The sequence below is a fragment of the Nonomuraea sp. NPDC049624 genome, from assembly GCF_040675255.1.
GTDB lineage: Bacteria > Actinomycetota > Actinomycetes > Streptosporangiales > Streptosporangiaceae > Nonomuraea.
Window position 1 is genome coordinate 276,677 of the sequence record NZ_JBFAOR010000008.1, and the last position, 57,671, is coordinate 334,347.

General features: G+C 72.5%; 48 protein-coding genes (2 of these 48 running past the window's edge). 30 read left to right on the plus strand and 18 right to left on the minus strand.

All coding sequences use genetic code 11. The features are described 5' to 3' along the window. From smc to AB0J76_RS32370, 3 genes are all read left to right on the plus strand, one after another. Positions 1-3,501, plus strand: partial view of a chromosome segregation protein SMC gene (gene smc, locus AB0J76_RS32360; RefSeq protein ID WP_364391532.1) — the 3' portion only. It extends 201 nt beyond the left edge of the window; 3,501 of the gene's 3,702 nt are visible here — the last part of the coding sequence; its start codon lies off the left edge, out of view; it ends in the stop codon at positions 3,499-3,501. 67 nt (positions 3,502-3,568) lie between these two features. Then, positions 3,569-4,744 (plus strand): signal recognition particle-docking protein FtsY, encoded by a 1,176-nt coding sequence (gene ftsY, locus AB0J76_RS32365; protein ID WP_352324838.1) that lies wholly within the window; start codon positions 3,569-3,571, stop codon positions 4,742-4,744. Positions 4,745-4,997: 253 nt separating this feature from the next. Beyond that, the gene (locus AB0J76_RS32370) at positions 4,998-6,674 is read left to right on the plus strand and encodes a tetratricopeptide repeat protein (protein ID WP_352324839.1); all 1,677 of its coding nucleotides are present in this window, start codon (positions 4,998-5,000) and stop codon (positions 6,672-6,674) included. 136 nt (positions 6,675-6,810) lie between these two features. Here the strand turns inward: AB0J76_RS32370 and AB0J76_RS32375 are convergent, their stop codons facing one another. From AB0J76_RS32375 to AB0J76_RS32385, 3 genes are read right to left on the minus strand one after another with little or no spacing between them, the layout of a single operon-like run. Beyond that, positions 6,811-7,605 carry an ABC transporter ATP-binding protein gene (locus tag AB0J76_RS32375; RefSeq protein ID WP_352324840.1) on the minus strand — a complete coding sequence of 265 codons (795 nt, stop codon included), beginning with the start codon at positions 7,603-7,605 and terminating at the stop codon, positions 6,811-6,813. Next, positions 7,602-8,645, minus strand: a complete 1,044-nt coding sequence (locus AB0J76_RS32380) for an iron chelate uptake ABC transporter family permease subunit (RefSeq protein ID WP_352324841.1) — start codon at positions 8,643-8,645, stop codon at positions 7,602-7,604. The genes AB0J76_RS32375 and AB0J76_RS32380 overlap by 4 nt, the downstream gene beginning before the upstream one ends. Continuing rightward, on the minus strand, positions 8,642-9,670 hold the full coding sequence (locus tag AB0J76_RS32385; RefSeq protein WP_352324842.1) for an iron ABC transporter permease: 1,029 nt from the start codon (positions 9,668-9,670) through the stop codon (positions 8,642-8,644). Before AB0J76_RS32385 ends, AB0J76_RS32380 begins: the two co-directional genes overlap by 4 nt. A gap of 97 nt (positions 9,671-9,767) precedes the next feature. Between AB0J76_RS32385 and AB0J76_RS32390 the strand changes: the two genes are divergently transcribed. Continuing rightward, entirely contained in the window at positions 9,768-10,748 is a 981-nt protein-coding gene (locus AB0J76_RS32390) for an iron-siderophore ABC transporter substrate-binding protein (RefSeq protein WP_352324843.1), read from the plus strand. Positions 10,749-10,753: 5 nt separating this feature from the next. Here AB0J76_RS32390 and AB0J76_RS32395 read toward each other — a convergent pair whose 3' ends face one another. After that, positions 10,754-11,827: a PLP-dependent cysteine synthase family protein gene (locus AB0J76_RS32395; RefSeq protein WP_352324844.1), complete on the minus strand. Its 1,074-nt coding sequence runs from the start codon at positions 11,825-11,827 to the stop codon at positions 10,754-10,756. A gap of 249 nt (positions 11,828-12,076) precedes the next feature. Here AB0J76_RS32395 and AB0J76_RS32400 point away from each other — a divergent pair, with 249 nt between their 5' ends. Continuing rightward, positions 12,077-12,664, plus strand: coding sequence for a sigma-70 family RNA polymerase sigma factor (locus AB0J76_RS32400; RefSeq protein WP_352324845.1), 588 nt, complete (start codon positions 12,077-12,079; stop codon positions 12,662-12,664). Here the strand turns inward: AB0J76_RS32400 and AB0J76_RS32405 are convergent. Next, positions 12,661-13,596 (minus strand): sensor histidine kinase, encoded by a 936-nt coding sequence (locus AB0J76_RS32405; protein WP_352324846.1) that lies wholly within the window; start codon positions 13,594-13,596, stop codon positions 12,661-12,663. The two genes, AB0J76_RS32400 and AB0J76_RS32405, sit on opposite strands and share 4 nt — an antisense overlap. A 172-nt stretch (positions 13,597-13,768) precedes the next feature. On the opposite strand from AB0J76_RS32405, the gene AB0J76_RS32410 reads away from it, so the two are divergent. The 3 genes from AB0J76_RS32410 to AB0J76_RS32420 are packed head-to-tail and all read left to right on the plus strand — an operon-like array spanning position 13,769 to position 15,551. After that, positions 13,769-14,074 (plus strand): hypothetical protein, encoded by a 306-nt coding sequence (locus AB0J76_RS32410; RefSeq protein ID WP_352324847.1) that lies wholly within the window; start codon positions 13,769-13,771, stop codon positions 14,072-14,074. A 46-nt stretch (positions 14,075-14,120) separates the two neighbouring features. After that, positions 14,121-14,879, plus strand: coding sequence for a polysaccharide deacetylase family protein (locus AB0J76_RS32415; protein WP_352324848.1), 759 nt, complete (start codon positions 14,121-14,123; stop codon positions 14,877-14,879). Between the two features lie 21 nt (positions 14,880-14,900). Continuing rightward, on the plus strand, positions 14,901-15,551 hold the full coding sequence (locus tag AB0J76_RS32420; protein WP_352324849.1) for a DUF2461 domain-containing protein: 651 nt from the start codon (positions 14,901-14,903) through the stop codon (positions 15,549-15,551). Between the two features lie 3 nt (positions 15,552-15,554). Here the strand turns inward: AB0J76_RS32420 and AB0J76_RS32425 are convergent, their stop codons facing one another. Beyond that, positions 15,555-17,993, minus strand: a complete 2,439-nt coding sequence (locus AB0J76_RS32425; RefSeq protein ID WP_352324850.1) for a hypothetical protein — start codon at positions 17,991-17,993, stop codon at positions 15,555-15,557. 299 nt (positions 17,994-18,292) lie between these two features. Continuing rightward, on the minus strand, positions 18,293-20,143 hold the full coding sequence (gene typA / locus AB0J76_RS32430; protein ID WP_352324851.1) for a translational GTPase TypA: 1,851 nt from the start codon (positions 20,141-20,143) through the stop codon (positions 18,293-18,295). A gap of 278 nt (positions 20,144-20,421) precedes the next feature. On the opposite strand from typA, the gene AB0J76_RS32435 reads away from it, so the two are divergent. Genes AB0J76_RS32435 through AB0J76_RS32470 form a run of 8 tightly spaced genes read left to right on the plus strand, consistent with a single transcriptional unit; the run spans position 20,422 to position 29,815 of the window. Further along, positions 20,422-20,829, plus strand: coding sequence for a hypothetical protein (locus AB0J76_RS32435; protein WP_352324852.1), 408 nt, complete (start codon positions 20,422-20,424; stop codon positions 20,827-20,829). After that, the gene (locus tag AB0J76_RS32440) at positions 20,826-22,049 is read left to right on the plus strand and encodes a divalent metal cation transporter (protein ID WP_352324853.1); all 1,224 of its coding nucleotides are present in this window, start codon (positions 20,826-20,828) and stop codon (positions 22,047-22,049) included. The genes AB0J76_RS32435 and AB0J76_RS32440 overlap by 4 nt, the downstream gene beginning before the upstream one ends. Further along, entirely contained in the window at positions 22,046-22,837 is a 792-nt protein-coding gene (locus AB0J76_RS32445; RefSeq protein ID WP_352324854.1) for a hypothetical protein, read from the plus strand. Before AB0J76_RS32440 ends, AB0J76_RS32445 begins: the two co-directional genes overlap by 4 nt. 55 nt (positions 22,838-22,892) lie before the next feature. Further along, complete coding sequence (locus AB0J76_RS32450; RefSeq protein WP_352324855.1) at positions 22,893-23,639, plus strand: AMP-binding protein; 747 nt, start codon at positions 22,893-22,895, stop codon at positions 23,637-23,639. Between the two features lie 52 nt (positions 23,640-23,691). Next, positions 23,692-26,106, plus strand: coding sequence for a LuxR C-terminal-related transcriptional regulator (locus AB0J76_RS32455; protein WP_364391541.1), 2,415 nt, complete (start codon positions 23,692-23,694; stop codon positions 26,104-26,106). Between the two features lie 56 nt (positions 26,107-26,162). Continuing rightward, positions 26,163-26,591, plus strand: a complete 429-nt coding sequence (locus AB0J76_RS32460) for an AMP-binding protein (protein ID WP_352323973.1) — start codon at positions 26,163-26,165, stop codon at positions 26,589-26,591. Between the two features lie 37 nt (positions 26,592-26,628). Beyond that, a complete protein-coding gene (locus AB0J76_RS32465; protein ID WP_352323972.1) occupies positions 26,629-29,052 on the plus strand; it encodes a LuxR C-terminal-related transcriptional regulator in 2,424 nt (807 codons plus the stop codon). Between the two features lie 37 nt (positions 29,053-29,089). Then, positions 29,090-29,815: an alpha/beta fold hydrolase gene (locus AB0J76_RS32470; RefSeq protein ID WP_352323971.1), complete on the plus strand. Its 726-nt coding sequence runs from the start codon at positions 29,090-29,092 to the stop codon at positions 29,813-29,815. Positions 29,816-30,036: 221 nt separating this feature from the next. On the opposite strand, the gene AB0J76_RS32475 is transcribed toward AB0J76_RS32470, so the two are convergent. Beyond that, positions 30,037-31,470, minus strand: a complete 1,434-nt coding sequence (locus AB0J76_RS32475) for an aldehyde dehydrogenase (protein WP_352323970.1) — start codon at positions 31,468-31,470, stop codon at positions 30,037-30,039. Between the two features lie 127 nt (positions 31,471-31,597). Continuing rightward, positions 31,598-34,621: a M14 family zinc carboxypeptidase gene (locus AB0J76_RS32480; protein ID WP_352323969.1), complete on the minus strand. Its 3,024-nt coding sequence runs from the start codon at positions 34,619-34,621 to the stop codon at positions 31,598-31,600. Positions 34,622-34,824: 203 nt separating this feature from the next. Between AB0J76_RS32480 and AB0J76_RS32485 the strand changes: the two genes are divergently transcribed. Further along, positions 34,825-35,721, plus strand: a complete 897-nt coding sequence (locus AB0J76_RS32485) for a hypothetical protein (RefSeq protein WP_352323968.1) — start codon at positions 34,825-34,827, stop codon at positions 35,719-35,721. Here AB0J76_RS32485 and AB0J76_RS32490 read toward each other — a convergent pair. Continuing rightward, the gene (locus AB0J76_RS32490) at positions 35,703-37,016 is read right to left on the minus strand and encodes a GH1 family beta-glucosidase (RefSeq protein WP_352323967.1); all 1,314 of its coding nucleotides are present in this window, start codon (positions 37,014-37,016) and stop codon (positions 35,703-35,705) included. The genes AB0J76_RS32485 and AB0J76_RS32490 overlap by 19 nt on opposite strands. 88 nt (positions 37,017-37,104) lie before the next feature. Between AB0J76_RS32490 and AB0J76_RS32495 the strand changes: the two genes are divergently transcribed. After that, entirely contained in the window at positions 37,105-37,743 is a 639-nt protein-coding gene (locus AB0J76_RS32495; RefSeq protein WP_352323966.1) for a TetR family transcriptional regulator, read from the plus strand. Between the two features lie 5 nt (positions 37,744-37,748). Here AB0J76_RS32495 and AB0J76_RS32500 read toward each other — a convergent pair whose 3' ends face one another. After that, complete coding sequence (locus AB0J76_RS32500; RefSeq protein WP_352323965.1) at positions 37,749-38,672, minus strand: aldo/keto reductase; 924 nt, start codon at positions 38,670-38,672, stop codon at positions 37,749-37,751. Between the two features lie 80 nt (positions 38,673-38,752). On the opposite strand from AB0J76_RS32500, the gene AB0J76_RS32505 reads away from it, so the two are divergent. The 7 genes from AB0J76_RS32505 (at position 38,753) to AB0J76_RS32535 (ending at position 47,343) form a co-directional block, all read left to right on the plus strand. Then, complete coding sequence (locus tag AB0J76_RS32505; protein WP_352323964.1) at positions 38,753-39,112, plus strand: MerR family transcriptional regulator; 360 nt, start codon at positions 38,753-38,755, stop codon at positions 39,110-39,112. Positions 39,113-39,148: 36 nt separating this feature from the next. Continuing rightward, a complete protein-coding gene (locus tag AB0J76_RS32510) occupies positions 39,149-40,573 on the plus strand; it encodes a penicillin-binding transpeptidase domain-containing protein (RefSeq protein ID WP_352323963.1) in 1,425 nt (474 codons plus the stop codon). Positions 40,574-40,642: 69 nt separating this feature from the next. Continuing rightward, positions 40,643-42,997, plus strand: coding sequence for a LuxR C-terminal-related transcriptional regulator (locus tag AB0J76_RS32515; RefSeq protein ID WP_352323962.1), 2,355 nt, complete (start codon positions 40,643-40,645; stop codon positions 42,995-42,997). A 358-nt stretch (positions 42,998-43,355) separates the two neighbouring features. After that, positions 43,356-44,129: an AMP-binding protein gene (locus tag AB0J76_RS32520; protein ID WP_352323961.1), complete on the plus strand. Its 774-nt coding sequence runs from the start codon at positions 43,356-43,358 to the stop codon at positions 44,127-44,129. 125 nt (positions 44,130-44,254) lie between these two features. Beyond that, a complete protein-coding gene (locus tag AB0J76_RS32525; RefSeq protein ID WP_352323960.1) occupies positions 44,255-45,550 on the plus strand; it encodes an ABC transporter substrate-binding protein in 1,296 nt (431 codons plus the stop codon). A gap of 54 nt (positions 45,551-45,604) precedes the next feature. Beyond that, entirely contained in the window at positions 45,605-46,486 is an 882-nt protein-coding gene (locus AB0J76_RS32530; RefSeq protein WP_352323958.1) for a sugar ABC transporter permease, read from the plus strand. Continuing rightward, positions 46,483-47,343 carry a carbohydrate ABC transporter permease gene (locus AB0J76_RS32535; RefSeq protein WP_352323956.1) on the plus strand — a complete coding sequence of 287 codons (861 nt, stop codon included), beginning with the start codon at positions 46,483-46,485 and terminating at the stop codon, positions 47,341-47,343. The genes AB0J76_RS32530 and AB0J76_RS32535 overlap by 4 nt, the downstream gene beginning before the upstream one ends. A 14-nt stretch (positions 47,344-47,357) precedes the next feature. Here the strand turns inward: AB0J76_RS32535 and AB0J76_RS32540 are convergent, their stop codons facing one another. After that, the gene (locus AB0J76_RS32540) at positions 47,358-48,344 is read right to left on the minus strand and encodes a winged helix-turn-helix domain-containing protein (RefSeq protein WP_352323955.1); all 987 of its coding nucleotides are present in this window, start codon (positions 48,342-48,344) and stop codon (positions 47,358-47,360) included. A gap of 59 nt (positions 48,345-48,403) precedes the next feature. On the opposite strand from AB0J76_RS32540, the gene AB0J76_RS32545 reads away from it, so the two are divergent. Beyond that, complete coding sequence (locus AB0J76_RS32545) at positions 48,404-49,735, plus strand: MFS transporter (RefSeq protein ID WP_352323954.1); 1,332 nt, start codon at positions 48,404-48,406, stop codon at positions 49,733-49,735. Here AB0J76_RS32545 and AB0J76_RS32550 read toward each other — a convergent pair. After that, complete coding sequence (locus AB0J76_RS32550; RefSeq protein ID WP_352323975.1) at positions 49,698-50,669, minus strand: LacI family DNA-binding transcriptional regulator; 972 nt, start codon at positions 50,667-50,669, stop codon at positions 49,698-49,700. The genes AB0J76_RS32545 and AB0J76_RS32550 overlap by 38 nt on opposite strands. 81 nt (positions 50,670-50,750) lie before the next feature. On the opposite strand from AB0J76_RS32550, the gene AB0J76_RS32555 reads away from it, so the two are divergent. Further along, positions 50,751-51,923: an MFS transporter gene (locus tag AB0J76_RS32555; RefSeq protein WP_352323953.1), complete on the plus strand. Its 1,173-nt coding sequence runs from the start codon at positions 50,751-50,753 to the stop codon at positions 51,921-51,923. Positions 51,924-51,937: 14 nt separating this feature from the next. After that, positions 51,938-52,603, plus strand: a complete 666-nt coding sequence (locus tag AB0J76_RS32560; RefSeq protein ID WP_352323952.1) for a hypothetical protein — start codon at positions 51,938-51,940, stop codon at positions 52,601-52,603. On the opposite strand, the gene AB0J76_RS32565 is transcribed toward AB0J76_RS32560, so the two are convergent. Both AB0J76_RS32565 and AB0J76_RS32570 read right to left on the minus strand, forming a co-directional pair. Beyond that, on the minus strand, positions 52,575-53,111 hold the full coding sequence (locus tag AB0J76_RS32565) for a cysteine dioxygenase family protein (RefSeq protein WP_352323951.1): 537 nt from the start codon (positions 53,109-53,111) through the stop codon (positions 52,575-52,577). The genes AB0J76_RS32560 and AB0J76_RS32565 overlap by 29 nt on opposite strands. 155 nt (positions 53,112-53,266) lie before the next feature. Further along, positions 53,267-54,127 (minus strand): amidohydrolase, encoded by an 861-nt coding sequence (locus AB0J76_RS32570; protein WP_352319460.1) that lies wholly within the window; start codon positions 54,125-54,127, stop codon positions 53,267-53,269. Between the two features lie 241 nt (positions 54,128-54,368). Between AB0J76_RS32570 and AB0J76_RS32575 the strand changes: the two genes are divergently transcribed. Continuing rightward, positions 54,369-55,352 (plus strand): LacI family DNA-binding transcriptional regulator, encoded by a 984-nt coding sequence (locus AB0J76_RS32575; protein WP_352319462.1) that lies wholly within the window; start codon positions 54,369-54,371, stop codon positions 55,350-55,352. Here AB0J76_RS32575 and AB0J76_RS32580 read toward each other — a convergent pair. Beyond that, positions 55,294-56,625: an aromatic amino acid lyase gene (locus AB0J76_RS32580; protein ID WP_352319464.1), complete on the minus strand. Its 1,332-nt coding sequence runs from the start codon at positions 56,623-56,625 to the stop codon at positions 55,294-55,296. The two genes, AB0J76_RS32575 and AB0J76_RS32580, sit on opposite strands and share 59 nt — an antisense overlap. A gap of 11 nt (positions 56,626-56,636) precedes the next feature. Beyond that, positions 56,637-57,017 carry a phage holin family protein gene (locus tag AB0J76_RS32585; protein WP_352319465.1) on the minus strand — a complete coding sequence of 127 codons (381 nt, stop codon included), beginning with the start codon at positions 57,015-57,017 and terminating at the stop codon, positions 56,637-56,639. A 115-nt stretch (positions 57,018-57,132) separates the two neighbouring features. Here AB0J76_RS32585 and AB0J76_RS32590 point away from each other — a divergent pair, with 115 nt between their 5' ends. Continuing rightward, the gene (locus AB0J76_RS32590; protein WP_352319467.1) at positions 57,133-57,408 is read left to right on the plus strand and encodes a hypothetical protein; all 276 of its coding nucleotides are present in this window, start codon (positions 57,133-57,135) and stop codon (positions 57,406-57,408) included. A 7-nt stretch (positions 57,409-57,415) separates the two neighbouring features. Here the strand turns inward: AB0J76_RS32590 and AB0J76_RS32595 are convergent, their stop codons facing one another. Continuing rightward, positions 57,416-57,671, minus strand: the final stretch of a protein-coding gene (locus tag AB0J76_RS32595) for an FAD:protein FMN transferase (RefSeq protein WP_352319469.1). It continues 518 nt past the right edge of the window; the window shows 256 of its 774 coding nt (coding positions 519-774); the start codon falls outside the window, past its right edge — the gene reads right to left on this strand; the stop codon is at positions 57,416-57,418.

Here is a 57,671-nt window from a genome sequence, read left to right on the forward strand (position 1 = left end):
GGCACCTCCTCCAGGCCGCCCCTGGGCCGGGCCGAGGTGACGCTGACCATCGACAACTCCGACGGCGCGCTGCCGATCGACTACACCGAGGTCACGATCAGCCGGCTGATGTTCCGCTCGGGGCAGAGCGAATACGCCATCAACGGCGACACCTGCCGCCTGCTCGACATCCAGGAGCTGCTGTCCGACTCGGGCATCGGCCGCGAGATGCACGTCATCGTCGGCCAGGGCCAGCTCGACGCCGTGCTGCACGCCGGGCCCGAAGACCGCCGCGCCTTCATCGAAGAGGCCGCGGGCGTGCTCAAACACCGCAAGCGCAAGGAAAAGGCGCTGCGCAAGCTCGACTCCATGCAGGCCAACCTCACCCGCGTCCAGGACCTCGCCACCGAGCTGCGCCGCCAGCTCAAGCCGCTCGGCCGCCAGGCGGAGATCGCCCGCAAGGCCGCCGTCATCCAGGCCGACCTGCGCGACGCCCGGCTGCGGCTGCTCGCCGACGACCTGTGCATCCTGCGCGCCACGCTCGAACGCGAGGCCGCCGACGAGGCCGCCGTCACCGCCCGGCGCAACCAGGTCGAGGCCGAGCTGGCCGAGGGCCAGCAGCGTGAGGCCGCCCTGGAGGCCGCCGAGGCCGAGACCCAGCCCCGGCTGAGCGCCGCCCAGGAGACCTTCTTCCGGCTCTCCTCCCTGCGCGAGCGCATCACCGGCCTGGAACAGCTCGCCGCCGAACGCCACCGCCACGCCCTCGACGCCGCCGCCATCGAACGCCGCGGCCGCGACCCGGAAGACCTCGAACGCGAGGCGGGCGAGGCGCGCGAGCAGGAGCACATCCTGCGGGCCGAGCTCGAACACGCCCAGGAGCTGCTGGCCGAGGCCGTCGAGCGGCGGGCCGCGGCCGAGGCCGAGCTGGGCGCGGAGGAGCGGCGCCTGGCGATGGCCGCCCGCGCCGCCGCCGACCGCCGCGAGGGCCTGGCCAAGCTGCGCGGCCAGGTCGACTCCGTGCGCAGCAGGGCACGCGCGGCCGAGGAGGAGATCGGGCGGCTGGAGAAGGCCGTGGCCGACGCCGCCGAGCGCGAGCGGCAGGCCCTGGCCGACCTGGAGAACGAGCGGGCCGAGGAGCCCGCGGCCGATCCGGCGCTGGCCGAGGAGCTGGCCACCGCCCAGGCCGTGGTCGAGGAGGCCAGGGCCGCCGCCGAGGAGGCCCGCGTGGCCGCCGACGAGGCCAAGGCCGGGCTCGGCGCGCCGCGGGCCGCCGTCCAGGCCGCCAAGGCTGGGGTCGCCACGGCCCGCGCCGCCGACCAGGAGGCCCAGCGCTCGGTGGCCGCGCTGCGGGCCCGCCGCGACGCCCTGGAGCTGGGCCTGGCCAAGGGCGACGGCGGCGCCGCGCTGCTCGACGCCGACCTGGCCGGGGTGCTGGGCCCGCTGGCCGCCTCGATGCAGGTCACGCCGGGCGCGGAGCTGGCCGTTGCCGCCGTGCTCGGCCCGGTCGCCGAGTCCGTCGCGGTCAAGACGCTCGACACCGCCGTCGAGGCGCTCGGCCTGCTGCGCGGCGCCGACGCCGGGCAGGTCACGCTGCTGGTCGCCGAGACCGGGGTTTCGGACACCGCGCATCACTCCCAGGTTGCGCGATCCCGGCCCGCCGCGCCCGAGGGCGGGCGGTGGGCCGCCGATCTGGTCACCGTGCCCGACGAGCTGCGGCCGGCGCTCGACCACGTCCTGGCGAAGGTCGTCGTGGTCGCCGACCTCGAAGCGGCCCGTGAGCTGGTGGGGCGGCGTCCCGAGCTGCGGGTGGTGACCGAGGACGGCGACGTGCTCGGGGCCCATGTGGCCGGTGGCGGGTCGGCCGGCGGCACCTCCGTCCTGCAGGTGCGGGCGGCGCTCGACGAGGCCGTCCGCGACCTGCGGGTGGCCGAGGCCACGGCGGAGGCGACGGCCGAGGCGCTCGACCAGGCGATCGAGGCCGAGCAGGCGGCCCAGACGGCCGTCGAGGCGGCCCAGGCGCACGTCAACGAGGCCCAGAGCGCGGTCACCGCGGCCCAGGCCCGGGTGAGCGCCGCGCAGGGCGTCCTCGACCAGGTCAGGGCCCGCCAGCGGGAGGCCGACCAGCGCAACGCGGCGGCGGCCAGACGGCTGGCCCAGCTGGAGGCCGCCGCGCACGCCGCCCACGCCGAGGCCGAACGCCTGGCCCGCAGCGTCACCGCAGCCCAGGGCTCCCGTACCGAAGGGCTGGCGGAGCTGGCCGAGCTGGAGATCCGGCTGGCCGAGGCCGAATACGCCCAGGAGCTGGAGACCGAGCCCACCACCGACCTGCGCGACGACCTGGCCGCCACGTGCGAGACGGCCCGGCAGCGCGAGATGGACACCCGCCTGCAGGTGCGCACCGCCGAGGAGCGCGTCAAGGGCATCGAGGGCCGCGCCGACGGCCTGCTGCGGGCCGCCCAGCGCGAGCGCCAGGAACGCGCCCAGGCCGCCGCTCAGCGGGCCAGGCGCCGGCGGCAGGCCGTGCTGGCCGAGGCGGTCAGCAAGGGCGCCAGGCAGGTGCTCGAGGCGCTCGCCTCCTCGATCCGGCTCGCCTCCCGCGAGCGTGACGACGCCGACCTCGCCCGCGTCGCCGTCGACGCCGAGCTCAAGCAGGTCCGCGTGCGCGTGCGTGAGCTGGGCCAGGAGCTCGACAAGCTGGTCAACCGGGTCCACGGGAGCGAGGTGGCCCGCACCGAGCAGCGCCTGCGGCTGGAGCAGCTCCAGGAGCGGGCGATGGAGGAGTTCGGCGTCGAGGTCGAGGCGCTGGTCTCCGAGTACGGCCCCGACGCGCCCGTCCCCGGCGACCCGCCGGTCCCGTACGTCCGGGAGGAGCAGGAGAAGCGGGCCAGGGCCGCCGAGCGGCAGATGACCCAGCTCGGCAAGGTCAACCCGCTGGCGCTGGAGGAGTTCGCCGCGCTGGAGGAGCGCCACGCCTTCCTGACCTCGCAGCTGGAGGATCTCAAGAAGACCCGGCGCGACCTGCTGACCGTGGTCAAGGAGGTCGACGACCGCGTCGAGCAGATGTTCGCCTCGGCCTACGAGGACGTCGCCCGCGAGTTCGAGCAGATCTTCGGCCGGGTCTTCCCCGGCGGCGACGGGCGGCTCGTGCTCACCGACCCCACCGACATGCTCACCACGGGCATCGAGGTCGAGGCCAGGCCGCCGGGCAAGAAGGTCAAGCGGCTGTCCCTGCTGTCGGGTGGCGAGCGCTCGCTGACCGCGGTGGCGTTCCTGATCTCCATCTTCAAGGCGCGGCCCTCGCCCTTCTACGTGATGGACGAGGTCGAGGCCGCCCTCGACGACACCAACACCCAGCGGCTGCTGACCCTGTTCGAGGAGTTGCGGCAGAGCTCCCAGCTCATCGTCATCACCCACAACAAGCGCACGATGGAGATCGCCGACGCCCTCTACGGCGTGTCGATGCGCGGCGACGGCGTGACCCAGGTGGTCAGCCAGCGCCTGCGGGAGCGCGAATCCGCCTGATCCGGCCTGTCATCATCCGTGTGCCTTGGGCATGACCATGCCGGTCGATCTGGAAAACTGACATCTTGTGGATGGTTACCTCGGCGTCATAGTGATCGTGGCCGTCGTCGCCCTGCTGGCGGCCGGCGGCCTCTTCCTGCTGTTCAGGCCGGGTGGCAAGGCGGCGCCGCCCGTGCCGCCGCCGGAGGCGCCGCCGCTTCCGGAGGAGGAGAAGCGGCCCGCCGGCCCGGTCGAGGAGGCCGACGGCGCGGTCACCACGGTGCCGCCGCCGGTCCAGCCGGCCGAGCCGATGGTCATCGCGCCCGAGGTCGAGGTGCCGCCGCCATCCGCCGGGCGGATGGTGCGGCTGCGCTCGCGCCTGGCGCGTTCGCAGAGCGCCCTCGGCCGCGGCCTGCTGGAGCTGCTGTCCCGCGACCGGCTCGACGACGACGTCTGGGACGAGATCGAGGAGAGCCTGATCACCGCCGACGTGGGCGTCGCCCCGACCCGCGCGATGGTCGAGGAGCTGCGTACCAAGGTCAAGGTGCTGGGCAGCCGCACGCCCGCGGAGGTCAGGGCCCTGCTGCGCGAGCAGCTTCTCGCCCAGGTCAACCCCGACCTCGACCGCAGCCTGCACGTGCAGAAGCACGGCGAGCGGCCCGCCGTGGTCCTGGTCGTGGGCGTCAACGGCACGGGCAAGACCACCACCACCGGCAAGCTCGCCCGCTCGCTCATCGGCGACGGCAAGACGGTCGTGCTCGGCGCGGCCGACACCTTCCGCGCGGCGGCGGCCGACCAGCTCCAGACGTGGGGTGAGCGGGTCGGCGCCGAGACCGTGCGCGGGCCGGAGGGCGGCGACCCGGCCTCGGTGGCCTTCGACGCCACGGCCAAGGGCATCGAGGACAAGGTCGACGTCGTCATCGTCGACACCGCGGGCCGCCTGCACACCAAGACCGGCCTGATGGACGAGCTGGGCAAGGTCAAGCGGGTCATCGAGAAGAAGGCCACGGTCGACGAGGTGCTGCTCGTCCTCGACGCCACCACCGGCCAGAACGGCATGCGCCAGGCCCAGGTGTTCGCCGAGGTGGTCAACATCACCGGCATCGCGCTCACCAAGCTCGACGGCACCGCCAAGGGCGGCATCGTGATCTCCGTGCAGCGCGAGCTGGGCGTGCCGGTCAAGCTCGTGGGGCTCGGCGAGGGGCCCGACGATCTGGCGCCTTTCGACCCGGATGTCTTCGTGGACGCGATTCTGGGCGACTGACCCCGTTTATCGGCCATGTCCTAATTCATGCCGAAATAGCCATTACCAGAAAAGTCTTGAGTCGTTAGTTAGCTTTGTGCTGACATGTTCGGGTTATCCGCGATCACGTAAGGGATGCCCATGAAGAAGATCGTCGTCCATCGCCCCGGGACTGTCAGGCCCTCCACGCTCGCCTCGCCGCGGCACAGCGTTTGACCTGTCTCTGGGTCGGCGTTTCCACGCGGGAACGCCGACCGTTGGGAAGGGGGCGGTCGTGAGGACGATCGCCCTGGACGCCGACCGCCGGGCAGCCGGGCCGTACACGCTGGCCGCCGGGCTGCTCGACCTTCTGGTCCCCGAGGCGCTCGACCGGCGGCCCGACCTGGTCGCCGCCCATGACGTGGAGCTCCGGGTCGCGGCGCCCCGCCTGCGGCCGCTCGTGCCGGCGCGCAGGCGCTCGCTCGCCGACGACCTGCCGAGGGGGCAGCGCATCCTCATCCCGGGGGCGCGGCGCAGCCTCAGGATCGCCAACGGGCTGGCCGAGTTCGTCCGCGAGCTGCTGGCCGTCACGGGGCCGCTCACGCTCGTCGTGTCGAACCTGGGCGAGGCCGACCACACCGACCGCGAGCTGGTCGAGGTGCTGCGCCGCCGGCTCGACCCCGGGCTGCTGCGCGTCGAGGAGGGCCCGTCGTCGCCGGGCGAGGGCCCGCTGTGCGCCGACTTCGACCGCTACCGAGACGAGGGCTTCCATCACGCGATGGTGGAGTCGGGCACCGAGGCGCTGCGCGGCATGGCCTACGAGGACGACCCCGAAGGGTGGCGGACCCTCGTGCAGCGCGTCGCCGCGGCCCTGGAGGCGGTGGAGCGCGAGGAGGAGGCCCGCGCGCTCTACGACCGCGCCAGGCGCCTAAGCACCGACCCCAAGCACCGGGCCACCATCGCCTACGCCACCGCGATGATCCTGGTACGCCACCACGACCCCGCCCGCCGCGACCCCGGCGAGGCGATGGCGTGGATCAACGAGGCCGTCACGATCACGTCGTTGCTGCCCGACCCGCGCGAACGCGCCTTCCACCTCGGCTTCGACCTCAACGGCAAGGCCCTGGTGGAGCTGCGCGCCGGCCGTCCGGACGCCGCGCTGCGGCTGGTCGAGCAGGCCATCGCCCTGGCCGACGAGCACCTGGCGGACGAGCACCCGATCCACCGGCTCGTGCTGCGCGCCAACAGGGCCCAGCTGCTGGCCGGCGCCGGCCGGCACGAGGAGGCGCTGGCCGACTACACGGCGGCGATCGACGCCGACCCCGGCTATCCGGACTACTACCTCGACCGGGGCAACCTGCTGAACAAGCTGGGCAGACCGGAGGAGGCGCTGGCCGACTACGAGGCCGTCATGCGGCTCAGCCCGCCCTTCCCCGAGGCGTACTACAACCGCTCGGAGCTGCGGTTCGCGGCCGGCGACCTGGACGGCGCCCGCGCCGACCTCGACCGCACGCTGGAGCTCGACCCCGACTTCGCCCCCGCGTACGTGAACAGGTGCGGCCTGCTCGCCCTCCACGGCGAGTACGAGCAGGCCAGGCGGGACGTGCGGCGCGGCCTCGCGCTCCGGCCGCGCGACGCCCACCTGCTCTGCGTGCTGGGCCAGGTGGAGACGGCCCAGGGCCGCCACCCGGAGGCGTACGCGGCCTTCGACGCCGCGCTGGAGATCGACCCCGACCTGGCCGCCGCGTGGGGGAACCGGGCCGTGCTCGCCTTCGAACGCGGCGACCCCGACGGCGCGCTGTCCGACCTGACCCGCGCGCTGAAGCTGACCGAGACGGCCGAGCTGCTGTTCAACCGGGCGATGGTCCACCGCGAGCTGGGACGGGCGAAGGAGGCCAGGCAGGACCTGCTCAGAGCCGCCGAACTGGCCCCCGGCGACCCGGACGTCGGGCGGGCGCTGGCCGAGGGGTGACCGGGACGGGCGGCGGGCCGGTGTCCGGGTGCGGGCACCGGAGGGTGACCGAGACGGGCAGCGGGCCGGTGTCCGGATGCCGGCCCGGTCCGCCGAGCTGCCGGGCCGCCGCAGCGGGCGTGGCGTCGTCGCCGGGTCAGGCTCGCGTGGCCGCGAGCGGCCCGATCGGCACCACGAGAGGGGTGCCCGCGACCGGATCCTCGATGACCTTCGCGTCCAGCTCGAACACCTCGCGCAGCAGCTCCTCGGTCAGCACCTCGTGCGGGGCGCCGGCGGCCACGACCTTGCCGGCGCGCATGGCCACCAGCCGGTCGGCGTAGCGCGCGGCCAGGTTGAGGTCGTGCAGGACCATGACGACCGTGCGGCCGGCCTCCTCGTGCAGGTGCCGGACGAGCTCCAGCACCTCCACCTGGTGGGCCAGGTCGAGGAACGTGGTGGGCTCGTCGAGCAGCAGCAGGTCGGTGCCCTGGGCCAGGGCCATGGAGATCCACGCCCGCTGCCGCTGGCCGCCCGACAGCTCGTCGAGCGGGCGTTCGGCGAGGTCGGCCAGGCCGGTCATGGTCAGCGCCGCGGCGACGGCCGACTCGTCGTCGGAGGACCACTGCCGATACCACGTCTGGTGCGGATGCCGGCCCCTGGCGACCAGGTCGGCCACGGTGAGCCCTTCGGGGGCGGAGGGCGCCTGCGGCAGCACGCCGAGGATCTTGGCCACCTCGCGGGTGGGGATGGCGTCGATGCGCTTGCCGTCCAGCAGCACCTGGCCGCCCTGGGGCTTGAGCAGGCGGCCGAGCGCGCGCAGGAGGGTGGACTTGCCGCAGCCGTTCGGGCCGATGATGGTGGTCACCGTGCCCGCCTCGACGCCCAGGTCGAGGCCGTCCACGATGGTCCGGTCGCCGTAGCCGAGCTTGACGCCCGCGGCCTGCAGCCTCATTTGCGTGCCCTCCAGATCAGGTGGATCAGGTACGGTGCGCCCAGCACGGCCGTGACGATGCCGACGGGCAGTTCGATCGGGGAGAAGACGGTCCGGGCGATCAGGTCGGCGCCCGCGGTGAGCACGGCCCCGGTGACCGCCGAGCACAGCAGCGGCGGCCGGGCCGAGCGGGCCAGCCGGAGCGCGATCTGCGGCGCGGCCAGGGCCACGAACGCGATCGGCCCGGCCGAGGCGGTGGCCACCGCGGCCAGCAGCACGGCGGCCAGGATCAGCAGGGCGCGGGCCGCGTTCACCCGCACGCCGAGGGCGGTGACCACGTCGTCGCCGAAGCGCAGCGCGTCGAGCGAGCGGGTGCCGAGCAGGGTGGCCGGGACGAGCACCGCCAGCGCGAGCGCCACGGGCACCACGTGCTCCCAGCCGCGGCCGTTGAGCGAGCCGCTGATCCAGACCATGGCCCGGCCGGTGTCGTTGACGTCGCCGACGGTCAGCAGCCAGAACTTCACGTTCGTGAACACGGCGGCCACGCCGATGCCGACCAGGACCAGGCGGTAGCCGTCCAGGCCGCGCCGCCAGGCCAGGCCGTAGACGACGGACGCCCCGAGCAGGCCGCCGAGCAGGGCGAGCGCGGGGATGCCCAGGTCGGCCAGCAGGCCGCTGGCGCCGCCGTAGGCGCTGCCGCTGGCCACCACGCCGGCCACGACGGTGACCGAGGCGCCGGTCGTGACGCCGAGGATCTCGGGGCTGGCCAGCGGGTTGCGGGCGATGGACTGGATGATCGCGCCGGACAGCGCGAGCGCGGCGCCGACCAGGGCGCCGGTCAGGGCGCGCGGCAGGCGTAGCTCCATGATGACGAAGTGGGCTGGGCTGTCGACGTCGAAGGTGCCCCGGAGCACCTCCGCCAGGCTCATCGGCAGGTCGCCGATGCGCATGTTCAGCGCCATGAGCACGAGCAGGAGCGCCAGGCCGGTCACGCCGACGCCGACGGCGCGCAGGCGCAGCCGCCAGGACAGGGCGCCGAGGCGCAGGGGGAGCGCGGTCATAGCCGTACCGGCTTTCTGCGGCGGACCAGGGCGACGAAGAAGGGCGCGCCGATCAGCGCGAGGACCACGCCGACCTCCAGCTCGCCCGGCGGGGCGACCACGCGGCCGATCACGTCGGCGACCAGCAGCAACGCCGCCCCGACCAGCCCCGAGTACGGCAGCAGCCACCGGTGGTCGGTGCCCGACAGCGGCCGGGCCAGGTGCGGCACGATCAGGCCCACGAACGCCAGCGAGCCGCAGGCCGCCACCGCCGCGCCCGACAGCAGGGTGACGGCGGCGACGCCGACCGTCCTGGTCAGCGCGATGTTCTGGCCGAGCGAGCGAGCGACGTCCTCGCCGAGCGACAGGGCGTTCAGGCCCGGGGCGTTGACCAGGGCCAGCAGCAGGCCGGCGACGATGAACGGGAGCACCTGCCAGACCACGTCGGGGCCCCTGGCGGCGATGGAGCCGGACTGCCAGAAGCGGAAGACGTCCATGGCCTGCTCGTCGAGGAGCACGATGGCCGAGGTCATGGCGTACAGCAGGGCGCTGACCGCGGTGCCGGCCAGGGCCAGCGTGACCGGCGTCGGGCCGCCCCTGCCGCCCGTCATGCCGAGCGCGAACACCGCCACGCTGGCCACCAGCGCGCCCGCCAGGCCGAACCAGATGTAGGCGAGCAGGCTGGAGGCGCCGAGCAGGATGATCGAGGCCACCATGGCGAACGCCGCGCCCTGCGTGACGCCCAGCAGGCCGGGGTCGGCGAGCGGGTTGCGCGTGTGGCCCTGCATGAGGGCGCCCGCGACGCCGAGCGCGATCCCGGCCAGCACCCCGAGCACGGTACGCGGTACGCGCAGCGAGCGGATGATGATGTCGTTCTCGCTGCCCGTGGGCGCGGTGAGAGCCTGCCAGGCGTCGCCCGGCGGCACGGACTTCGAGCCGACCGTGATGCTCAGCACCACCCCGGCCGCGACGGCGGCGAGGAGGAGGAGCAGGAGGACGAGCCGCCGGCGCCGGATGCCGTGGAGGCGGGGCGCGAGCGCGGTCACCAGTTTCCTCCCCTTGTTTGCCCGATCGTGGTGAAGTATGCCAGGTTAGGCAGGGCTAACCTAATTTAGGTTCGCCTTACTTCGAGAAAGGGTTCCGATGAGAGCGTGGCGGGTGCTGGCCGGTGTGCTGCTGGTGGCGGGGGTGGCCGCGTGCGGCTCGACGGAGCCGGCGGCCACGCCGTCGGCAGACTCGTCGGCAGACCCGGCGGCCAGGACGATCGAGCACGCGATGGGCTCGACCAAGATCTCCGGGCAGCCCAAGCGGGTCGTCGCGCTCGACCAGAGCTTCGTGGACGCGGTGCTCACGCTGGAGACCCCCGTGATCGGCTACACCACCTACCGGTCGATCGACGCCAAGCTGCCCGACTACCTCGGCCCGCTCGTCGCCCGGTACGGCAAGGAGGCGACCCCGGTCGGCACGCTGGAGCAGCCCAGCCTGGAGAAGATCGCCGCGCTCAAGCCCGACCTGATCGTCTCGGCCAAGGTCCGCCACGAGGCCCTGTACGACAAGCTGTCGAAGATCGCGCCGACCGTCTTCAGCGAGACGACCGGCGCCATCTGGAAGGAGAACCTGCGGCTCATGGGCCGCGCCCTGGGCAAGGAGGAGCTGGCCGACTCCCGGATCAAGGCGTTCGAGGAGCGCGCGGGCACGATCGGGGCCGCGATCAAGGAGAAGGCGGGCGGGAAGCTGCCGACCGTCTCGATCGTGCGCTTCGCCGGTGAGCCCACCGTCCGGCTCTACGTCGAGAAGTCCTACTCCGGGGTGGTGCTGAAGGACGTCGGCTTCCCCCGCCCGCAGGGCCAGCCGACCAAGGACGACGCCATCGCCGTGGACGTCAGCCAGGAGCGCATCGCCGACCTCGACGCCGACCACATCTTCGTCGCCACCTACCCCGACCCGGCCAGCGACGGCCCCAAGGAGAAGTTCGTCGGCAACCCGCTGTGGGGGCGGCTCAAGGGGGACAAGCACGAGGTCAGCGACCTGACCTGGATGAGCGCCGTGGGCATCCAGGGCGCCCACGCCATCCTGGACGACCTGGCCAAGACCTTCTCGGTCGACCCCGCCAAGGCGGCCTAGGGCGCTCAGCGCGGCAGGAACGCCCGCAGGCCGGCCAGGTGGGGTTCGAGGTCGAGCCCCTGGCCGGCCAGCCACTCCGGGTTGTCGTAGGTGCCCTTGTAGCGGTCGCCGCGGTCGCAGATCAGGGTGACGACGCTGCCCTGGACGCCCGCTTCGCGCATCTCCCCGACGAGCTCGACGCACGCCGCCATGTTCGTCCCGGTGGAGCCGCCGACGTCCAGGCCGGTGACCTCGCGGGTCCAGTGCATGGCGGCGATCGAGCGGGCGTCGGGGACGGCGATCATGCGGTCGATCACGCTGGGCAGGAACGACGGCTCCACCCGGGGACGCCCGATGCCCTCGATCCGCGACCCCGAGGCCGTCACCGTGGGGTCGCCGGAGACCCAGCCGGGGTAGAACGCCGAGCCCTCCGGGTCGACCACGGCCAGGCGGGTGGGGTGGCGGCGGTAGCGGATGTAGCGGCCGATGGTGGACGACGTGCCGCCGGTGCCGGCGCCGACGACGATCCAGGCGGGCTCGGGATGCGGCTCCATGGACATCTGGGAATAGATCGACTCGGCGATGTTGTTGTTGCCACGCCAGTCGGTCGCGCGTTCGGCGTAGGTGAACTGGTCCATGAAGTGGCCCCCGGTCTCGGCGGCCAGCCGGTGAGATTCGTCATAGATCGCCCCGGGGTCGGCGACGAGGTGACATTTCCCGCCGTAGAACTCGATGAGATGGCACTTCTCGGGCGACGTGGACGCGGGCATGACGGCGATGAACGGCAGCCCGAGCAACCGGGCGAAATACGCCTCGCTGACCGCGGTCGAGCCGCTGGACGCCTCCACGATCGTGGTGGCCGGGCCGATCCAGCCGTTGGCGAGGCCGTACAGGAACAGGGACCGCGCGAGCCGGTGCTTGAGTGAACCGGTCGGGTGCACCGATTCGTCTTTCAGGTAGAGGTTTACGCCCCAGTGCGAGGGAAGCGGAAAGACGTGCAGGTGAGTGTCACAACTTCGGTTGGCGTCGGCCTCCACCTTGCGGATGGCCTCCGCCACCCACCGACGTGTCCCCGTGTCGTGACGGTCCACAGATTCCATGTCCATACGCTATCCCCTGTGACTCTGACCACTATTCCTATGAAATTGGGTGGGTAGTGTTATGATAATGAGACTTGTCCGGCCGTGGACGTGACCACGCACGCCGCGAGCCAGATGGACGACAAACCCCTTCTGACCTATGCGGACTCTCCTAACGCGTCCCTTACCCGGGAGTTGCGAGGATGAGGAACGCTGTCAGGCGGCTTGTGCCGAACGGGGGATAGCGCAAGGGGGAATGAATTGATCACTATGACCGATGAGCAGCGCCAGGACTGGTTCGAGCGCGATGTCGTGCCCGTGACGTCGCAGCTGTTCGCTTCCGCCATGCGCCTGACCCGTAACGCCGCCGACGCCGAGGACCTGGTGCAGGAGACGGTCGCCAAGGCGTACACGTCCTACCACCAGTTCCGCGAGGGCACCAACCTCAAGGCGTGGCTGCACCGCATCCTCACCAACAACTTCATCAACGACTACCGCAAGAAGCAGCGCTCGCCGAAGTTGTCGGCCGCCGAGGACATCGAGGACTGGCAGCTGCACGCCGCCGAGTCCCACACCTCGACGGGTCTGCGCTCGGCCGAGACCGAGGCGCTCGACCGGCTGCCCGACAGCGTCGTGATGAACGCTCTGCGCTCCCTGCCCGAGGACTTCCGCGTGGCCGTCTACCTGGCCGACGTCGAGGGGTTCGCGTACAAGGAGATCGCCGAGCGCATGGGGACGCCCATCGGCACCGTGATGTCCCGTCTGCACCGTGGCCGCCGCCAGCTCCGCGGCATGCTGGAGGACTACGCGCGGGAGGAGGGCGCCGTGCGCCTTCCCGCCCCCCGCGCCGCGGCCTAGGGCGAGTTCAGGGACAGGCGAAGGCGGACGCGTAACACGCCTGCTTCGTCGCGCAGCTGCACCCGGTCGCAGAGCTGCCGGCTGATCCAGAGCCCGTACCCCCGCGGGGACTCGGGCTCCGGCGGTATGTAGCCCGGCAGGGGGTCGTCGAGCACCCCGCCGGGATCGGCGATCTCGCAGACGAGGTCGCGCTTCTCCACCCACATCGTGATGGTGCCGAACCCGGCGCCGTGCTCGACGCAGTTCGCGGCGATCTCCGAGACGCTGAGCACCAGCGAGGAGATGAGGTTGCGGTCCATGCCGGCCGTCCTGGCGTAGTCGCCGACGGTCTGGCGCAGGCGCTTGAGCTCGCGGGCCGTGAACCGCACCAGGCAGGCCCCGGGGCCCGGCTCGGGGAACGGCGCGTCGTCGCCGTCGAGCACCAGCTCGTGGGGCTGGACGAATCGCCCGCTGGTCGCCTCGCTCCCCGCCTCCAGCACCAGGGGATGGACGACCGGGGTGAGCTCGCGGACGGGCTCGGGCACGTCGCGCAGGTCGTACAGGCACATCATGACGGACGGGGCCGCGGCCAGGGCGGCGTTGACGACCGAGTCGTAGCGGATGAGGTCCTGGATCCGCGGCTCGCTCAGCTCCGCCCAGACGGGCTCCCCGACGACCAGGGTGGGCCGGCCGCGGGTGTACTCGTGGTAGGCGGCCAGCATCCGGTGGGGGTGGTCGTACCAGGCGCCGGCCGGGCGGCTGTCGATGCGCCGCGCGTCGCCGTCGAGGGCCTCGGCCAGCAGCGCCAGCCGGTCGGGGCGGTTGACGACCAGCACGCGCCGGTCTTCGTCCAGCGCGGTTCGCACGCGCGGCACGACGAGGTCGAGGAAGGCCCGATCGGAGTCGTACGGTACCGCGACGTGCTTCAGCGACTGTGCCCGCTCCCGGCGCACGGCCGAAACGTAACAAGGGCGGCCCGGCCGCGCAACGGCGGAAGCCGACCAAAAACGTCGAACGGCCTGCGCGTGACTCCCCGGAGTTTCATGATTACTCCATGTCTTGGACGGCTGATGCCCGTTGCTGGGTACATCTGTTGTGTACGGAAACGTCGGCAGGGGGTGGCGTGTGACCGAAGCCCGCGCGGCGGCGGAGAAACTCCAGGCGGAGCTGCACGGGCTGGGAGTCACCAGCGCGTACGAGGTGGGGGACGGAGCGACCATCTCGGTCTGGATAGGTCTCGTCGTGCACTACAGGGACGGTTTTTACCGTTGGCAGGAAGGTCCGGTTAAACGTCGTCATCTGGGTACGGATCCGGTTGGATGTGCCATGCGCGTGGCGCGCCGCTACAAGGAGCTGCACGCGGATATCCCACTCTGGTGGGACGACCTGGCCAGGGAACTACGGGGGAGACCGGTCCAGGACTATCCGTAAGGCCCCCGCGTGCGGTGTTTCGGGGGAAAACATGCGCATTTGGGCTTTGCCATTCGTCCTGATCGTTCTCGTGGGCTGCGCCGCCCAGCCGGTGCCGCGCCGACATTCCGCCATGATCCGGCCGCAGGTCAGTCCTGAGGTCCTGGCCAAGCGGCTGATCGCGCAGCAGGCCGACTGGCCGCGCAGCCGCAGGTTCGACTGCGGAAAGATCAAGTGTGTGGCCCTGACCTTCGACGACGGTCCAGGGCCCTACACCGGCAAGCTGCTCGACCTGTTGCACCAGCGCCACGTCAGGGCCACGTTCTTCGTGCTGGGGGAGATGGTGGCCGCCGACAGCGGCGGCCGGATCACCCGCCGCATCGTGGACGAGGGTCACGAGATCGGCAACCACTCCTGGTCCCATCCGTCGCTGACCGGCCTGTCCCGCGAGGGCGTGCGCAACGAGCTGGGGCACACCGACGAGCTCGTCCACCGGCTGACCGGGGTCAAGATGCGGGTGATGCGCCCGCCGTACGGCAGCACCGACGACGCCGTCGCCGCCGAGACCCGCCGCGAGGGCCTGGCCCAGATCCTGTGGGACGTCGACACCCTCGACTGGCTGCACCGCGAGCCCGCCGCCGTGGTCAGGCGGGCCGACACCGCCAAGGCGGGGTCGATCGTGCTCATGCACGACATCCACCCCACCACGGTCGAGGCCGTGCCGAAGGTGATCGACACCCTCGCCAGGAAGGGCTACACGTTCGTCACGATCTCGGAGCTGTACGGCCGCCCGCCCACGCCGGGCCGCACGTACACCGCACGGTGAGCGGCATGGCACCCTTGGGCCATGGCTTTCACCGGCTTCCCCGACGAGGCGTTCATCTTCTACGAGGGCCTGGAGGCGGACAACTCCAAGCATTACTTCACCCGCCACAAGCACCTCTACGAGGACGCGGTGCGCGGGCCCATGACGGAGCTCACCGACGAGCTGGCCGCCGAGTTCGGCCCGGCCCAGCTCTTCCGGCCCTACCGTGACGTGCGCTTCTCCAAGGACAAGACGCCGTACAAGACCCATCAGGGCGCCTTCGTCGACCTGATGCCCGGCATCGGCTACTACGTCGAGATCAGCGCCGCCGGCCTGTACGTCGCCGGCGGCCGCTACACCCAGGCCGCCGACCAGATCGCCCGCTACCGCGCGGCCGTGGACGAGGACGTCACCGGCAAGCCGCTGGAGTCGATCACGGCCCGGCTCGCCGACGCCGGCTACACGATCGGCGGCGACCGGCTGAAGACCAGGCCGCGCGGCTTCGACGAGGACCACCCGCGCATCGAGCTGCTGCGCCACAGGTCCCTGTACGCGGGCGTCCGCCACGAGCCGGAGCCGTGGGTGCACACGGCCGAGGTGCGCGGCCGCGTCGAGCGGGCCTGGCGCGACTTCGCCGCGCTGGTCGACTGGCAGTGCGCGCACGTCAGGGGCAGCGAGCTGCCGCGCCGCTGAGCCTCACCGCTGGCTCGTGGTGACCTGGTCGCCCTTCAGGATGCGGTCGACCGTCTGGCCGGCCGCCGAGCTGGCCGCCGTCGTGCCCACGGCCAGCGCCAGGGCCAGGGTCGGCGCGGCCAGGCTGCGCACGCTGCGCAGGTTGCGCACCCTGGCCCACGGCTCGCCGGCCAGGTGCATGATCCGCCACTCCCAGAACAGCCCGAGCCCGACGCAGACCATCATCACCTGCCCCACCACGATGGCCACGACCTGCGCCTTGTCCAGGGCGCCGATGTCCGGCTCGACCAGCGTCGACAGGTAGCCGGCCAGGCTGGTCAGCAGGGCCGCGACGGCCAGGTGCAGGGCCTTGGTCATCGGCTGGGTGCCCCTGACACATGGGTAGAAGTAGCCGAACAGGAAGCCGAACGCGGGCAGGGTGAGCAGGTAGCGGCCGTCGAACAGGAAGCTGGTCAGGTCCGCGCCCTCCGGCCGGCCGTAGACCAGCGCGAAGGGCAGGCTGAGCAGCAGGCTGACGGTGAACGCCGACACGCCGTTGTGCCAGGGCGTGCAGCCGGCCGCCGTGGCGAAGGCGGTCTCGGGATGGCGGCCGTGCTCGCGCAGCGCCGACTCCAGCGACTGCCGCCGCTGGTCGAACTCGGCCATCGACATGTCCGCGGCCAGCCTGGTCCGTCCCGCGCGGTACAGCTCCTGCTCGGCGAGCAGCAGCAGGCGCCGGTGCAGGGCCGCGCGGACGAACTGCCGGTGCTCCTCCTGCGTGTCCGGCTCCACGACGGACGCGGGCGGCCCGGCCAGCAGCCAGCGCGCGGTCAGCCAGGCCACGATCGAGGTGATGGCCAGCAGCGGCAGCGGCACGTCGATGTCGGCCAGCGTCGTGCTGCCGCCGGGCGTGATGTAGAGCACCATCAGCACGACGACCATCGTCGACTCGGCGGCGGGGTCGCGCATCGCCGCCGGCCGGCAGCCCAGCCGCCACAGCCGCAGCACCAGCATCACGAACCCGAGCAGCAGCAGCCCGAGCACCCCGCGGACCAGCGGGTCCAGCGGCAGGCTCCCGATCGTCGGGACGGCCGCCCGCGGCACGGCCAGGCTCCACGACCCCGCGTCCAGCCATTCCGTGGGCCAGCCCTGCACCAGCAGGCTCACCACGACGGCGCCCACCACCGCGCCCCGGCTCCACCGCCTGGTCGCCACGGTGACCGCCGCCACGGGGATCATCGCCCAGCTCAGCGCCAGCAGCAGCCGGACGCTGTCGGGCGGGTACACGCCGTCCAGGAGCGCCCGCAGCCACAGGGCCAGCGCCAGCAGCCCGACCGCGGCCTCGGCCCACAGCGCGGCCAGGCGCACGACCACCGGCCTGACCCCGAGGTCCACGCTGAAGCCGACCGCCGCGCCCGCCGCCGCCAGGGCCGCGACGGCTCCGCCGGTCAGCAGCACGCGTCCGGGGAGCTGGCCGTGCAGCCACGACCAGCTCAGCATGCCGAGCCCGACCAGCAGGCCGAGCCCGGTCACCGTGAGCAGGTCGCGGCCGGTCCACGGCGGGCTGGTGGGCAGCACCCGTCCGGCGTGCCGCAGGGCCATCACCGGCACGGCGACGAACAGGATCACGTACCCGACCGGCGACCACTCCGCGGCGACCAGCGGGATCAGCAGGGCCGGCGCGGCGATGGCCAGGCCGACGACCAGCTCCCTGTTGGGCACCCGCTGCCACCACCGCCGGCCGAGCGAGCGCACCAGGAACACCGCCAGCGCGCACGCCGTGAGCACGCCGAGCGCGGTGGCCCAGGAGAAGTCGTCCTCCTCGGCGACGTCGGGGAAGCCGTAGGAGCCGGGGGCCAGCGTCAGGCTCACCGGGTAGGCGCCGACGGAGAAGCGCAGCAGGCCGCGCTCCTGCCGTTCCGGCTGGATGCCCTCGACGCGCAGCACGGTCCACTCGCCGGGCAGGACGGTGACCGTGCGCACCACGACGATCAGCGGGAGCGCGGTCGGCGAGGTGAAATCGAGCCGGAGCAGCCCGTCGACCTTGACCTGACGCAGCAGCGTCACGGTGAACTCGGCCGTGACGTGCCCCGGCGAGGAGACGATGAGCGGCGCGAGCCGGGTGGTGGGCGCCAGGCTCTGGCCGTCCGCCTTGAGCGCGCCGAACCCGGAGTCGGTCACCTGCGGCAGCGTGCCGGGGAAGCCGCCGCCCTGGCGCAGCGCCTCGGCCAGCGGGTCGTCGGGACGCAGGCCCAGCCGGTGCCTGACGGTGATCCTGACCTGACGCTGCCGGGGATCAATCCGCCCCTCGGGGACGGCGCCGAGGTCGGCCGCGCGGGCCGGGGCGACCGAGACCTCGGTGGCGGCCGTACGGGCCCATCCGGCGGCCGGGTCGGCGCGGGCGGCGGCGGCCGCCCAGGGGTTGGTCACGACGGTGCTCTTGGGCCTGTCGGACCCGGTCACGGGTCTGGCTGCGATGGTGCACCAAACAATCGCCCCGAACGACACCAGAGCCAGCCCGAATGAAATCGCCATCCGGAGCTTTCCCACAATGGGGATGATTCTCCGGCATGCCGAAATGTTCTATGGCATAGGGTCACGGTGTTATCACAGATGGTCTCATGACCGCGTTTCTTTACACCGTGACCCGGGAGAGGCGTTCCATCGCGCGTGCTCGGGCCATTCGTTGACAGGATCTGCTGACACGAAAGCCGCGTGTCACCGGGAAAAGTGACACGCGGCCGTGGTGCGGGGAGAACGAATCAGGCGCGCTTGGCGCGGGCGGCGGCGCGGCCGCGGGCGGCGGCGTCGAGCACGACCTTGCGGATGCGGACCGCGTCGGGCGTGATCTCCACGCACTCGTCCTCGCGGATGAACTCCAGCGCCTGCTCCAGCGAGAGCGTCCGCGGCGGGATGACCTTCTCGGTCTCCTCGCTCGTGGACGAGCGCATGTTCGTGAGCTTCTTCTCCTTGGTGATGTTCACGTCCATGTCGTCGGAACGCGAGTTCTCACCGATGATCATGCCCTCGTAGACCTCGGTGGTCGGCGAGACGAACAGCGTGCCGCGCTCCTGGAGGTTGAGCATGGCGAACGCGGTCACCGGGCCCGACCGGTCGGCCACCAGCGAGCCGTTGTTGCGGGTGCGCAGCTCGCCGAACCAGGGCTCGTAGGAGTCGAAGACGTGGTGGACCAGGCCGGTGCCGCGGGTCTCGGTCAGGAACTCGGTGCGGAAGCCGATCAGGCCGCGGGCCGGGACCACGAACTCCATGCGGATCCAGCCGGTGCCGTGGTTGGTCATGTGCTCCATGCGGCCCTTGCGGACGGCCAGGAGCTGGGTGACCGCGCCGAGGTACTCCTCCGGGCAGTCGACCGTCAGGCGCTCGACCGGCTCGTGCACCTTGCCGTCGATGGTCTTGGTGACCACCTGCGGCTTGCCGACGGTCAGCTCGTAGCCCTCGCGGCGCATCTGCTCGACGAGGATGGCCAGCGCCAGCTCACCGCGGCCCTGCACCTCCCAGGCGTCGGGACGGTCGGTGGGCAGCACGCGCAGCGACACGTTGCCGACCAGCTCCTTGTCGAGCCGGTCCTTGACCATGCGGGCAGTGACCTTCGAGCCCTTGACCTTGCCGACCAGCGGCGAGGTGTTGGTGCCGATCGTCATCGAGATCGCCGGCTCGTCGACCGTGATCAGCGGCAGCGGGCGCGGGTCCTCCGGGTCGGCCAGCGTCTCGCCGATCATGATCTCGGGGATGCCGGCGATGGCGATGATGTCGCCGGGGCCGGCCTCCTCGGCCGGCTTGCGCTCCAGCGCCTCCGTCATCAGCAGCTCGGTGATCTTCACCTTCTGGATCGTGCCGTCGGTACGGCACCAGGCGACCTGCTGGCCCTTGCGCATGATGCCCTGGTGGATCCGGCACAGCGCGATGCGGCCCAGGTAGGAGGAGGCGTCGAGGTTGGTGACGTGCGCCTGCAGCGGGGCGTTGGGGTCGTACGTGGGCGCCGGGATCGTCGACTTGATGATGTCGAACAGCGGCTCCAGGTCCTCCGAGTCGGGCATGCCGCCGTCGTCGGGACGGTTCATGGAGGCGCGGCCGGCCTTGGCCGAGGCGTAGACGATCGGGAAGTCGATCTGCTCCTCGGTGGCGTCGAGGTCCATGAAGAGCTCGTAGACCTCGTCGACGACCTCCTTGATGCGGGCGTCGGGGCGGTCGACCTTGTTGATGCACAGGATGACCGGCATCTTGGCGGCGAACGCCTTGCGCAGCACGAACCGGGTCTGCGGCAGCGGGCCCTCGGAGGCGTCGACCAGCAGCACCACACCGTCGACCATGGACAGGCCGCGCTCGACCTCGCCGCCGAAGTCGGCGTGGCCGGGGGTGTCGATGATGTTCAGGGTCATGCCGCCGTGCTTGACGGCGGTGTTCTTGGCGAGAATGGTGATGCCCTTCTCGCGCTCCAAATCGTTGGAGTCCATGACCCGGTCGTCGACGTCCTGGTTCGCGCGGAAGGCCCCGGACTGCCAGAGCATGGCGTCGACCAGTGTGGTCTTGCCATGGTCGACGTGCGCGATGATCGCGATGTTCCGCAGGTCGTCGCGGCTGTTCAAAGGCATGATGACTTCTCGCTCTGTGTCGTGGGGGCGGCCGCGCGAAGTCGCGACCCACCAAGTCTAGTTGATCCCCTCTCGTGACAAGAGCGGGACAAGGCGTCTGCGGCGCTGTAGGGGTGAACGCATCGGCCGGCGCGTCTGATTCCCGGCGTCCCGCATGGATCATGGGGAGCAGGGCAGGGAGCGACCGTGAGGGACGAAGGGCTGGTGCTGCTCGTCGCGTGGGGGCAGTTCGCGCTGCTCCTGGGGCTGCTGGCCTATTTCCTGCTGCGAGGCCGCACGTGAGGCGGACAGCGGCCCTGCTCGTGCTGCTCGTGCTGCTCGTGGGGGCGGCCGGCTGCGTGAGCCCCGCCTGGGACGACCACGACTACGCCCTCAAGGCCGAGCAGTCGGACGAGAGCGTCTCCTCCACCATCCGGATCGTCCGCCTGGCGGTCCAGAACTCCCACCGGCTGACCAGGCCGTACCTCAAGGTCGTGCTCACCGACGCGGCCGGCGAGCTGGACGCGGTCGGCGACCAGTTCGGCGGGGTCCAGCCGCCGTCCGAGCGGTCCGACCAGCTGCGCGAGCGGCTGCTCGACCGGATCCAGCGGGCCGAGGAGCTGGTGGACGACCTGCTCATCCAGGTACGCCGGGACCGGATCAAGGACCCCGCCCGGGCGGTGCGGGAGCTGGAGGCGCTGGGGTGAAGAAGCTCTTCGCCGTCACGCTCGGCATCCTCAGCGCCGTCGGCGGCTTCGTGGACATCGGCGACCTCGTGGCCAACTCGCTGGTCGGAGCCCGGTTCGGGATGTCGCTGGCGTGGGTCGTGGTGGTCGGCGTGGTGGGCATCTGCCTGTTCGCCGAGATGTCCGGCAGGATCGCCGCGGTCTCCGGCCGGCCGGTGTTCGACCTCGTCCGCGAGCGGCTCGGACCGCGGGCCGGCCTGCTCAACCTGGGGGCGTCGTTCCTCATCAACCTGCTCACGCTGGCCGCGGAGATCGGCGGCGCGTCGCTCGCCCTGGAGCTGGCCACCGGCGTCAACTACCTGCTGTGGGTGCCGGGGGTGGCGCTGGTCGCCTGGCTGGTGATGTGGCGCGTCAAGTTCGAGACCATGGAACGGGTGTTCGGGCTGGCCGGGCTCGCGCTGGTGGTCTTCGGGGTGGCGGCCTGGCAGCTCGGCCCCGACTGGGGGCAGCTGGGCAGCCAGCTCGCCGCGCCGCCGCAGGCCGAGGGGGCGGCGACCTACTGGTACTACGCGGTCGCGCTGCTCGGCGGCGCGATGACCCCGTACGAGGTGTTCTTCTTCTCCTCCGGCGGCGTCGAGGAGCGGTGGACGCGCGGGGACCTGGTGACCGCCCGCGCCAACGTGTTCGTCGGCTTCCCGCTCGGCGGCCTGTTGTCGCTGACCATCATGGTCTGCGCCGCCGCGGTGTTCCTGCCCGCGCAGATCCAGGTGGACTCGCTGGCGCAGATGGTGCTGCCGGTGGGCGTCGGGCTGGGCAGGATCGGGCTGGCGATGGCGATCATCGGGGTGTTCGCGGCCACGTTCGGCGCGACGCTGGAGACCGCGCTGTCGTCGGGGTACACGCTCAGCCAGTACTTCGGCTGGCGGTGGGGCAAGCGGGTGCGGCCGAGGGACGCCGCCCGGTTCCACGTCGTGGTGCTGGTCGCGGTCGTGCTGGCCGCGGCGCTCATCCTGACGACCGTCGACCCGGTCATGGTGACGGAGTACTCGCTGGTCTTCTCGGCCGCCGCGCTGCCGTTGACGTACCTGCCCGTGCTGATGATCGCCAACGATCCCGACTACATGAACGACCAGGTCAACAGCCGGTTCACCAACGCCGTCGGCACCGCGTACATGATCCTGCTGTCGGTGGTCGCGGTGGCGGCGATCCCGCTGCTGCTCGCCACGAAGGCGGGCCAATGAGGGCCCGGGAGCTCCACGCCGACCTGCACCTGCTCGACCGGCAGGTGGTCGGCGCCGACGACGGCGAGCCCGTGTGCAAGGTGGACGACCTGGAGCTGGCCGGCGACCCGCCGTACGTGGCGGCCCTGCTCGCCGGGCCGCTCGCGCTCGCCCCCCGCATCGGCGGCCTGCCCGGCTGGCTGATGAGCTCGGTGACCACGCTGTTCCGGCCGGAGGAGCACCCGCAGCCCCGGCGCGTCCCCATGCACCTGGTCACCGAGATCGGCAGCGCGATCAAGGTGAGCGGCGAGCTGGCCGAGCCCGCCCTCGAACGCTGGGCGCGGGAGAACGTGATCGCCCGGATCCCCGGCAGCGGCGGCGAGCGCCGGCCCGCAGGAGAGGTCGTGCACGCCGCCGGCTCCGCCCCGAGGATCAGCTGGTTCAAGGGCCGCACGGTGACCGACGCGGCCGGCGAGGTGGTCGGCAGGGTCGCCGACGTGCGGCTGTGCCAGGACGGCCCGCTGCTGATGGGCGTGCAGAACGCGTTCCGGGTCAGCGGCCTCATCGTCGTGCCGCGCCGCACCGGCAAGCTCTTCGGGTACGAGCGCGGCCCCGGCGGCCGGGCCCCCTGGCTGGTCGAGGCCCTGATCAGGCGCCGCCTCAAGGGCAGCAGGCTGGTGGCCTGGGAGCAGCTGGCCTGGGCGGGCTCCTGGTCGGAGGAGCCCGGCGCCGGCCTGCGCCTGAACGTGCCCGCCGACCGGCTCGCCCCCCTCACCGAGCTGTACGAGCGCGAGCCGGGACGTACATAGCAGGTTGCACATTTGTGTGCATGGCAGGAGCCGTCGCGGTCCCTACATTGTCGTCATGACGTGGACAGAGCTGGTTATGGGCTCGGCACCGAGCAAGGGCGACCAGCCGGCGGTGAGCGACGTCAGGACCGGCGAGGTGCTGTCGTACGCGCAGTTCGCCAGGCGGGTCACCCGCGCGGCGGGCGGGCTGCGGCGCGACGGGCTGGGCTACGGCGACCGCGTCCTCATCGACCTGCCGCTCGGCGCGTCGCTGGCGGTGGCGGTCCACGCGGTGGCCTGGGCGGGCGGCGTCGCCGTGCTGGGCGGCCCCGGCCCGGTCCGCATGGTGATCACCCGCGGTCCCCGCGAACCCGGCGGCGCCGCCGCCGACCGGGTCTACGCCTTCCGTCCCTCGCCCGGCGCGCTGCCGTTCGCCGGGCTGCTCAACGCGAGCCCGGTGGAGTTCGGCCCGCTGGCGGGCGCGGCGCTGGCGCCGGGCGGCGGCCGGGTGCTCGACCACGACGAGCTCGCCGCCGACCTGCGCAACCTGGCCGCCCGCCTGGTGGTCGGCAAGGACGACGTCGTGGTCAACGCGGCCGGCGACCTGCTCAAGGGGCTGCGGGTGCTCGACCTGGCGCTGATGTCGGGCGCCCACGTGGTGATCGCCGCCAACGAGCCGACCGTCATCGGCTGCCGGGTGCTGGCCGCCGAGCGCAGGGCCACCATGGTCGTGGCGCCCTATGACGTCGCCAGGCGGCTGGTGGGAAACCCCATTCTGCGCGTTGTGGACGAAAGGGCGATCGTCAGCTCGCTTGGCCTGTGAAAAGTGCGACACTGTGCAAGAGTGTGATCCTTCGGCGACGCAGGGTGAACACATGCCAGAGGCCCCCCGGCACAATCTTCCAGCAGAGCCCAACAGGTTCGTGGGCCGCGAACGCGACCTCGACGACCTGCGCGGGCTGTTCGGCGAGACGCGCGTGGTCACGTTGTGCGGCGTCGGCGGCATCGGCAAGACCCGGCTGGCCCTGCGGGTGGCCGCCGGGCTGGTGGACGGCTATCCGGGCGGGGTGTGGCTGGTCGAGCTGGCCCGGGTCAGCCGTCCTGAGCAGATCGTCCAGGAGATCGCCCGGGTGCTGCGGGTGCGCGAGGAGAGCGGGCGGCCGCTGCTCGACACCGTCACCGCCCGGCTGCGCGAGCTGCGCTGCCTGCTGCTGCTCGACAACTGCGAGCACCTGGTCGACGGGTGCGCCGAGCTGGCCGCCGAGCTGGTCGCCTGCTGCCCCCGGCTGAGCATCCTGGCCACCAGCCGGGAGCCGCTGCGCATCGCCAGCGAGCTGATCTGGCGGGTGCCGCCGCTCGACCTGCCCGAGATGGGATACGCCGACGCCGAGTCGGTGCAGCTGTTCATGGACCGGGCCGCCGCCGCCGGGACCCGGCTCGGCCCCGACAGCCTGCCCGACGTGGTCCGCCTGTGCCAGGCGCTCGACGGGCTGCCGCTGGCCCTGGAGCTGGCGGCGGCCCGTACGAGCCTGCTCAGCCCCGGGCAGATCGCCGACCGGCTCGACGACCGTTTCTCGCTGCTGACCACGGGCGGCCGTACGGCCCCGGCGCGGCAGCGCACGCTGCTGGCCACCGTCGACTGGAGCTACGACCTGCTGTCGGCCAAGGAGCAGGTGCTGCTGCGCCGGCTGTCGGTCTTCGCCCGTGACTTCGACCTCGACCTGGCCGAGCAGGTCTGCGCCGAGCGGCCCATCGCCCGGGACGAGATCGTCGACCTCCTCGGCGGCCTGGTCGACAAGTCCCTCGTGCTGTGCGACGAGGAACGCAGGCGCTACCGCATGCTGGAGACGATCAAGCGGTACGCGATGAAGCGGCTGGAGCGGGCCGGCGAGCGCGAGGACGTCCGCGAGCGGCACCTCACCGTCCTGTGCGACCTGCAGGAACGCCACTTCACGACCGAGATGGTCCGGCCCGGCGTGCCCTGGCCGGAGCGGCTGGAGTGCCTGACGGCCAGCAAACAGCTCCTCGACGACCAGCGGGCCGCCCTCGACTGGGCCGCCGAGTCCGGCAACGCGCGGCTGGGCCTGCGCCTGTGCGCCGCCAGCACCGCCCTGCTGCCCATCTCCGGCAACCTGACCGAGATCGTCGGCTGGATCGAGCGGCTGCTCTCGCTCGACCTCGAACCCGTGCCCGACGCGCAGGTCGCGCAGGGCAAGGCGTACCTCGCCTACGGGCTGGAGGCCCGCGACGAGCTCAGCCGGTCGCTGGAGGTGGCCACGGAGAGCCTGGCCGGCCTGGGCGAGGAGAACGTGTTCACCCGCTGCGTCATGCACAGCCTCGTGGTGGTGGTCCTGCTCCGCATGGGCCGCATCGACGAGGCGCTGCACCACGCCGAGCGGGGGCTGGCCGAGGCCACCGCGTCGGGCGACGCCTGGAACCAGGCGGCGGGGCTGGCCGGGCTGTCGGCGGTGGCGCTGACCAGGGGCCGGCTGCGCGAGGCCCAGCGGCTGGGCGACGAGGCCCTGGCGCGGGCGCGCGAGCACGGCCACCGCTGGCTCATGGCCAGGATGGCCGCCCAGCTCGGCGCCGTGGCCGAGGCCCGCGGCGACCTGGAGACCGCCAAGTCCCGTTACGAGCTGGCCGTCCCGTGGTTGTGCGAGCTGGGCAGCGACTCCGATCTGGCGCGCTGCCTGGCCAGGGTGGGCCGGGTCGCGGCCATGCTGGGGGAGTTCGCCCCGGCCAGGGAGCGGCTGGCCGACAGCCTCGCGCTGAGCCGGCAGACCGGCCAGCGGCAGGGGGTGGCCCGGTGCCTGGCCGGCCTGTCGGTGCTGGCCGAGCACGAGGGCGACCTCGACGGCGCGGTGCTGGCCGCCGCCGCCGCGGCCACGCTGCGCGAGTCGATCGGCCAGCACTCGGCCACGATCCGGATCGAGGAGCTGCTCTCGCGCGCCCGCGCCAAGCTCGGCGAGGGCCGTACGGCCTCCCTGTGGTCACGCGGCCGGGCGATGAGCCCCGACGCCGCCGCCCGCCAGGTGCTGGCGGGGGAGCGGCCGGCGGCGCCGCCGCCCGCGCCGGCCGAGCCGGTCAGGCACTCGCTGCTGACCGTGCGCGAGCTGGAGATCGCCGGCCTGCTCACCCGCGGCCTGTCCAACCGGGCCATCGCCGAGGAGCTGGTGATCAGCCCGGCGACGGTCGCCCGGCACATCGCCAACATCATGGAGAAGCTGGGGTACACCTCGCGCGCGCAGATCGCGGTGTGGGCCGCCGAGCACCCCAGCGCTTCTGCATAGGGATCTGCATATTCCGCCCCATGTAGGCACGTGACCCCCTCCCTACCGTGGACGCCATGGATGAGCACATCGTCATGGTGGACTCCGGCACGGGCGTGGAGCTCACCGAGAAGCAGCTGGACGAGCGGTCGTCGATCGCGACCGCCCAGTTGCGGCGCAGAGGGGTGCGCGCGGGCGACACGGTGCTCGTCTGCCTGCCCGTGGGGCCCGACCTGCTGGTGGCGGCGGACGCGGTGATGGCGGCGGGCGGCGTCGTCTGGCCGGTGCCCGCCGATCTGGACCGGGCCGGGCTGGGGGAGCGCATCCGGGCCAGCGGCGCGCGGGTGATGATCTCCGACGTGCCGGAGGCGCTGGAGGCGGCCGAGGAGTCGCGGGTGCGGATCGTGATGAGCGTGGCCGAGCTGGGCGGGCGGCATCCGTATCCGCGCAGTCGCGGACAGTCCACGGAAAGTGATCGCACGAGGTCGGCCGGAGGGGGAGACTGAGCGCACCTGTGATCCTCCGCTGACCCTGGGCGCCGACATGACCTCGCCAGTTCCGCACAACCTGCCCGCAGAGCCCAACCGTTTCGTCGGCCGCGGGCGCGACCTGACCGAGCTGAGCACGCTGGTCCACGACGAACGCGTGGTCACGCTGAGCGGCGTCGGCGGCATCGGCAAGACCCGCCTGTCGCTGCGGGTGGCGGCCAGGGCCGCGCCGGGCTTCGCCGACGGCGTCTGGCTGGTCGAGCTGGCCCGCCTCGCCGACCCCGCGCTGATCGTCAACGAGATGGCCGGGGTGCTCGGCGTCCGCGACGAGGCCCCGGGGCGGCTGCTCGACGGCCTGCGCGTACGGCTGCGCGAGGCCAGGGCGCTGATCGTGCTCGACAACTGCGAGCATCTGGTCGACCGCTGCGCCGAGCTGGTCGCCGGCCTGATCGCCGACTGCCCCCAGCTGCGTTTCCTGCTGACCAGCAGGGAGCCGCTGCGCATCCCCGGCGAGCTGGTCTGGCGGGTGCCGCCGCTGGAGCTGCCCGACGACCACCATCCCGACGCCGAGTCCGTGCTGTTGTTCGTCGAGCGGGCGCTGGCGGCGGGCGCCCGGTCCGTGACCGGCAGCATGGACGACGTCGTGCGCCTGTGCCGGGCGCTCGACGGCCTGCCGCTGGCGCTGGAGCTGGCCGCGGCCCGTACGAGCCTGATGAGCCCCGGCCGCATCGCCGACCGCATCGGCGACCGGTTCACCCTGCTGACCAGGGGCGACCGCACCGCGCCCGCCCGGCAGCGCACCCTGCTGGCCACCGTCGAGTGGAGCCACGACCTGCTGCGGCCCAAGGAGCGCGTGCTGCTGCGCCGGTTGTCGGTGTTCGCCGGGCTGTTCGACCTGGCCGTGGCCGAACGGGTGTGCGCCGACGGCGGCATCGTGCCCAGGGCCGAGCTGCTCGACCTGCTCAACGGCCTGGTGAACAAGTCGCTGGTGCTCCACCACGACGGGCGTTACCGCCTGCTGGAGACCATCAGACAGTACGCCGCCGAGCGGCTGGCCGAGGCCGGCGAGCTGACCCTGCTGCGCGACCGGCACCTGCGGGTGATCTGCGAGGAGATGGAACACTGCTACCAGGCCGGCACGCTCGACCCGCGCATGCCCTGGTCCGCCCGCGTCCCGCACTTCGTCAGGGGCCGCGCGCTGATGGACGACTGCCGGGCCGCGGTGGAGCGGGCGGTGGAGTCGCCCGACCCGGTGCTCGGGCTGCGCCTGGCCCGCGCCGCCCTGGCGATCCTGGCCGTACGCGGCGAGCTGGGCGAGACCGTCGGCTGGCACCAGCGGCTGCTCGCCCTCGACCTGTCCCGGGTGCCCTCCGACGTGGTCGCGGTGGCCAAGGGCGGCCTGGCGTACGGGCTGGAGATCTGCGACGAGCTGGCCCGCGCCGAGGAGCTGGTCGTGCAGGGGGTGGAGGAGCAGAAGAGGCATCCGTACACCCACTGGCTGGGCGTCACCTACAGCGTGGCGCTGGCCGTGTTCTTCCGCACCGGCCAGAGCGAGAAGGCGCTGCGTTACCTGGAGGAGCTGGAGGCGGCGGCCACCGCCCACGACGACCTGTTCAACCTGGCCACGGTCCGCATCGCCCAGCTCAACCTGGCGTTGTTCCGCGGCCAGCTCCGCCAGGCCCGCCGGCGCGGCGAGCAGGCGCTGGCCCTGGCCAGGGAGGCCGGCCACCACTGGACGCTGGCCAGGGCGCTGACCCACCTGGGCGCGGTGGCCGAGGCGGCGGGCGACCTGGAGGCTGCCATGACCTGCCACACCTCGGCCCTGCCGCTGCTGGAGGACATGGGCAACCGGGTGGAGCTGGCCCGCTGCCAGGCCAAGCTGGGCCGGGTGGCGGCCCGGATGCACGACTATCCGGCGGCCCGGCTGCACCTGGCCGCCAGCCTGGCGCTGAGCACCCGCACCGGCCAGCGCAGGGGCGTGGTGCGGGCGCTGACGGCCATGTCGGCGCTGGCGGCCGAGCAGGGCGACCTGGAGGGCGCGGTGCTGGCCGCCGCCGCCGCGACCGCGCTGCGCGAGGCCATCGGCCAGTACGGCGTCCCCGGCCCGGTGCAGGAGTTGCTCACGCGGGCCAGGGCCGGGCTCGGCGAGGGCCGGGTGTCGCTGCTGTGGGCCAAGGGGGCCCGGCAGTCGCCCGACGAGGTCGCCGCGCGCGTGCTCGACGCCGGCCAGGCCGTTCCCGCGGGGCCGTCCGGGCCGCCGCCGGGGGCCTGGCAGGGCGGGCTGACCGGCCGGGAGCTGGAGATCGCCGCGCTGCTCACGGGCGGGCTGAGCAACCGGGCCATCGCGCTGAAGCTGGTGATCAGCCCGGCCACGGTGGCCCGGCACGTCGCCAACATCATGGAGAAGCTGGGCTTCGCCTCCCGGGCCCAGATCGCGGTGTGGGCCACCGGGCACGGCCTGGAAACGGACCACGAATAAGCTGGTATTCATGCCTTTCGCGCCACATTTCCCGGTGATGCTCAGAACCGAGGACGGTGTCCGCATCGACGCCGCCCACACCCCCTCGGCGGCCGGGGACGTCGGGATCGTCATGGCGCACGGCTTCACCGGATCCTGGCGCGAGCGCACCGCCCGCCGCATCGCGCACGTGCTCAGCGGCTACGGCGGCGTGCTCGCGTTCGACTTCCGCGGCCACGGGCGCTCGGGCGGCGAGACGACGGTCGGCGACCTGGAGATCCTCGACGTGGAGGCCGCCGTACGGCATGCCCGCGTGGTCGGCTACCGGCGGATCGCGGTCGTGGGCTTCTCCATGGGGGCGGCGGTGGCCGTCCGGCACGCGGCGCTGCGCCGGGGCGTGGACGCGGTGGCGGCGGTCAGCGGCCCGGCGCGCTGGTACTACCGGGGCACCAAGCCCATGCGCCAGGTCCACTGGGCCATCGAGCAGCCGTTCGGCAGGTTCGCCGCCCGGCTGGCCAAGCGCACCAGGATCGCGAGCGGCCAGTGGGACCCGATCCCGATGCCGCCGCACGAGGCCGCCGCCCTGGTCTCGCCCGCCCCGCTGCTGGTCGTGCACGGCGACGCCGACGCCTTCTTCCCGCTGGACCACGCCCACCAGCTCTACGACGGCGCCCGCGAGCCCAAGGAGCTGTGGATCGAGCCGGGCTACGGGCACGCGGAGTCGGCCGCCAGCCCCGAACTCATCCGGCGTATCGGTAAATGGATCACCTCGAACCTTTCGTGAGTAATACCCGTCTATCTAAGACGGATGGAAAGGATCCGCCGGGAGAAAAGTCCTCGGGGAAGGAAACCGCCTTCGCGGTGACCTGGGACATACTTCAGTAGCCGGGCAGTCGCCGACTGTAGGCGGCGGATCCGGCACCTAGCGTCGCGGGGGCACGCTGGGTGCCTTTCCCCGGCCCGCGAGAGGGGCCCCGCGGCGCGCGGGGCCCCTCTTCGCCGCCGCTAGCCCAGCCGGGCGATCGTCTTGTACTCCAGGTAGCCGTTCAGGCCCTCGGGGCCGAGCTCGCGGCCGATGCCGCTGGCCTTGAAGCCGCCGAAGGGCGCGTTCGACTCCAGCATGAAGCAGTTGACGCCGTAGGTCCCGGTGCGCACCTGGCGGGCGACGTTCATGCCGCGCTCGGGGTCGGCCGTCCAGACCGTGCCGGCCAGGCCGTAGTCGCTGTCGTTGGCGATGCGCAGGGCGTCGGCCTCGTCCTCGTACGGGATCACCGCCAGGACCGGGCCGAAGATCTCCTCGCGGGCGATGCGCATGTCGTTGCTGACGTTGGCGAAGACCGTGGGGGCGACGTACCAGCCGCGGTCACGGGGACGGTCGAGGCCGCCGACGACGACCTTGGCGCCCTCGTCCATGCCGATCTTGATGTAGCCCTCGACGCGCTCCTGCTGGCGCTTGGCCACCAGCGGGCCGATGCCGGTCGCCGGGTCGGCCGGGTCGCCGACGGGCTGGGAGTTGACCATGTTCGCCACGGCGTCCACGACCTCGTCGTACCGGCTGCGGGAGGCCAGGATGCGGGTCTGGGCGACGCACGCCTGGCCGTTGTTCATCAGCGTGGCCATGGCCAGGAAGCCCATGCCGGCCTGCAGGTCGGCGTCGTCCAGGATGATCGCGGCGGACTTGCCGCCGAGCTCCAGGCTGACCCGCTTGAGCTGCTCGCCGCAGATGGAGGCGATGCGGCGGCCGGCGGCGGTGGAGCCGGTGAAGGCCACCTTGTCGACGCCGGGGTGGGAGATCAGGTGCTCGCTCACCTCGCGCCCGGCGGGCACGACGTTGAGCACGCCCGCCGGGATCCCGGCCTCGGCGGCCCACTCGGCCAGCAGGTAGGCGTCCAGCGGCGTCTCGGGCGCGGGCTTGAGCACGATCGTGCACCCGGCCAGCAGCGCGGGCGCGACCTTGGTCATGGTCACGAACTGGGGCACGTTCCACGGGACGACGGCCGCCACGACGCCGACCGGCTCGCGCCGCACGGTGATCGGCCCGAACAGCCCGGGACGCTCCTCCTCCTGGGCGAACTCCTTGCCCAGCCCGGCGTAGAACTGCAGCATGCCGAGCGGCTGCGGCGCCTGCGCGAGGTTGGAGAAGGTGATCGGCGAGCCCATCTCCTCGGTGATCAGGGCGGCCATCTCGCCCTGCCGCTCGTTGTAGATCGCGGCCAGCCGCTCGATCACGGCGGCCCGCTCGGCGAACGTCATGCGCGGCCACGGCCCGTGGTCGAACGCCTGGCGGGCGGCGGCCACCGCGCGTTCCACGTCCTCGGCGGCGCCGTCGGGGACGCGGCCCACGACCTCCTCGGTGTGGGGGGAGATGACGTCGATCGTCCCGGTGCCCGCGGGGGTCACCCATTCGCCCCCGATGAACAGCTTGTCGTGCTGGCGCATGTCGTGAGCCCTCCTGCTTGACCGAATGCTTGCTTGCTAGGCGTACGCCTCAAGGCGACCGAACCATGTTCTGTCCGGGCGCGCAAGAGGGGCGCGGCAGCGGCGTGCCGCGCCCCTCGGGGCGTCGCTAGCGGGGGTCGCCCAGCAGGTGCCGCATCGACCGCTTGACCAGGTCCGTACGCGTGGCCTGGCCGGTCAGGCTCTCCACGCCGAAGCCCAGATAGACGGTGTCCGCGGTGACGATGCCGCCGCCCTCCTCGAAGACCTGGTCGGTGCGGAACCAGTTGTTGATCGAGGGGGCCGAGCCGGCCGGCGGCGCGGCGACGGCCCAGCCGCCGAGGTCGGACTCGAAGGAGGTGTCACCGGCCGCCGCGCCGTCCAGGGTGACCTTGGCGTCGTCGAGGAAGACACCCGCGCCCTGGGTGGACCAGTCGCTGACGTAGGAGATCGACAGCTCGACCCGCTTGCCCGCGTACGGGGTCAGGTCCACCTTCCACTGCTGCCAGCCGCCGGAGTTGCCCGAGGCCGCGTGCCACGCGCCGGTGGACCCGGCCGGCTCGCAGGCCGCGCCCTGGTAGTGCCGGGTGAACGGGTGGATCACCCGCCAGCCGCCGCTGTTGGCGGCCTTGCAGCTCTCGCCGGTGCTCTGCGAGGTGTGGCCGTTGACGTCGGGGAGGGTGGTCCAGTCGTCGGCGCCCGCGGTGTGCGCCTCGACCGTCAGGAAGTCCCAGTCGGCCTCGGTGTCGTAGGAGGTCCAGAACGACAGGTCGCCTGAGCTCCTGCCGGTCAGGTCCACGGTCGTGGTCAGCCGTTTCCAGGAGACGTCGGCGATGCCGCTGTAGACGTCCCAGGAGCCGGTGTGGGGGTCGAACGGGCCGCCGGGGCGTACCCACTTGACCTGGGCCGAGCTCGCGAACAGCGGGAACTGCGCCGGGGGCAGGATGGCCGAGGTGGCCACGAACGAGTTGGTGTGGCTCGGCTGCAGCGTGCCGGTGAAGCCCTCGAACGTGCCGCCGTTGCCCTTCAGCGCGAACGGCTGCCCGCTCGCCGGGTCGGCGCCCCCGTCGTCGAAGAAGACGTAGGCGCCCAGCCAGTACTGCTGGAAGTCGTTGAACACCTGGATGCACGGCGGGTCGTCGGGGACCGTGCACTCGGGGTGGCCGGGCTGGTCGGGCTCGTAGTAGTAGGCGCCGTTGTTGTTGGCCGCGTACGAGGGGTACTTGCCGGCGTGCAGCAGCTTGCCGCCCTCGTTCAGGTAGTCGCGCACCGCCAGCTCGGTGTCCACGCCGCCCTTCGACGTGGTGCCGGCGACCTGGCCGGGGGAGCGGGGGATGACGTCGTCGCCGGTCTCCCAGACCACCGCCTTGTAGTGGCTGAGCACGCCGAGCGGGTGCGGGGCCTTGCGGCCCATCTTGTCCATGTCGTAGACGTCGGTCGTGTAGCCGGCGTCCTGGAGCGCCTTGACGTAGTCGGCGGCGTACTTGGCCTCGGTCCCGCCCTGGGCCGGGCTGAGGCCGGTGACGTCCTCGGTGGCCAGCACCAGCACCTTGCCGCCGATGTCGTCCTGCACGGTGTAGGTGAAGTCGCCGCTCTTCCTGCCGATCGCGCTGAACCAGACCTTGACCTTGTCGCCCGGCCGGGTGCCGGTGATCCTTCCGCGCAGCCGGTGGTAGTAGCGGTCGTAGCCCTTGCCGTACCGCTCGCCGCCCTTCCACTCGGCGGTCGGCGCGATCCTCGTCCGGCCGCCGTTGACCTGGTAGTTGAGCAGGACGGGGCCGATCTTCCGCTTGGCGGTGACCTGGACGGCCTGCTCGGCGCCGTAGCTGAACTCGAACGGGTCGAGCACGAAGTCGGGCGTCCTGTTGCCCAGGTGGCTGACCGGCTCGGCCGGGTCGACAGCGGACCTGGCGACGTCGAGCGCGAACGGCAGGTTCTTCTCGAACTCCGCCTGCACCGCCGCCTCGTCGTCGGGGAAGACGAACCCGCAGCCGTCGCAGCCCTCGTCGAGCTCCGGCGTCCAGGACAGGGTGCCGTACCTGGCGTGGGCGTGGTCGTTGGTGTCGCCGTTCGTGGTGTAGAGCTCCGCGCCGAGGTCGGGGTCGAACCCGGGGACGGCCGGGGCGTCGTCGTCGCCGGTCAGGGCCTCGTAGATCGGGTTGTCCGCGGTCTTCGTGGCGATCTGGAACCCGCTCGGGTAGAGCAGCAGCGGGCCGAAGGAGTGGTAGTTCAGGTTCATCTCGAACCTGACCCGGTTGAGCAGGCCGTCCATGGCCCTGGTCTCCGGCTCGCTGGCCGGGCCGGTGCCGCGGTAGGTCTCGCTGCTCGGGATGCTCGACGAGCCCTCCTCGTCGTAGCGGAAGTTCGTGGGGAAGTTCCGGTTCGGGTCCACGCCGTCGCCGTTGGTGATCTTCCCGTCGCCGTCGTTGTCGCGCAGGTTCTTGCGCCACAGGCGGTTGCCCTCGGTGAAGGTGAAGTCGTAGCCGTCGGGGTTGGCCACCGGCACGAACCACAGCTCGGTCCGGTTGAGCAGGTCCCGCAGCGCCGACCTGTTGGCGATCACGTACTTCAGCAGCCGCAGGTCCACCTCGGCGGCGATCCACTCGCGGGCGTGCTGGGTGGCCGAGTACAGCGTGGCGGGCTTGAGGCCGTCGGGCAGCAGCCGGGCTCCGGTGGAGACCTTGACGGCGAGGATGTCCTGGCCCTTGAGCGTCCTGCCGATGGACTGCAGCTTGACGATGTCCCTGTTGGCGTTCGCGATCGCCCTCAGCTGGTCGGCGATGCCGCCGCGTTCGGAGTACGACCGCCACACGGTGTAGCCGCCGGCCGCCTGGGCCCTGGCGGCCTGGAGGTTGCTCTGGCCCTGCGGGTTGCGCACGGGCTCGGGCCGCAGGCCCAGCTTGGCCAGCCCGGCCAGGTCGGCCTGGGCGGCGGTCAGCTCGACGTGCTCCTTGTCGCCGCCGTTCTCGTGCTGGACGACGTCGAAGCCCTTCTCCCGCAGGAACTGGGCGGTGCCCGGCTTGCCGTCCACCTGGTAGAGGTCGATGCGGTCGCCGGGCGGCAGCGGATCGACCGACGCCTCGGCGGTGAGGGGGACGAGGGAGGCGCCCAGGCCGACGAGCACGGCCGCGGCGATGGTGATGATTCGAGACACGATCTGCCCCTTCGCAGAGACGAGTTCGATCGCCATCTCAGACCGGGATCAAGCCCTCCACAAGGCCCAATCTTTTAGATCTTCCTTATTTCCGACAAAGGACTATGTACCTCGCCAAAGGTGCGTCAGTTGGCTGGTTCGGATGACAGCCATCAAGATCATCTTCTATAGTTTCGGTCCGTCTATGCGAGGAGGGGACGGGTGTGAGGATCTGGCGGCTCGCCGCGGTCTTCGTCGTCCTCTCCGGGCTGCTCGGGCTCGCCTCCCCGCAACCGGCGTCGGCCGATCCCAACATCGACGAGCTGCGCAGGCTCACCAGGCAGGCGTCCCGGCTCAACGACCTCTACCGCGGCCAGATCCAGAGCCTGGAGGAGATCAGGATCCAGGCCAAGAACGCCACCGACACCTCCGGCGACCTGGCGGCCCGCCTGGCCGCGGCCCAGGCCGGCGTGGCCGAGATCGCGCGCCAGGCGTACGTCAACGGCCCCCTCGACGGCATGCAGCTGTTCGGTCTCAGCGTCGACCCGGCCATCGCGCTCGGGCAGGCCGCGAACATGTCGTACATGGCCGCCGAGCGGACCGAGCGCGTCCGGAGCATCCAGAATCTCATCGCGAAGTCCAAAGAGGCCAAGCTCAACGCCAACGACAAGATCAACAAGCTGAAGAAGGAGATCAGGACCCTGCAGGGCAAGCGGCGCGAGATCGAGCGCCTGCTCGCCAAGTACGGCTTCCAGCAGCCCGGCGGCGCCGAGGGCCTGACCCCGCGCATGATCGCGGTACGCGCCGAGATCATGCAGAACTTCCCGATGAAGTACGGCGTGGGCTGCCTGCGCCCCGGCGACCCCGGCGAGCACGGCAAGGGCCGGGCCTGCGACTTCATGATGTCCCGCGGCGGCACCATGGCCTCCGGGGCCGACGCCGACCGCGGGGACGCCCTGGCCGAATGGCTCATCAAGAACGGCGCGCGGATCGGCGTCATGTACATCATCTGGAAGCAGCGCTACTACGACATCCGGTCAGGCGGAGGCTGGGACCCCATGTCCGACCGGGGCGGCGTGACCGCCAACCACTACGACCACGTTCACGTCTCGGTGTTCTGAGCGACGCGCTCCCGGTACCACGCGTAGGACGCCTTCGGGGTGCGGCGGCCCGTGGCGAAGTCCACGTGCACCAGGCCGAAGCGCTGGTGGTAGCCCTCGGCCCACTCGAAGTTGTCCAGCAGCGACCAGACGAAGTAGCCGCGCACGTCCACGCCCTCGGCCCGCGCGGCCATGACGGCGTCGATGTGGCCGCGCAGGTAGTCGATGCGGGCCTGGTCCTCGACCGTGCCCCGCGGGGTGAGCTCGTCGGGCTGGGAGCAGCCGTTCTCGGTGACGTGGATCGGCGGGAGCGCGCTGCCGTACCGGGCCTTGAGGCCGGTCAGGAGCTCGCGCAGGCCGTCGGGGACGACCGGCCAGCCGAACGCGGTGGTGGGATACCCGGTGACGCCGGTGTCGGTGAACGGGAGCAGCTCGCCCGGCGGCGGGGCGGCGATCCGGGTGGGGTTGTAGTAGTTGATGCCGAGGGCGTCCAGGGGGGCGGAGATGGTCTCCAGGTCGCCGTCATGGACGAAGTCGAGGCCGGCGGCGTAGGCCGACAGATCCGGATACTTCCCGAGCAGTACCGGGTCGTTGAACAGCCGGTTGTGCAGGACATCGTAGGCGTCGGCGGCCTTGACGTCCGCCTCCTCCCGCGAGGCGGGCCAGACCGGCGTGCAGTTGTTGGTGATGGCCACCTGCCCCGCGCCGGCCGCGCGCAGGGCCGCGACCGCCAGGCCGTGGCCGAGGAGCTGGTGGTGCGCGACGGGCAGGGCGTCGAGCAGCAGGGCCTGGCCGGGGGCGTGGACGCCCATGGCGTGGCCGAAGGCCATGTGGACGAACGGCTCGTTCAGGGTGATCCACAGCGGGATGCGGTCGGCCAGGCGCTCGGCGACGATCGCGGCGTAGTCGGCGAAGCGGCCGGCCGTGTCGCGGGCCGTCCAGCCGCCGCGGTCCTGGAGGGCCTGGGGCAGGTCCCAGTGGAAGAGCGTCGGCACGGGCTGGATGCCGGCCGCCAGCAGGCCGTCGGTGAGGCGATCGTAGAAGTCGAGGCCCGCGGGGTTGACCTCGCCCGTGCCGAGCGGCTGCACCCGCGGCCAGGCGATGGAGAAGCGGTAGGCGTTCACGCCGAGGCCGGACATGAGGGCGATGTCCTCGCGCCAGCGGTGGTAGTGGTCGCAGGCCACGTCGCCGGTGTGGCCGTCCCTGGTGCGGCCGGGCTCGTGGGCGAAGGTGTCCCAGATGGACGCGCCCCGGCCGTCCTCGGCCACCGCGCCCTCGATCTGGTAGGCGGCGGTCGCCGTACCCCATAAGAACATCTCGGCTCCTTTATGCGAGTATGGCTCATGTTAACGGACGGCAAAGAGGCCGGTCTGTACCTGCTGGTAATAAGCCAGGATGGGGAGCATGACGAGTACCTTGCGCCGCCGTCCCGCCCAGCGCCGGAGCGTGGAGCGGGTGGAGCGGATGCTCGACGAGTGCGCGCTCCTGCTCGACGAGGTGGGCTACGAGGCGTTGACCACGAAGGAGGTCGCGCGCCGCGCCGAGGTCCCCATCGGCACCTTCTACCAGTTCTTCCACGACAAGCAGGGCCTGGTGCGCGCCCTCGCGCTGCGCAACCTGGAGGCGTTCCTCCAGCGGGTCACCCAGTGCATCGCCGAGGCCGACCTCGGCCACTGGACCGACCTGGTCGACCTGGCCATCGACGAGTTCGTCGACATGAAGCGCACCACCCCCGGGTTCGCGGTGGTCGACTTCGGCGAGGTCCTGCCCACCCCGGGCGGGCCGCCGCTGGAGGGCACCAAACGCACGCTCGACAGCGCCCTCGACAACAACGTCATCGTGGCCGACCGGTTGCGCGCCCTCACCCTCGCCCTGCTCGACGCGCCCGCGGGCCCCGGGCTCGACCGGGCGCTCGTGGTGGCCGTCGAGGCCACCGACGCCGTGCTCAAGCTCGCCTTCCGGGCCGATCCCGGCGGCGACCCCGACCTGATCGCCGAGTGCAAGCAGCTCGTCCGCCGCTACCTCGCCGACCACCTGCCCTGATCCCCCTAGGCGACGGCGTTCAGGCGGGCGCGCAGCTCGGCGTCCAGCTTGACGTCCGCCGCGCCGACGACCTCGTCGAGCTGGGCCGTCGTGGACACGCCGACCACGGGCACGTGACCGTCGGCCATCAGCCAGGCCAGCACCACCTGGTTGGGCGTCGCGCCCAGCTCACCGGCGACCTCCCGCAGCGCGGCCAGGCGGCGGGCGGTGCCCGGGTGGTCGTAGACCTCCGGCATCGGCCGGTCGGCCCGCGTGTAGGCCCCCGCCATCAGCGTGTTGTAGGCCCACAGCGTCACGTCCGGCTCGGCGGCGACGTAGTCGAGGGCGTCGTCCGAGGCCAGCGTGTGGCCGCCCTCCGGGAGCCGGGTGAAGGGCCGCGGGCGCAGGTAGGTGTGGCGCAGCTGGAGGTGGCCGTACGGCAGCCAGCCACGCGCGCCCGACAGGTTCCTGGCCCGCTCCAGCCGCCAGGCGGCGATGTTGCTGGCCCCCAGCGCGCGGACCTTGCCCTGCTCGGCCAGCGTGTTCAGGGCGCCGAGCGTCTCGTGCAGCGGCACCGAACGGTCCTCGATGTGCGACCAGTACAGGTCGACGTAGTCGGTCCGCAGCCTGCGCAGGCTGCCCTCGGCGGCCCGCGCCACGGCCGCCGCCGACAGGCCCTCGGCCGAGTCGAGGGTGCGGTCGCCGGGCACGGTCGGCCGGGCCCCGCCCTTGGTGCCGATGAAGATCCGGTCCCGGTTGCCGCGCGCGGCCAGCCAGGCGCCGACGGCCTCCTCGCTCTCGTCGCCGGTGCGGCCCTCGTTCCAGAAGGGGTAATTGTTGGCGGTGTCCAGCATGGTGCCGCCGGCGTCCTGGAAGCGGTCGAGGATGGCGAAGGTCTCCCGCAGGCCGACGGTGGTGCCGAACGGGATGGTGCCGAGTGCGATGTTCATGGGGCAGACCCTCGGACCTGGAGCGCACTCCATGTCAAGCCATTGACCTGGAGTGCGCTCCAGGTGAAAGACTGGGAGGCGTGAGCGTGTACACCCCCGCCGAGGTCGTCGAGGAGACCGGCTTCAGCATCGACACCCTCCGCTACTACGAGAAGATCGGCCTGCTGGAGCGCGTGGAGCGCAACGCGGCCGGTCAGCGCAGGTTCAGCGAGGAGGACGTCGGCTGGCTCGGCATGATCCGCTGCCTGCGCGACACCGGCATGCCCATCGCCATGCTGCTGCGCTTCGCCGAGCTCGTCCGCGGCGGCGACGAGACGATCCCCGACCGCATCAGGCTCCTGGAGGAGCACGACCGGCAGGTCCAGGCCCAGATCGCCAACCTGGCCGAGCGCCAGGACTACATCCACCGCAAGATTTCCTACTACCGCAGCGTCCTGTAGCCCTGCCTTGGTGGTCCGGTTGTTAGACCAAGGACCATGGCGGGAACCAGGGCGAAGCGGATCGACGTCCCGCTGGGCCGCATGGCCGTGCTCTGCGCGGCCCTGCTGTTCGTGCTGCTGGCCCACCTCACGGTCGTCCAGGCGTTCGGGACGCGGGGGCTCAACGCCGACCGCCGCAACGAGCGCTCGCTCATCGCCCGGTTCGCCCGTCCGCGCGGCGACATCCTGACCTACGACGGCGCGACCGTGGCCAGGAGCCGCCCGACGCCCGGCGGCGGCCCGTACCGGTTCCAGCGGGTCTACACCGACGGCGAGCTCTACGCCCCCGTGACCGGCTACCTGTCCCTCTACCGTTCCACCGGCGTGGAGGAGGCCGAGGACGGCGTCCTGTCCGGCGACGACGCCAAGGTCAAGGTGCGCTCGATGGTCAGCGACGGCGACGTGGCCGGCGCCGACGTGCGGCTGACCATCGGCCAGCGCACCCAGTGGGCCGCCTACCACGCCCTGGAGGCCACCGGCGTGCCCGGCGCGGCCGTGGCCATCGACCCGGCCACCGGCGCGATCCTCGCCCTGGCCAGCTACCCGTCCTACGACCCCAACACGCTGGCCACCTTCGACCCCGTCCGGCTCGACGGCGCCCTCGCCCGGCTGCGCGACGCCCCCGGCCGGCCCCTGCTGAACCGGGCGCTGGACCAGGTCTATCCGCCGGGGGCCACGTTCAAGGTGGTGACCACGGCCGCGGCGCTGGCCTCGGGCGAGTACACGCCCACGGCCCCCGTGGACGCCGCCGTCCGCCCGCGGTTGCCCGCCTCGCTCGCCGGTTCGTGCGGCCGGCCCCGGCCCACGCTGCTGCGCGCCTTCCAGACCTCGTGCGACACCGCGTTCGCGGGCATCGGGGTGCAGCTCGGCCAGGACAGCCTCCGCGACCAGGCCGAGGCGTTCGGGTTCGGCGACGGCGACCTGCGCGTGCCGATGGCCCCGGCGGCCAGCACGTACCCGCAGGGCATGGACCGGGCGCGGACCGCCCTGTCGGCCGTCGGCCGGGACCAGGACCGGGCGACGCCGCTGATGGTGGCGATGTTGTCGGCGGCCGTGGCCAACAACGGCGTGCTGATGCGGCCGTACCTGGTGGAGGAGGTGAGTCTGCCGGACGGCTCGCTGCTCGGCCAGGCGGGGCCGCAGCCGTACCGCACCACCATGACGACCGTCCAGGCCCGCTACCTGGCCGCGATGATGACCGCGGGGACGCACCCGGGCGGGCCGGGCGCGGCCGTGGCCGTCCCCGGCGTCGAGGTGGCCGCCAAGATCGCCACGATGGGCGGCGAGCACGCGCTGGCCACGGCGTTCGCCCCGGCGACCGCGCCGGAGGTGGCCGTCGGCGTGGTGCTGGAGCACCCCGGCCCCCGGGCCGGCGCGGTGGCGCAGGTGGCCCGCGCGGTGCTGGAGGCCGCCCTGGCCTGACCGCGGGCCGCCGAGTTCGCCACCGATGGAGTCTGGGCGCGAACGGTAGTTGATGCCACACTCACAGTGATGCTGCGAACCGCCGATTTCCGCAACCTGCCCGCCGAGCCCAACCTGTTCGTGGGCCGGGAGTCCGATCTCGATGAGCTGGCCCACCTCGGCCGCGTCTCGCGGGTGGTGACGCTGTGCGGCGCGGGGGGCATCGGCAAGACGCGCCTGGCCCTGCGCCTGGCCGCCCGGGTCGCCGCCGAGCACCCCGACGGCGTGTGGCTGGTCGAGCTGGCCGACGTCGAGAAGGGCGAGCTGCGGGAGCGGGTCCGCGCCGCGCTCGGCATCGCCGACGACCTGGCCGACACCATCGGCGGCCGCCGCGTGCTGCTCGTCCTGGACAACTGCGAGCCGGTGGTCGCGGAGTGCGCCGAGCTCTGCCGCGACCTGCTCGGCGCCTGTCCCCGGCTCACCGTGCTGGCCACCAGCCGCGAGCCGCTGCGGGTGCCGGGCGAGACGGTCTGGCGGGTGCCGCCGCTCTCGCTCGTCGGCGAGGAGAGCGAGGCCGTGCGTCTGTTCGTGACCAGGGCCACCGCCGCGCGTCCCGGCTTCGAGCTGACCGAGGAGACGCTGCCGCTGGCGATCGAGCTGTGCCAGGCGCTCGACGGGCTGCCGCTGGCGATCGAGCTGGCCGCCGCCATGGTGCGGGTGTTGTCGGTCAGGCAGCTGGTCGAGCGGCTCGACGACCGGTTCAGGGTGCTGGCGGGCGGCGCCCGTACGGCCCACGCCAGGCACCGTACGCTGCGTGCCGCCGTCGACTGGAGCTACCGGCTGCTCAGCCCCCAGGAACGCCTGCTGCTGCGCCGCGTGGCGGCCTTCCGCTCCTGCTGGACGCTCGACCTGGCCGAAGCGGTGTGCGCCGGCTCCGGCCTGCCGGAGGAGGACGTGCTGCCGCGCCTGTGCAACCTGGTGGACAAGTCGCTGGTCGTGCTCGACGGCGAGGTCGCCGGCCAGGCGCGCTACCGGCTGCTGGAGACCGTCCGCGAATACGCGCTGGAGCGGCTCGCCGAGTCCGGCGAGGAGGCGGCGCTGCGCCGCGCGCACCTGGCCGCGCTCGCCGGCCTGGCCGGGCGGTTCAAGGACGTCCTCGCGCCGGGGGTGCGCACGTCGTGGCCCGTGGTCGAGCGCTTCGTCAACCTGTTCGACGGGCTCAAGGCCGAGGTGGGCGCGGCCTGCGACTGGGCCGTGGCGAGCGGGTCGCCGCAGACCGCCCTGCAACTGCTCACCGACGTGCGCTACCTGCTGATGGCCAGCGGGCGGCGGCTGGACATCGCCGACCGGCTCGACCGGCTGCTCGCGCTCGACGCCCCCGACGTGCCCGAGGGCTTACGCGGGCAGGCGATGATCCTGCGCGGTGAGCTGGCGCTCGCGGCCGGCGAGACGGGGCTCGCGGCGCGGTGCGTACAGATCGGGCTGGCGCTGTGCGTCGACGCCCGGGACGCCTACGGCGAGGCCGTGGGCCTGATCATGCTGGCCCAGGCGACCGGCGACCAGGAGTCCCTGACCCCGGCCCTGGAGGCGGCGCGGCGGCGCGGCGACCCGATCCTGGAGTCGCTCGCCCAGGGCACCCGGGCCGACTTCGGCCTGCGGGCCGGCCGCCTGCACGAGGCGCGGCGCGCGTTCGAGGAGGTCCTGTCGCTGAGCGAACGGCTGGACAACCACCTCGGCCAGTCCTACGGGCACATCGGCCTGGCCCAGATCGCCCGGCGCACCGGCGACCGGCCGGCCGCCCGGCGGCACTACGAGGCCGGCCTGCGCCTGCTGCGGCACATCGACGCCCGGCAGCAGATCGTGAGCTGCCTGGCCGGGCTCGGCCGTGTCGCGCTGGACGAGGGCGACCTGGCCGAGGCCCGCGCGCGGCTCACCGAGGCGCTGGTGCTCAGCCGCGACGCGGGCCTGCGCGACAGCATCGCCCGGCGGCTGGCGGCCTGGGCGCGCCTGGTGGCCGCCGAGGGCGACGACCGGCGCGCGGTCCTGCTGGCGGCCGCCTCCCTGGGGCTGCGCGAGCGCCGCCCCGACGCCCGCACCGAGGAGCTGCTGGCGCCCGCCCGCGAACGGCTCGGCGAGGCCGCGGTGGCGCTGCTGTGGGCCGAGGGCCTGGCGATGACGGCCGACCAGGCGGTCTCGTGCGCGCTCGGCGGGCCGTTGCCCGACCTGCCGGCCGTGCCGGTCGCCCCGGCGGCCCAGGACAGCAGGCTGACGGCCAGGGAACGCGAGATCGCCGAGCTGGTGGCCCGCGGGCTGAGCAACCGGGCCATCGCCGACGAACTGGTGATCAGCCCGGCCACCGCCGCGCGGCACGTCGCCAACATCCTCGGCAAGCTGGGCTTCTCCACACGTACACAGATTGCCGCATGGATGATCGGCGGACGCTGATCCCGGCGGGTTCTCTACACATCGCCGCCGCCCGGCGCTTACATCGTCGAATGGCCATGTCAGCGCATGTGCCGCCCCGGTCGGAACGCCTACCGTTCTGCGTGTGATCGACCGCGCCCCGCGCTCCCCGTCCTCGCGCCGGGGGCCGCGACGGCCGATCGACCGAGGGACGTCACGCGTCCCGACGGAGCCGGGCCTTCTCGGAGGGGTGGGGGCCCGGTTCCAGGGCGCGTGACAGCGGGCTCGAGTCGCGCAGGGCTCGGGCCCGCCCACCTCGGCCCTGGGCTGCGGAAATGCACACCGCTCTACATACATCGGTGGATGCGGCCGGCGCGCGGGCGACCGTACGTTGACGGGCATGACGCCGTCCGCCTCGTCCTCCGGCACCGTGATCCACGAGGTGTTCCGCCGGGCCTACGAGCGGGGCGAGCGGCCGGCGCTCATCGATCTGCGCGGCGGCCACGTCTACGGCTACCGCAGCCTGGTGACCGAGGTGACCAGGGCGGCGTCCGGGCTGGTGCGCAGGGGAGCGCGCCGCGACCAGGTGGTGGGGGTGCACGTCTCCACGACCGGTACCCAGACCGTGGCCGTGCACACCGTGCTGGCGGCCGGCGGGGTGGCCGCGCCGATCGGCCCGGGGCTCGGCGCCGAGGAGGTGGCGGCGCTGCTGCGCGAGTGCGACGCCCGCATGCTGATCACCACCCCCGACCTGGCGGAGACGGCGATCGCGGCGGCCGACGGCTCCCGGGTGCGCCAGGTGGTCTCGCTCGGCCCGGCGCTCGACACGATCGACTTCCGCGGCCTGCTCGTGCTGGAGCCCACCGCGCTGCCCGCCCTCGACGCCGAGCGCCAGGACGCGCTGGCGCTCCCCGGCGGCGCCCGGCTCACCCACGCCGACCTGCTGGCCAGGATGGCCGAGCTCGACGTGCCCGTCGGCCTGACGGAGTCCGACGTCGTGCTGTGCACGTGGCCGCCCGGCGCCGGCGCCGACCTGCCCGCCCTGGTCGGCCTGGCCGTGTCCAAGGGCGCGCTCGTCGTGGCCGCGGCCCGCGGCGACCTGCCCGGATCCGGCTACGACGCGGGCGTCACCGTGCTCACCGGGCCCGCCGGCACGCTGCGGCGCGTGGGCTGAGTATGCGGACCTGTTACCTGCTCCGCCCTTGACGTCGGCGCGCGCGAAGTGGGTTGATAGCCGTTGTTGACAACGTTGTCAAAGGTCACCAACTTTCGGGGGGATCGCGAAGGGAATGGTGTGCGATGCGACGGTGGTTAGCGGCCGTCTCGATCACGATGGCGGGCGTCCTGGGCCTGGCGGGCTGCGGCGGAGGCAGCGGCGGCGGCCAGACTTCCGAGCCGGGCTCGTCGAGCGGCGGCAAGCAGCAGGTGGAGGTCTTCTCCTGGTGGACGGGACCCGGTGAGGCCGACGGCCTCGCGGCGATGAAGAAGATATTCGAGGACAAGAACCCCAACTACACGTTCTTCGACGCCGCCGTGGCGGGCGGCTCGGGTGACAAGGCCAAGGCGCTGTTGCAGTCGAAGTTGCAGGCCGGGACGCCGCCCGACACCTTCCAGGGGCACGCCGGCGCCGAGTTGCAGGGCTACATCAAGGCGGGCAACCTGGAGGACCTGACGTTCCTGTACGACGAGCTGAAGCTGAAGGACGTCTTCCCCGCCCAGCTCGTCGAGCAGATCAGCGTCGAGGGCAAGATCTACTCGGTGCCGGTCAACATCCACCGGTCCAACGTCCTGTGGTTCAACCCCAAGGTGCTCAAGGACGCCGGCATCGCGGCCGCGCCCAAGACGATCGAGGAGTTCATCGCCGACCTGGAGAAGGTCAAGGCCAAGGGCAAGATCCCGATCTCGGTCGGCTCGGAGTGGACCGCCACCCACCTGCTGGAGAACGTGCTGCTCGGCTCGCTCGGCACCGACGCCTACAACGCGCTGTTCAAGCCGGGCGCCGACTGGAGCGGCCCGCAGATGACGAAGGCGCTGGAGAACTACGCCAAGATCATGTCGTACGCGGGCGATCCGCAGGACGACTGGCAGCCCGCCGCCAAGCAGGTGGCCGACGGCGAGGCGGCGTTCAACATCATGGGCGACTGGGCCTACGGCTACTTCCACAACCCGCCGGAGGGCGGCCTCGGCAAGACGTCCAAGTCGGACTTCGACTGGGCGCCCGCGCCCGGCACCGCGGGCACCTACCTGTGGCTGTCGGACAGCTTCACGCTGCCCAAGGGCGCCAAGAACCGGGACGGGGCCGTCGCCTGGCTGAAGGTCGCGGCGAGCAAGGAGGGCCAGGACGCCTTCAACCCCAAGAAGGGCTCCATCCCCGCCCGCAAGGACGCCGACCAGTCGCTCTACACCGACTACCTGGCCGACGCGCTGAAGGACTGGTCGGGGAACAAGCTGGCCGGTTCCATCCAGCACGGCGTCTCGGTGAGCCAGCCGTGGCTGGCCTCGATCAACGAGGCGGTCGGGCTGTTCATCGGCAGCAAGGACGTCAAGGGCCTGCAGCAGGGCCTGGCCGACGCGGCCAAGGCCAACGCTCAGTGACGCAGGCGGGTACGGCGGGGCGCTCCCGCCGTACCCGCGCGAAGGGAAACGGTTGTGAGGCGGGCACGCACCTGGCTGCCCGGACTCCTCCTCGTCGCGCCGTCGATCGTGGCGATCGGCGTGTTCGTGTACGGCATGCTGGGCTGGAACTTCCGCCTGGCCATGACGGACCAGCACGATGAGGTGTCCGAGGGCACGTTCGTGGGGCTGAAGAACTTCGTCGACATCTGGGACCAGGCGCGCTGGCGCCTGTCGGTCGACCACGCGATCGTGTTCACGATCGTGTTCGTGGCGGGGGCGCTGGTGCTGGGCTGGTTCCTGGCGTTCCTCATGGAGAAGGGGATCTGGGGGGAGGGCACGTTCCGGGCGATCTACCTGTTCCCGATGGCCGTGTCGTTCGTCGCGACCGGCATCGTGTGGCGGTGGCTGATGAACTCCGGGACGGGCGAGCGGGCGGTCGGCCTGAACCGGCTGTTCGACGCGATCGGGCTGCCGCAGTGGCAGTGGTTCAGGGATCCGGACTGGGGGATGGCCGCGATGGCGCTCCCAGCGATCTGGCAGATGTCCGGATATGTCATGGCGTTGTTCCTGGCGGGCTTCCGCGGCGTCCCCGAGGAGCTGCGCGAGGCCGCGCGGGTGGACGGCGCCGGCGAGTGGGGCGTCTACCGGCACGTGGTGCTGCCCATGCTCAGGCCGGTCACCCTGTCGGCGCTGATCATCCTGGGACACATCTCGCTCAAGGTCTTCGACCTCATCGTGGCGGTGTCCGGCAAGCAGATCATCACCGACGTGCCCGCGGTGTTCATGTGGGTGGCGGTCTACGACTCGCACGACCCGGCGAAGGGGGCCACGATCGCCTCGTACATCGTGCTCAGCGTGGCGGTCTTCGTGATCCCGTACCTGATCTGGTCGGTGCGCAGGGAGCGCAGGCCATGACGGCCGTCGCCGCCCGGCGCAGGACCGGGTTCGGGATCGTGCGGTTCTGCCTGCTGCTCGCCCTGGTGGTCGTCGTCCTCGTCCCGATCTACGTGCTGCTGGCCACCAGCTTCAAGCCGCTCACCGAGGCCGACCCCGGCCAGGCGTGGAACCTGCCCAGGACGTGGACCACCGAGGCGTGGCGGGTGGCCTGGGAGAAGCTGGCCCCCGGCCTGTGGAACAGCGTGCTGCTGGCCGTCCCGGGCTCGCTGCTGTCGTGCGCGTTCGGGTCGATGAACGGCTACGTGCTGTCCAAATGGCGCTTCCCCGGCGCGGACGTGCTGTTCACGCTGTTCCTGTTCGGCATGTTCATCCCCTACCAGGGCGTGATGATCCCGCTGGTCAAGCTCATGGTCTGGCTGAACGAGCAGACCGGGCTGCAGGGCGTCTTCTACGGCGGCATCCCGGGCCTGGTGCTCGCGCACGTCGTGTACGGCATCCCCATCTGCACGCTGATCTTCCGCAACTACTACGTCACCATCCCCGACGAGCTGATCGAGGCCTCGCGGGTGGACGGCGCCGGCATGCTGCGCGCGTACTGGTCGGTCGTGCTGCCGGTGTCGTGGCCCGCGATCGCGGTGGTGATCATCTGGCAGTTCACCTCCCTGTGGAACGACTTCCTGTTCGCCGTCTTCATCACCGGGCCGCAGAGCTGGCCGACCACCGTCATGCTCAACAACATCGCCGGGGCCCAGGCCACCCCCTACAGCCAGCAGATGGCCGCGGCCGTCCTGGCCTCGATCCCGACGATGCTGATCTACGTGCTGCTCGGCCGGTTCTTCATGCGCGGCCTGATGGCGGGCGCGCTGAAGGGCTGACGCCGCACGGCCCGCTACGCCGGTGAGCGGGTGACCAGCGCGTCGCCCAGCGGCGTACGGGCATACAGGACGGAACGGCCGGTGCGGGTGCCCACGACCAGGCCCGTCCTGCGCAGGACGGCCAGGTGCCCGCCGGTCGCGCCGAGGCTCTGGCCGAGCAGGGCGGCCAGGTGGGTGGTCGTCGCCGGCACGGCCAGCTCGGTGAGCAGGCGCGCCCTGGTGCGGCCGATCAGCAGCGCCAGGTCGCCGTCCGGCACGCCGACCCCGGCGCCGGTGCCGCGGGCCGGGTAGACCAGCGCGTTGGGCCAGGCCGCCTCCAGGTACACGCCGACCGAGCCGGCGAAGGCGGTCGGCACGAACAGCAGGCCGCCGCCGCCCAGCACGTGCAGGCCGTGGCGGGCGTGCAGGCGCACCTCGATGTGCCCGTCCGGACGCCAGCGCACCTGGTCGCTCAGGTCGTCGAGCGCGGCGGCCCAGCCGTAGGCGGCCAGCCGTCCGGCCCGCTGGATCACGTCGCGTTCGAGGATCGTGTGGAGTCGTGGCCAGCCGACCGAGATGATCTCCCGCCACAGCGCCTCGTACGCGTCGGCCAGCACCTCCACCACCCGCGGCGAGAACAGCAGGTCCCGGACCGGCCCCGGCACCGGCGGCAGCCCCGCCAGCACCCCGGCGATCTCCTTGTGCGCCTGGCGGACCGGGGTCCTGCGCATCGAGGCCAGCTCGGTCTCGAACGGCACGCTCATCCCGGCCGGCGGCGGGGCGATGAAGTCGACGTTCGCGTCGCCCTTGTTGCCGCTGATCGCCGCCAGCGCGCGCAGCGCCGGATGCCGTCGCACCAGGTCGAGGTACGGGCCGCGCCAGCGCTCCACCCACCGGCGGTGCACGCCGGGCTCGTTCCTGCCGTCGAGCGTCCAGTGGGCGTGCATGGTCTCGATCAGCGGCGAGATCGCGAACCTGCTGGCCACCAGGTCCTGCGGGGTCACCTGGATCTTCAGCGCCATCTTTCGGTTATATCCGAAACCATGGCCGGGCCGGGCGCCGGTTCCGCAGCATCGGGGGTGTGAGAGCGGCGACGTACGGCGACGTGTTCGCGGTCAAGGAGTTCCGGGTGCTGTTCGGCAGCTTCGCGCTGCTGGTCACCGGGGACTCGATCAAGATGCTGGCCCTGTCCGTGCTGGTGTACGCGCGGACGGGCTCGCCGGGGTTGTCGGCGGCGGCGTACATGGCGGGGTGGCTGCCGTACATCGTGGGCGGGATGTTCCTGCTGTCGCTGGCCGACCGGGTGCGGCCCCGCGCGCTGATGGTGACCGGCGAGCTGGTCAGGGCGGCGGTGTGCCTGCTGCTCGCCTACGCCGGGCTGCCGGTGTGGGGCATGCTGGCGCTGGTGCTGGTCAGCGGGCTGTTCTCGCCGGTGTTCGGCGCGGCCAGGTCGGCGGCGCTGCCGGACGTCCTGCCCGGGGACGCGTTCGTGCTCGGCCGGTCGGTGCTCGGGGTCGCCTCGGCGGCCTCCCAGGTCGGCGGGCTCGCGGCCGGAGGCGCGTTCCTGGCCTTCGCCGGGGCGCCCGGCGCGCTGGCCGCCACCGCCGCGCTGTCGGCGGCCGGCGCGGTGGTCCTGCGCTTCGGCCTGCCCGACCGGCCCGCCCGCGCCGCCGCCGGGAACGGCGGGACGGGGGCCGTGCGGCAGACGTTGCGGGTGAACCGGTCGCTGCTGGCCGATCGGCGGGTGCGCGGGCTGCTGCTGGCCGGATGGCTGCCGACGATGTGCCTGGCCGGGGCGGAGGCGATGATCGTGCCGTACCTGGGCGGTGAGGGGCGGGCGGGCGTGGTGCTCGCCGCGGCGGCGGCCGGGATGGCGGTGGGGGAGTTCACCGTGGGCAGGTTCGCCGCGCCGCCGCTGCGGGAGCGGTTGTCGGCGCCGCTCGCCGTGCTGCTCGGGGTGCCGTGGCTGGGGTTCGCGCTCGGACCGGGCGTGGGATGGGCCGCGGTGCTGGCCGCGTGCGCGGCCGCGGGGCTCTCCTACCAGCTCGGGTTGCAGCGGCGGTTCGTGGACGCGGTGCCCGAGGAGGGGCGCGGGCAGGCGTTCGGGCTGCAGTCGGCGGGGCTGATGACGGGGCAGGCGGCGGGGGCGGCGGTGGTCGGCGCGCTGGGTGAGGCGATCGGGCCGGGGGCCGCGATCGTCGCGGCGGGCGCGGCCGGTGTTCTGGTCGCCCTGGCCCTGATCGGGCCCCTGCGCCCTTCCACGCCCTCCGGCGCCGACGGTTCCACCGCTTATTCCGCTTCTTCCGGTTCCTCCGGCACGGTCGGTTCCTCCGGCACGGTCGGTTCCTCCGGCACGGTCGCGGCGCCCGGGGCGGTCACGTCGGCGGAAGCTCGCCGGAGCCCCGCGGGATGAGGCGCACCGGCAGCTCGACGTGCTCCGGCGGGCCGCCGTCACCGCGCAGGCGGCGGAACAGCAGCTCGGCGGCCACCCGGCCCATCCACGCCGGATCCTGGGCCACCACGCTCACCCCCGGTCGCAGCAGATCGGCCAGCTCGAAGTCGTCGAACCCCACCAGCGCGAGCCGCCGTCCCTCCAGCGCCCGCAGCGCGGTCACCGTGAGCCGCCCGTTCCCGGTGAACACCGCGGTCGGCGGCGCGTCCAGGGCGAGCATGCGCCGCAGGTCGGCCCGTACGTCGTCGAGCGACGGCGGGCGCATCGCCACCAGCCGCGGGTCGAACAGCCCGCCGAGCGCCCGCCGGTAGCCCGCCAGCCGCCGCGCCGCGGTGTAGATCGCCGGATCGTCGCCCAGGAAGGCGATCCTGTGGTGCCCGTGCGTGAGCAGGTGCCGGACGGCCTGTTCGGCCCCGCCCGCGTTGTCGGCGAGCACGGTGTCCACCTCGATCCCCGGCTCGGGCGGCCGGTCGGCGAACACCACGGGCGTGCCGGCCTCCAGCTCGCCCCGCAGGTAGGCGTGGTCGTCGCCGGCCGGGACGACGATCAGCCCGTCCACCCGGCGCGCGCAGAACGTCTCGACCAGCTCGCGCTCCCGGCCCGGCTGCTCGCCCGAGGACCCGCTGAGCAGCAGGCAGCCGTGGTCGATGACGACGTCCTCGACGGCTCGGCTGAGACCGGCGTAGAAGGGGTCGGCGACGTCCTCGATGACCAGCCCGATGGTGGCGGTCATGCCCGTGCGCAGGACCCGGGCGCTCTCGTTGCGGCTGTAGCCCAGCCGGTCGATGGCCGCCCGCACCCGCTCGGCGGTGGCCGGATGGACGCCGGGCTCGCCGTTGACCACGCGCGAGACGGTCTTGAGCGCCACGCCCGCCGCCGCCGCGACGTCCTTCATCGTCGGTCTCACGCATGGATCATGTCCTACCGGACCCGGGCGGACAACGTTGTCAGACGTCTGTGCCAGAGTAGGTGCCCTATGCCGTTGCGACACGCCTTGCTGGTGGCCGGGTTCGTGCTGGCCGCGCTCAACCTGAGGCCCGCCATCGCGGGCCTGTCACCGCTCCTCGACGAGATCATGAAGGACCTGGGGCTGTCGCCGTCCGGCGGCGGCGCGATCACCACCGTCATGGTGGTCTGCCTGGGCGTGTTCGGCCCGGTGGCCCCGCTGCTCGCGCGGCGCATCGGCCTGGACAGGACGCTGCTGGCCGGCCTGCTCGTGGTCGCGGCGGGCGAGTGCCTGCGCGGGCTCGACGGCGTGCCCATGCTCTACCTGGGCTCGGCGCTGGCCGCGACCGCCATCGCCGTCATGAACGTCTCCATGCCCGGCATCGTCAAGCAGCACTTCCCCGACCGCGTCAACCTGCTCACCGGCGTCTACGTGGCGGCCGTGGTGGCCGGCGCGGCCGGGGCCTCGGCCCTGGTGATCCCGCTGGAGCGGGCCACCGGCTTCGACTGGCGCGGCGTCTCGGCGCTGCTCGCCGTGCCCGCCGTGCTCGCGGCCCTGCTCTGGCTGCCGCAGGCGGTCCGCGGCGGCCCCGCCGAGCAGGGCGGCCCGCGACCGTTCGGCGCCGTCCTGCGCAGCCGCGTCACCTGGTACGTGACCGCCCTCATGGGCCTGCAGTCGCTCACCTTCTACGTCATGCTGGCCTGGCTGCCGACCATCTTCCTCGACGCCGGCCTGCCCGCCGACCAGGCCGGCTACCTGCTCAGCCTGACGAACCTGGTCCAGGTCGCGACCTCGCTCGCGGTGCCGGTGCTGGCCGGCCGCCGGGCCTCGCAGGTGCCGTACGTGGTGGGCGCCGGCGTGCTGACCGTGCTCGGCTACCTCGGCGTGCTGCTGGCCCCGGCCACCGTGCCGTGGGTGTGGATGATCGTGCTCGGCATCGGCCAGGGGGCCTCGTTCGCGCTGGCGCTGCTGATCATCGCCCTGCGCCCGGCCGATCCGGCCGGCGTGACGGCGCTGTCGGCCGTCGCCCAGTCGGTGGGGTACGTCGTGGCCGCGCTGGGCCCACTGCTGTTCGGCTACCTGCGGGAGGTGTCGGGCGGCTGGACCGTTCCGCTGACGGTCGGCCTGGGGGTTCTGGGGGCCCAGCTGGTGGCTGGATGGTTCGCCGGACGCCCTGCTATCTTAGGTAAGGCTAACCTGTAGAAGGGATCCGCAGCGTGCTGACCGAGGCTCTCCAGCGTCTGGCCGACGGCCGGGGCGGTGTCATCGGGGTCGAGCCAGGGCTCGTCATCGACCCCGACGAGAGCTGGACGGCCGCCGCCGACCTGGCGCGGGAGCCGTACACGCTGCTGGAGGGCCTGGTCGCGCAGACGGCAGCACGCTGGAACGCGCCGCGGCACGTCGGCGCGGCGCTGTTCTGGAAGACCTTCGGCTACTGGCACAGCCTGCCCATGGCGCTCGGCTGGGCCCTCGACGGCCGCATCCCCGTCATGCGGCTGGCTGACACCTACTTCAAGGTCTCCGACGCCGGCGTGACGATCGCCGCCAGCCGCGTGAGCTGGGGCACCGGCGTCGAACCCATCCGCGAATCGCTGGCCGAGGCGCAGCAGCCGCTGGTCAAGGCCATCAGCGCGCTCGCCAAGGTCGGCGAGCGCACCTTGTGGGGCTCGACCGCCGAGGCGTTCGCCCACCCGCTGACCAGCATCGTCAAGGGCGACTACATGGCCCTGCTCGCCGAGCTCGGCAGCCCGGTCGACGGGCTGGTCGAGCCCGCCGACGACGGCTACTTCCGCAGGACGTGCTGCCTGTGGATCACCCTGCCCGACGTCGAGGCGTGCGGGAGCTGCTGCGTGCTCAGGCCACAGCGACCGGCTCGTCCATAGGACGCAACTCGTCGGCGTAGCTCACCGACACCCGGCGCATGACGCCGCTGTCGTCGATGGAGTACTGGCCGAGCCGCCACAACGGCGGCGAGTACGCGTGGATCGAGACGCTCTCGCCCTCCGCGCCGCCGAGCCGGTGGATGTGGTCGGGCCCGAACGAGAACGACTGCCCGGCCGGCACCACGGTCTCCAGGTGCTCGCCGCCGATGCGCGGGTTGCACTCCTGCAACGCCCCCTGCACGACGTGCACCGCGCCCGAGGAGATGTCGTGGTCGTGCCAGCCCGTGTCGTCCTCAGGACGCCAGCACAGCACCCAGACGTCCACATAGGCGTCCCGGTACAGGGAGGCGTAGTGCCGTCCGCCGTCGGCCGGGAAGTCGACCATGTCACGCCACTCCTGCGGGTTGGCGGCCAGCTCGTCGACCAGGTCGCGCAGCTCACGCCGGTCGAGCGTCCGCTCCGGCAGCCCGGCACACACGCCCCCGCCCTGGATCTGGATGTCACTCACGTACGAGTCTCCTTTCTGTATCTAATTGCCTCACTCCGTGAGGCGGCTCGGTCGCCATACGCCGGCGCCTTCCCCCGCTCTGGTCGCTGCGCTCCCGCCGCTCCTCCAGGCGCCGGCACTCCCTCGCGCGTCCAATGGCCTGCTTGGTCGCGGGGTCATGGTTGGGGGAGGCCCAGGAGGCGGCGGGGGTTGGTGGACTGGATGGCGTGGCGGGCGGCGGTGCCGAGGCCGGGGTCGGGGGCGGTGGCGTACGGGGCGTCGGAGCCGTTGACGACGACGTCCACGCCCAGCTCGCGGACGATCGCGTCGATGGCACGCGGCCCGTACGACGACGTCTCCACGTAGAAACCGGGATCGACCAGGCCGCGCCCGGTGCCGCCACGGGCGATGAGCCGTTCGGAGTGCAGCGGCGCCAGCCCGGCCAGCAGCGCGAAGCACACCCGCAGCCGAGGGTGCCGGGGCCGGACCACGGCGTGGAAGTGGTGCCAGGCCGCGTGCATCTGCTGCACGTACGGCACCAGCGCCGGCCACCACGGCGGCGTCCCCGGCGGCGGCGGCACGGCGGCCGGCCCGGGATGCACGAACAGCGGCAGGTCCCGCTCGGTGAGCACGTCGAGCAGCCGGTCGTCCGGTACGGCGGTGGCCGGGATCTGCAGCCCGGCCAGCCCTCGGTCGAGGTCCTTGGCCAGCCGCTCCGGATCGGGCTCGCTGTGACAGGTCGCCGCCCACACCCCGAACGGCTCGCCCAGCCCGAGCGCGCCCTCGTGGTAGGCGTCGATCAGCGGCCACGCCTCCTCCGGCGGCAGGAACTCCACGCCCAGCGGGCTCGACATCGACACCAGCGCCAGGTCGAGCCCGGTCGTGTCGCGGTGCTCGTGGTCGGCCGGGTTCACCTCGTACGGCGGCTCCCCGTCGAGCAGCAGCGTCCAGCCGTCGAGCCGGGGCGGGACGGTGCGAGCGCGCAGCGCGGCGACGAACGAACCCGTCCACAGGTGCTGGTGCACGTCGATGCTCACGATCACACCTCCCTCTATTTCCTACTGAGATTACAGGTAAACGAAGTGTACTGCGAAATCAAGCAGGTGAACCGTTTCAGTGATACGGTTCAGTGAACCGCTTCACTGTCCTGTTTGTCAACGGTTCGCACGTCGAGGACGGGCCGAGAAGAAACCGGCGAGCCCGTGCGGGAGTCCGGCTTCTGTCGGTGGCAGGCAATAGGCTGGCGGGATGCCGCGGAAGAGAGCGACGATTCGGGAAGTGGCCCGCGCGACCGGCCTGTCTCCGGCGGCCGTCTCCTATGCGCTGCGTGGCATGCAGGTCTCGGAGGAGACGATGGAGCGCGTGCGCGCCGCCGCCGCCGAGCTCGGCTACGAGGCCGACCCCATCGCCAGGGCCCTGGCCAGCGGCCGCACGGGCATGATCGGCCTGCTCTGCGGCTCGCTCGAAGACCTGTGGCAGCAGTCGCTGGCGGTCGGCATCAGCAGGGGCCTGCGGGAGAAGGACCGCTACGCCCTGATCCTCGACGCGGTCGGCGACCCCGACCGCGAGCGCGCGCTCGCCCAGCAGCTCCGCGACCAGCGCGTCGACGGCATGATCGTGCAGCCGGTCGACCCGGCCGCGCCGTTCTGGGCCGAGCTGTGCGAGTCGCTGCCGGTCGTCGCGATCGGCGACTCACTGGCGGGCACGGCGGGCGAGGTCGTCTTCGACAACCGCCGGGGCGTCACGCTGGCCCTGGAACACCTGGCCGGCCTCGGTCACCGCCGGGTGGCCGTGCTCACGCCCACCCAGGCCAGCACCCCCGACCGTCCGGCCGACGTGCACGTCCTGGCCGAGGCCGACCGGCTGGGGCTCGACATCCAGGTCGTCACGGCCCCCCACGACCTGGCGGCGGCCACCTCGGCGGCCCACGAGATCCTCTCCACGTCCAGGCCGGGCGCGGTCTTCTGCTTCGCCGACTCCATCGCCTACGGCGTCTACGCCGCGGCCAAGGAGCTGGGCCTGTCCATCCCGGGCGACGTGTCGGTCATGGGCTACGACGACCACCCCATGTCGGGGCTGCTCACCCCCGGCCTGACCACCGTCGACTGGGACATCGACGGCATCGTCAGGGCCGCGGTGCGGCTCATCGCGGCCGCGGCCGACGGCGGCACCCGCCGCCGCCGGGTGGTTCAGGAGCCGACGCTCAGGGAGCGCGGCTCGGTCGCGCAAGCGCCGCCCGCGCCTCGTCCAGCTCGTCGGTGAGCTGCCCGTCGGGCTGTGTCCCCTTGCGGGCCCGCACGGCGGCGACGCGCTCACAGGCCAGCACGATCTCCAGCGGTTCGAGGCAGCGCAGCGCGTGGCGGGCGGCCTGGGTGGCGAAACCGGCGTGGTCCTCGGTGCCCAGCGAGATCACCGCGGTCCCGGTCGTCACGGGCGCCGCGAGGTGGCGCAGCTCGGCCAGGGCGTCCTGGGCCACGTACTCCAGGATCATCAGCCCGGAGGCGCCCGGCCGGTCGGCCAGGAACGGCAGCTGCCCGGTGTAGGCGGGGTTCATGAGGGTGGCCAGGCGGGCGGTGCTGAGCTGGGCGGTCTGGGCCAGCGCGGCGCGCAGCGCGTCGAGGGCCAGGGCCACCGGGGCCGAGTGGAAGTTGCCGTTGTGCCAGGCCAGGGTGCCGGTGATGAGCGGGTTCTCGGTGGCGGCGTTCAGGTCGGTCTCGACGGTGGCGGTGGCACGCTCCAACGCGTCCACGGCCGCGCCGTGCACCTGCGCGAAGGCGCGGTAGCCGTACGGGTCCTGGACGCGGGTGGCCAGCTCGTGGGTGAGCAGTCCGCGCAGGCGTCCGGCCACGCGCGACTGGCCCGGATGCGGCCTGGCCTCCTGGACGGCGGCGGCCAGCGGCTCGGCGGAGGCGTCGACCGCGGTGAAGGACAGGGCGGCCACGTCGACGGCGGCCGCCAGCAGAGCGCCCAGCCGATGGCAGGCCAGCGCGGCGTCGGCCAGCGTGGCCGCGCCCGAGCTGATGAAGGGCAGCGCGTCGCCGGAGTCGAGCGCGAAGCGCGGCCCGGCCGTCTCCTCGCCCGCCCGCCGCCAGGGCACCTCGCCCAGCAGGCACAGGGCTGTGGTGGCGAGCGCGGTCAGGTCCCCGGTGCCGATCGCGCCGTACGTGCGGACCGGCGGCGTGAACCCGCCCGCGACCGCCTCGGCCAGGACGGGCAGCACGGCCGGGTCGATGCCCGAGCCGCCCGCCATGAGCTGGTTGAGCCGTACGACGAGCATGGCCCGCGCGCGTTCGTCGGCCACCAGGGGGCCCGCGCCGCAGGCGTGGCTGCGCAGCAGGTCGAGGCCGGGGGAGTCGAGCCGGACGTCCCGGTTGGCGCCCACGCCCGTGCTGCGGCCGTAGACCGGGCCGGTCAGTCCCTGGGCGGTGGCCCACGAGGCCCGGGCCCGATCGAGGGGACCGATCGTGACCCGGGCCCGGCCGTGGGCGGCTTCGTGCACCTGGGCGCAGGTCAGGCCGGCGCCGTTGAGCTGCATGGGGAGGGGGATCAGTCGTTGTCGGGGATGAACAGGCCGAGCAGCCAGCTGACCACGCTGATGATGATCGCGCCCCAGAAGGCGGCCGGGTAGAAGTTGTCGACGTGGAAGGGGATGTCGAACTGGCCGGCGATCCAGCTCGTCAGCAGCAGCATGGCCGCGTTGATGACGAGGAGGAACAACCCGAGGGTCAGCACGATGACCGCGCAGCCCAGCGCCTTGACGATCGGCTTCACGATGGCGTTGACGACACCGAAGATCAGGGCCACGAGGAGCAGGACGCCCCAGTACTTGGCCGAGTTCTCCGGGGCGGTGATCTTGATGCCGTCGAGGAGCTGGATGGCGACCCAGAGGGCGGCGGCCGCGGCCACGGTTCTGATGATGAATCTCACGCTGGTTGATCCTCCCACTTCGCGATCGCCGGCGCGATACATCGACGGTGCGAAGCCGATCGATCGCGCACGGTGGCGGCGGTTACCTGTGACTCATGTCGGGAAAGGGAGCGGGATGGACGCTAATGGTCTTGATTCGTTGCCCGCGGCGGAGTTGCACGACCGAGCGGTGCGGTACGCCGTACGCCATGGGGATCTGGGCTTCCTGTGGAACCTGCTGAAGGTGATCCCGGCCGCCGAGGCCGCGAGCGGTCACGAGAGTGAGACCGCCAACGACCTCAGCCGGGTGTCCGCGCTGCTCAGCGACGCGCTCGCGGCGGGCGAGGGTGAGCTGGGCGAGGCGTTGCGCCCGATCTACCTGGAATATCTGCGCGATCATCCCGACGCCTGAGCCGCGCTCAGCCCGCCAGGCGCGCCCCCGCGGCGATGCCAGAGATGCCCGGCGTGCTGACCTCCTGGCCGTCCCGGAGCACGATCATGGTGTCGTACGCGCCGGCCTGGGCCAGGTCGGTCGCGAAACGCCTGGCCAGGGTGGGGCCCATGGCGTACATGGCGGTGGCGTAGGCGTCGGCCACGCCGAGGTCGGGGCCGATCACGGTGACCGAGCCGAGCGTCTGCTGGCGTTCCCCGGTGCGCGGGTCCACCACGGCCGCG

Bases quoted from the DNA above. Each gene is read 5' to 3' on its own strand.
- AB0J76_RS32550 (WP_352323975.1), bottom strand. From the start codon at position 50,669: ATGAAGGACGTCGCGGCGGCGGCGGGCGTGGCGCTCAAGACCGTCTCG.
- AB0J76_RS32395 (WP_352324844.1), bottom strand. From the start codon at position 11,827: ATGGAATCTGTGGACCGTCACGACACGGGGACACGTCGGTGGGTGGCG.
- AB0J76_RS32470 (WP_352323971.1), top strand. From the start codon at position 29,090: ATGCTCAGAACCGAGGACGGTGTCCGCATCGACGCCGCCCACACCCCC.
- AB0J76_RS32390 (WP_352324843.1), top strand. From the start codon at position 9,768: ATGAGAGCGTGGCGGGTGCTGGCCGGTGTGCTGCTGGTGGCGGGGGTG.
- AB0J76_RS32445 (WP_352324854.1), top strand. From the start codon at position 22,046: ATGAGGGCCCGGGAGCTCCACGCCGACCTGCACCTGCTCGACCGGCAG.
- AB0J76_RS32400 (WP_352324845.1), top strand. From the start codon at position 12,077: ATGACCGATGAGCAGCGCCAGGACTGGTTCGAGCGCGATGTCGTGCCC.
- AB0J76_RS32490 (WP_352323967.1), bottom strand. From the start codon at position 37,016: ATGTTCTTATGGGGTACGGCGACCGCCGCCTACCAGATCGAGGGCGCG.
- AB0J76_RS32495 (WP_352323966.1), top strand. From the start codon at position 37,105: ATGACGAGTACCTTGCGCCGCCGTCCCGCCCAGCGCCGGAGCGTGGAG.
- AB0J76_RS32520 (WP_352323961.1), top strand. From the start codon at position 43,356: ATGACGCCGTCCGCCTCGTCCTCCGGCACCGTGATCCACGAGGTGTTC.
- typA (WP_352324851.1), bottom strand. From the start codon at position 20,143: ATGCCTTTGAACAGCCGCGACGACCTGCGGAACATCGCGATCATCGCG.
- AB0J76_RS32500 (WP_352323965.1), bottom strand. From the start codon at position 38,672: ATGAACATCGCACTCGGCACCATCCCGTTCGGCACCACCGTCGGCCTG.
- AB0J76_RS32420 (WP_352324849.1), top strand. From the start codon at position 14,901: ATGGCTTTCACCGGCTTCCCCGACGAGGCGTTCATCTTCTACGAGGGC.
- AB0J76_RS32590 (WP_352319467.1), top strand. From the start codon at position 57,133: ATGGACGCTAATGGTCTTGATTCGTTGCCCGCGGCGGAGTTGCACGAC.
- AB0J76_RS32555 (WP_352323953.1), top strand. From the start codon at position 50,751: ATGCCGTTGCGACACGCCTTGCTGGTGGCCGGGTTCGTGCTGGCCGCG.
- AB0J76_RS32375 (WP_352324840.1), bottom strand. From the start codon at position 7,605: ATGAGGCTGCAGGCCGCGGGCGTCAAGCTCGGCTACGGCGACCGGACC.
- AB0J76_RS32380 (WP_352324841.1), bottom strand. From the start codon at position 8,645: ATGACCGCGCTCCCCCTGCGCCTCGGCGCCCTGTCCTGGCGGCTGCGC.
- AB0J76_RS32465 (WP_352323972.1), top strand. From the start codon at position 26,629: ATGACCTCGCCAGTTCCGCACAACCTGCCCGCAGAGCCCAACCGTTTC.
- AB0J76_RS32540 (WP_352323955.1), bottom strand. From the start codon at position 48,344: ATGGCGCTGAAGATCCAGGTGACCCCGCAGGACCTGGTGGCCAGCAGG.
- AB0J76_RS32580 (WP_352319464.1), bottom strand. From the start codon at position 56,625: ATGCAGCTCAACGGCGCCGGCCTGACCTGCGCCCAGGTGCACGAAGCC.
- AB0J76_RS32455 (WP_364391541.1), top strand. From the start codon at position 23,692: ATGCCAGAGGCCCCCCGGCACAATCTTCCAGCAGAGCCCAACAGGTTC.
- AB0J76_RS32450 (WP_352324855.1), top strand. From the start codon at position 22,893: ATGACGTGGACAGAGCTGGTTATGGGCTCGGCACCGAGCAAGGGCGAC.
- AB0J76_RS32515 (WP_352323962.1), top strand. From the start codon at position 40,643: ATGCTGCGAACCGCCGATTTCCGCAACCTGCCCGCCGAGCCCAACCTG.
- AB0J76_RS32510 (WP_352323963.1), top strand. From the start codon at position 39,149: ATGGCGGGAACCAGGGCGAAGCGGATCGACGTCCCGCTGGGCCGCATG.
- AB0J76_RS32460 (WP_352323973.1), top strand. From the start codon at position 26,163: ATGGATGAGCACATCGTCATGGTGGACTCCGGCACGGGCGTGGAGCTC.
- AB0J76_RS32525 (WP_352323960.1), top strand. From the start codon at position 44,255: ATGCGACGGTGGTTAGCGGCCGTCTCGATCACGATGGCGGGCGTCCTG.
- AB0J76_RS32535 (WP_352323956.1), top strand. From the start codon at position 46,483: ATGACGGCCGTCGCCGCCCGGCGCAGGACCGGGTTCGGGATCGTGCGG.
- AB0J76_RS32475 (WP_352323970.1), bottom strand. From the start codon at position 31,470: ATGCGCCAGCACGACAAGCTGTTCATCGGGGGCGAATGGGTGACCCCC.